Source organism: Rhodococcus sp. OK302 (genome assembly GCF_002245895.1).
Classification (GTDB): Bacteria; Actinomycetota; Actinomycetes; order Mycobacteriales; family Mycobacteriaceae; genus Rhodococcus_F.
Genome location: NZ_NPJZ01000001.1, coordinates 3,075,869 through 3,133,539, shown reverse-complemented (window position 1 = coordinate 3,133,539; position 57,671 = coordinate 3,075,869). Strand labels below are relative to the sequence as shown.

Annotated in this window: 50 protein-coding genes and 4 pseudogenes (1 of these 54 cut by a window edge); 19 read left to right on the top strand and 35 right to left on the bottom strand. The window is 62.5% G+C overall.

The window, feature by feature from the left end:
* A protein-coding gene (locus BDB13_RS14395) for a PQQ-dependent sugar dehydrogenase (protein WP_094272233.1) crosses the window boundary here: on the top strand, nt 1–355 show its final stretch. It extends 779 nt beyond the left edge of the window; the window shows 355 of its 1,134 coding nt (coding positions 780–1,134); its start codon lies beyond the left edge, outside the window; its stop codon occupies nt 353–355.
* Between the two features lie 58 nt (nt 356–413).
* On the opposite strand, the gene gatB is transcribed toward BDB13_RS14395, so the two are convergent.
* The 4 genes from gatB to BDB13_RS14375 form a co-directional block, all read right to left on the bottom strand.
* Nucleotides 414–1,925 carry an Asp-tRNA(Asn)/Glu-tRNA(Gln) amidotransferase subunit GatB gene (gene gatB, locus BDB13_RS14390; protein ID WP_094272232.1) on the bottom strand — a complete coding sequence of 504 codons (1,512 nt, stop codon included), beginning with the start codon at nt 1,923–1,925 and terminating at the stop codon, nt 414–416.
* Between the two features lie 25 nt (nt 1,926–1,950).
* Entirely contained in the window at nt 1,951–2,982 is a 1,032-nt protein-coding gene (locus tag BDB13_RS14385) for an ATP-dependent 6-phosphofructokinase (RefSeq protein WP_094272231.1), read from the bottom strand.
* Between the two features lie 78 nt (nt 2,983–3,060).
* Nucleotides 3,061–3,723 carry a response regulator gene (locus BDB13_RS14380; protein WP_094272230.1) on the bottom strand — a complete coding sequence of 221 codons (663 nt, stop codon included), beginning with the start codon at nt 3,721–3,723 and terminating at the stop codon, nt 3,061–3,063.
* A gap of 9 nt (nt 3,724–3,732) precedes the next feature.
* A complete protein-coding gene (locus BDB13_RS14375; protein WP_094274920.1) occupies nt 3,733–4,866 on the bottom strand; it encodes a sensor histidine kinase in 1,134 nt (377 codons plus the stop codon).
* A gap of 231 nt (nt 4,867–5,097) precedes the next feature.
* Here BDB13_RS14375 and BDB13_RS14370 point away from each other — a divergent pair, with 231 nt between their 5' ends.
* Nucleotides 5,098–5,727, top strand: a complete 630-nt coding sequence (locus tag BDB13_RS14370) for a hypothetical protein (RefSeq protein ID WP_094272229.1) — start codon at nt 5,098–5,100, stop codon at nt 5,725–5,727.
* On the top strand, nt 5,724–7,031 hold the full coding sequence (locus BDB13_RS14365) for an alpha/beta-hydrolase family protein (protein WP_094272228.1): 1,308 nt from the start codon (nt 5,724–5,726) through the stop codon (nt 7,029–7,031). Before BDB13_RS14370 ends, BDB13_RS14365 begins: the two co-directional genes overlap by 4 nt.
* Nucleotides 7,032–7,086: 55 nt before the next feature.
* Here BDB13_RS14365 and gatA read toward each other — a convergent pair whose 3' ends face one another.
* Both gatA and gatC read right to left on the bottom strand, forming a co-directional pair.
* Complete coding sequence (gene gatA, locus BDB13_RS14360; RefSeq protein WP_094272227.1) at nt 7,087–8,565, bottom strand: Asp-tRNA(Asn)/Glu-tRNA(Gln) amidotransferase subunit GatA; 1,479 nt, start codon at nt 8,563–8,565, stop codon at nt 7,087–7,089.
* Complete coding sequence (gene gatC / locus BDB13_RS14355; RefSeq protein ID WP_003944747.1) at nt 8,562–8,861, bottom strand: Asp-tRNA(Asn)/Glu-tRNA(Gln) amidotransferase subunit GatC; 300 nt, start codon at nt 8,859–8,861, stop codon at nt 8,562–8,564. Before gatC ends, gatA begins: the two co-directional genes overlap by 4 nt.
* Before the next feature lie 255 nt (nt 8,862–9,116).
* Between gatC and BDB13_RS14350 the strand changes: the two genes are divergently transcribed.
* Nucleotides 9,117–9,767 (top strand): ACT domain-containing protein, encoded by a 651-nt coding sequence (locus BDB13_RS14350; protein ID WP_094272226.1) that lies wholly within the window; start codon nt 9,117–9,119, stop codon nt 9,765–9,767.
* Between the two features lie 15 nt (nt 9,768–9,782).
* On the opposite strand, the gene BDB13_RS14345 is transcribed toward BDB13_RS14350, so the two are convergent.
* The 9 genes from BDB13_RS14345 to BDB13_RS14305 form a co-directional block, all read right to left on the bottom strand.
* Nucleotides 9,783–10,271: a GNAT family N-acetyltransferase gene (locus BDB13_RS14345; RefSeq protein WP_094272225.1), complete on the bottom strand. Its 489-nt coding sequence runs from the start codon at nt 10,269–10,271 to the stop codon at nt 9,783–9,785.
* Between the two features lie 53 nt (nt 10,272–10,324).
* A complete protein-coding gene (ligA, locus tag BDB13_RS14340; protein ID WP_094272224.1) occupies nt 10,325–12,424 on the bottom strand; it encodes an NAD-dependent DNA ligase LigA in 2,100 nt (699 codons plus the stop codon).
* Between the two features lie 46 nt (nt 12,425–12,470).
* Entirely contained in the window at nt 12,471–13,493 is a 1,023-nt protein-coding gene (locus BDB13_RS14335) for a methionine synthase (protein WP_094272223.1), read from the bottom strand.
* Entirely contained in the window at nt 13,490–14,587 is a 1,098-nt protein-coding gene (mnmA, locus tag BDB13_RS14330) for a tRNA 2-thiouridine(34) synthase MnmA (RefSeq protein ID WP_094272222.1), read from the bottom strand. Before mnmA ends, BDB13_RS14335 begins: the two co-directional genes overlap by 4 nt.
* On the bottom strand, nt 14,587–15,816 hold the full coding sequence (locus tag BDB13_RS14325) for a cysteine desulfurase family protein (RefSeq protein WP_094274919.1): 1,230 nt from the start codon (nt 15,814–15,816) through the stop codon (nt 14,587–14,589). Before BDB13_RS14325 ends, mnmA begins: the two co-directional genes overlap by 1 nt.
* Nucleotides 15,817–15,868: 52 nt before the next feature.
* Entirely contained in the window at nt 15,869–16,642 is a 774-nt protein-coding gene (locus tag BDB13_RS14320) for a lysophospholipid acyltransferase family protein (RefSeq protein WP_254922821.1), read from the bottom strand.
* Between the two features lie 92 nt (nt 16,643–16,734).
* On the bottom strand, nt 16,735–17,565 hold the full coding sequence (locus tag BDB13_RS14315; RefSeq protein WP_094272220.1) for a GNAT family N-acetyltransferase: 831 nt from the start codon (nt 17,563–17,565) through the stop codon (nt 16,735–16,737).
* 136 nt (nt 17,566–17,701) lie between these two features.
* The gene (locus BDB13_RS14310) at nt 17,702–18,658 is read right to left on the bottom strand and encodes an electron transfer flavoprotein subunit alpha/FixB family protein (RefSeq protein ID WP_094272219.1); all 957 of its coding nucleotides are present in this window, start codon (nt 18,656–18,658) and stop codon (nt 17,702–17,704) included.
* A 48-nt stretch (nt 18,659–18,706) separates the two neighbouring features.
* Nucleotides 18,707–19,507: an electron transfer flavoprotein subunit beta/FixA family protein gene (locus tag BDB13_RS14305; RefSeq protein WP_094272218.1), complete on the bottom strand. Its 801-nt coding sequence runs from the start codon at nt 19,505–19,507 to the stop codon at nt 18,707–18,709.
* A gap of 250 nt (nt 19,508–19,757) precedes the next feature.
* Between BDB13_RS14305 and BDB13_RS14300 the strand changes: the two genes are divergently transcribed.
* The 3 genes from BDB13_RS14300 to BDB13_RS14290 are packed head-to-tail and all read left to right on the top strand — an operon-like array spanning nt 19,758 to nt 23,358.
* Nucleotides 19,758–20,552, top strand: coding sequence for a class I SAM-dependent methyltransferase (locus BDB13_RS14300; protein ID WP_254922820.1), 795 nt, complete (start codon nt 19,758–19,760; stop codon nt 20,550–20,552).
* A gap of 29 nt (nt 20,553–20,581) precedes the next feature.
* Complete coding sequence (locus BDB13_RS14295) at nt 20,582–22,117, top strand: 1,4-alpha-glucan branching protein domain-containing protein (RefSeq protein WP_094274918.1); 1,536 nt, start codon at nt 20,582–20,584, stop codon at nt 22,115–22,117.
* Nucleotides 22,114–23,358: a glycosyltransferase family 4 protein gene (locus BDB13_RS14290; protein ID WP_094272216.1), complete on the top strand. Its 1,245-nt coding sequence runs from the start codon at nt 22,114–22,116 to the stop codon at nt 23,356–23,358. The genes BDB13_RS14295 and BDB13_RS14290 overlap by 4 nt, the downstream gene beginning before the upstream one ends.
* A gap of 106 nt (nt 23,359–23,464) precedes the next feature.
* Here BDB13_RS14290 and BDB13_RS14285 read toward each other — a convergent pair whose 3' ends face one another.
* Nucleotides 23,465–24,100 (bottom strand): maleylpyruvate isomerase family mycothiol-dependent enzyme, encoded by a 636-nt coding sequence (locus tag BDB13_RS14285; protein WP_094272215.1) that lies wholly within the window; start codon nt 24,098–24,100, stop codon nt 23,465–23,467.
* Between the two features lie 9 nt (nt 24,101–24,109).
* Complete coding sequence (locus tag BDB13_RS14280) at nt 24,110–24,859, bottom strand: acyltransferase (protein ID WP_094272214.1); 750 nt, start codon at nt 24,857–24,859, stop codon at nt 24,110–24,112.
* 116 nt (nt 24,860–24,975) lie between these two features.
* On the opposite strand from BDB13_RS14280, the gene BDB13_RS14275 reads away from it, so the two are divergent.
* The gene (locus BDB13_RS14275) at nt 24,976–26,280 is read left to right on the top strand and encodes an outer membrane protein assembly factor BamB family protein (RefSeq protein ID WP_094272213.1); all 1,305 of its coding nucleotides are present in this window, start codon (nt 24,976–24,978) and stop codon (nt 26,278–26,280) included.
* 1 nt (nt 26,281) lies between these two features.
* Here BDB13_RS14275 and BDB13_RS14270 read toward each other — a convergent pair whose 3' ends face one another.
* From BDB13_RS14270 to BDB13_RS14250, 5 genes are read right to left on the bottom strand one after another with little or no spacing between them, the layout of a single operon-like run.
* On the bottom strand, nt 26,282–27,439 hold the full coding sequence (locus BDB13_RS14270; RefSeq protein WP_094272212.1) for a THUMP-like domain-containing protein: 1,158 nt from the start codon (nt 27,437–27,439) through the stop codon (nt 26,282–26,284).
* A 1-nt stretch (nt 27,440) separates the two neighbouring features.
* Nucleotides 27,441–28,457: a class I SAM-dependent methyltransferase gene (locus tag BDB13_RS14265; protein ID WP_094272211.1), complete on the bottom strand. Its 1,017-nt coding sequence runs from the start codon at nt 28,455–28,457 to the stop codon at nt 27,441–27,443.
* Between the two features lie 52 nt (nt 28,458–28,509).
* Nucleotides 28,510–29,289 carry an enoyl-CoA hydratase/isomerase family protein gene (locus BDB13_RS14260; RefSeq protein ID WP_094272210.1) on the bottom strand — a complete coding sequence of 260 codons (780 nt, stop codon included), beginning with the start codon at nt 29,287–29,289 and terminating at the stop codon, nt 28,510–28,512.
* 22 nt (nt 29,290–29,311) lie between these two features.
* Entirely contained in the window at nt 29,312–30,130 is an 819-nt protein-coding gene (locus BDB13_RS14255) for an NUDIX hydrolase (RefSeq protein ID WP_094272209.1), read from the bottom strand.
* A gap of 54 nt (nt 30,131–30,184) precedes the next feature.
* Nucleotides 30,185–31,006 (bottom strand): ABC transporter ATP-binding protein, encoded by an 822-nt coding sequence (locus tag BDB13_RS14250; protein ID WP_094272208.1) that lies wholly within the window; start codon nt 31,004–31,006, stop codon nt 30,185–30,187.
* Nucleotides 31,007–31,057: 51 nt separating this feature from the next.
* Between BDB13_RS14250 and glgX the strand changes: the two are divergent.
* Nucleotides 31,058–33,177 (top strand): annotated as a pseudogene (glgX, locus tag BDB13_RS14245) (glycogen debranching protein GlgX).
* Nucleotides 33,178–33,308: 131 nt separating this feature from the next.
* Nucleotides 33,309–34,706, top strand: coding sequence for an FAD-dependent oxidoreductase (locus BDB13_RS14240; protein ID WP_254922819.1), 1,398 nt, complete (start codon nt 33,309–33,311; stop codon nt 34,704–34,706).
* Here BDB13_RS14240 and BDB13_RS14235 read toward each other — a convergent pair.
* From BDB13_RS14235 to BDB13_RS14225, 3 genes are read right to left on the bottom strand one after another with little or no spacing between them, the layout of a single operon-like run.
* On the bottom strand, nt 34,673–37,327 hold the full coding sequence (locus tag BDB13_RS14235) for a LuxR C-terminal-related transcriptional regulator (RefSeq protein WP_094272207.1): 2,655 nt from the start codon (nt 37,325–37,327) through the stop codon (nt 34,673–34,675). The genes BDB13_RS14240 and BDB13_RS14235 overlap by 34 nt on opposite strands.
* A 43-nt stretch (nt 37,328–37,370) precedes the next feature.
* Complete coding sequence (locus BDB13_RS14230; RefSeq protein ID WP_094272206.1) at nt 37,371–39,224, bottom strand: AMP-dependent synthetase/ligase; 1,854 nt, start codon at nt 39,222–39,224, stop codon at nt 37,371–37,373.
* 17 nt (nt 39,225–39,241) lie between these two features.
* Nucleotides 39,242–40,651, bottom strand: a complete 1,410-nt coding sequence (locus BDB13_RS14225; protein ID WP_094272205.1) for an aldehyde dehydrogenase family protein — start codon at nt 40,649–40,651, stop codon at nt 39,242–39,244.
* Nucleotides 40,652–40,956: 305 nt separating this feature from the next.
* On the opposite strand from BDB13_RS14225, the gene BDB13_RS14220 reads away from it, so the two are divergent.
* Nucleotides 40,957–41,268, top strand: coding sequence for a DUF3303 domain-containing protein (locus tag BDB13_RS14220; protein ID WP_094272204.1), 312 nt, complete (start codon nt 40,957–40,959; stop codon nt 41,266–41,268).
* 1 nt (nt 41,269) lies between these two features.
* Here the strand turns inward: BDB13_RS14220 and yczE are convergent, their stop codons facing one another.
* The 4 genes from yczE to ctaD form a co-directional block, all read right to left on the bottom strand.
* A complete protein-coding gene (yczE, locus tag BDB13_RS14215) occupies nt 41,270–41,914 on the bottom strand; it encodes a membrane protein YczE (protein WP_254922818.1) in 645 nt (214 codons plus the stop codon).
* An 85-nt stretch (nt 41,915–41,999) separates the two neighbouring features.
* The gene (locus tag BDB13_RS14210) at nt 42,000–42,749 is read right to left on the bottom strand and encodes an aminoacyl-tRNA hydrolase (protein ID WP_094274917.1); all 750 of its coding nucleotides are present in this window, start codon (nt 42,747–42,749) and stop codon (nt 42,000–42,002) included.
* Nucleotides 42,750–42,784: 35 nt separating this feature from the next.
* Nucleotides 42,785–44,005 (bottom strand): phosphoserine phosphatase SerB, encoded by a 1,221-nt coding sequence (gene serB, locus BDB13_RS14205; RefSeq protein WP_094272203.1) that lies wholly within the window; start codon nt 44,003–44,005, stop codon nt 42,785–42,787.
* Nucleotides 44,006–44,131: 126 nt separating this feature from the next.
* Nucleotides 44,132–45,865, bottom strand: coding sequence for an aa3-type cytochrome oxidase subunit I (gene ctaD, locus BDB13_RS14200; RefSeq protein WP_094272202.1), 1,734 nt, complete (start codon nt 45,863–45,865; stop codon nt 44,132–44,134).
* 350 nt (nt 45,866–46,215) lie between these two features.
* Here ctaD and BDB13_RS14190 point away from each other — a divergent pair, with 350 nt between their 5' ends.
* From BDB13_RS14190 to BDB13_RS14180, 3 genes are read left to right on the top strand one after another with little or no spacing between them, the layout of a single operon-like run.
* A complete protein-coding gene (locus BDB13_RS14190; RefSeq protein ID WP_094272200.1) occupies nt 46,216–47,211 on the top strand; it encodes an ABC transporter substrate-binding protein in 996 nt (331 codons plus the stop codon).
* Between the two features lie 37 nt (nt 47,212–47,248).
* Nucleotides 47,249–48,352 (top strand): ABC transporter substrate-binding protein, encoded by a 1,104-nt coding sequence (locus BDB13_RS14185; RefSeq protein ID WP_094272199.1) that lies wholly within the window; start codon nt 47,249–47,251, stop codon nt 48,350–48,352.
* Nucleotides 48,353–48,356: 4 nt separating this feature from the next.
* On the top strand, nt 48,357–48,830 hold the full coding sequence (locus BDB13_RS14180) for an NUDIX hydrolase (RefSeq protein ID WP_094272198.1): 474 nt from the start codon (nt 48,357–48,359) through the stop codon (nt 48,828–48,830).
* A 115-nt stretch (nt 48,831–48,945) separates the two neighbouring features.
* On the opposite strand, the pseudogene nrdF reads toward BDB13_RS14180, so the two are convergent.
* The 4 genes and pseudogenes from nrdF to BDB13_RS14160 all read right to left on the bottom strand — a co-directional run bounded on the left by nrdF (nt 48,946) and on the right by BDB13_RS14160 (nt 52,892).
* Nucleotides 48,946–49,910 (bottom strand): annotated as a pseudogene (gene nrdF / locus BDB13_RS14175) (class 1b ribonucleoside-diphosphate reductase subunit beta).
* Between the two features lie 36 nt (nt 49,911–49,946).
* Entirely contained in the window at nt 49,947–52,130 is a 2,184-nt protein-coding gene (gene nrdE, locus BDB13_RS14170; protein ID WP_441347193.1) for a class 1b ribonucleotide-diphosphate reductase subunit alpha, read from the bottom strand.
* Nucleotides 52,088–52,566, bottom strand: a pseudogene (nrdI, locus tag BDB13_RS14165) (class Ib ribonucleoside-diphosphate reductase assembly flavoprotein NrdI). Before nrdI ends, nrdE begins: the two are co-directional and overlap by 43 nt.
* Before the next feature lie 95 nt (nt 52,567–52,661).
* Entirely contained in the window at nt 52,662–52,892 is a 231-nt protein-coding gene (locus BDB13_RS14160; protein WP_094274915.1) for a redoxin NrdH, read from the bottom strand.
* 303 nt (nt 52,893–53,195) lie between these two features.
* Between BDB13_RS14160 and BDB13_RS32945 the strand changes: the two are divergent.
* Both BDB13_RS32945 and BDB13_RS14155 read left to right on the top strand, forming a co-directional pair.
* Nucleotides 53,196–53,452 (top strand): annotated as a pseudogene (locus tag BDB13_RS32945) (siderophore-interacting protein); the annotation flags it as partial.
* Complete coding sequence (locus tag BDB13_RS14155) at nt 53,432–54,034, top strand: siderophore-interacting protein (RefSeq protein WP_254923024.1); 603 nt, start codon at nt 53,432–53,434, stop codon at nt 54,032–54,034. The pseudogene BDB13_RS32945 and the gene BDB13_RS14155, both read left to right, overlap by 21 nt.
* 61 nt (nt 54,035–54,095) lie before the next feature.
* Here BDB13_RS14155 and BDB13_RS14150 read toward each other — a convergent pair whose 3' ends face one another.
* On the bottom strand, nt 54,096–54,662 hold the full coding sequence (locus BDB13_RS14150) for an NAD(P)H-dependent oxidoreductase (protein ID WP_094272197.1): 567 nt from the start codon (nt 54,660–54,662) through the stop codon (nt 54,096–54,098).
* A gap of 108 nt (nt 54,663–54,770) precedes the next feature.
* On the opposite strand from BDB13_RS14150, the gene BDB13_RS14145 reads away from it, so the two are divergent.
* Both BDB13_RS14145 and BDB13_RS14140 read left to right on the top strand, forming a co-directional pair.
* Nucleotides 54,771–55,370 carry a TetR/AcrR family transcriptional regulator gene (locus tag BDB13_RS14145; protein ID WP_094272196.1) on the top strand — a complete coding sequence of 200 codons (600 nt, stop codon included), beginning with the start codon at nt 54,771–54,773 and terminating at the stop codon, nt 55,368–55,370.
* A gap of 35 nt (nt 55,371–55,405) precedes the next feature.
* On the top strand, nt 55,406–56,227 hold the full coding sequence (locus BDB13_RS14140) for an META domain-containing protein (protein WP_094272195.1): 822 nt from the start codon (nt 55,406–55,408) through the stop codon (nt 56,225–56,227).
* Between the two features lies 1 nt (nt 56,228).
* Here BDB13_RS14140 and BDB13_RS14135 read toward each other — a convergent pair whose 3' ends face one another.
* Nucleotides 56,229–56,783 (bottom strand): nucleosidase, encoded by a 555-nt coding sequence (locus BDB13_RS14135; RefSeq protein WP_094274914.1) that lies wholly within the window; start codon nt 56,781–56,783, stop codon nt 56,229–56,231.
* Between the two features lie 34 nt (nt 56,784–56,817).
* Between BDB13_RS14135 and nadE the strand changes: the two genes are divergently transcribed.
* Nucleotides 56,818–57,642 (top strand): ammonia-dependent NAD(+) synthetase, encoded by an 825-nt coding sequence (gene nadE, locus BDB13_RS14130; RefSeq protein ID WP_094272194.1) that lies wholly within the window; start codon nt 56,818–56,820, stop codon nt 57,640–57,642.
* Nucleotides 57,643–57,671 lie beyond the last annotated feature (29 nt).

Genomic DNA, 57,671 nt, shown 5'->3' with positions numbered 1-57,671 from the left:
ACTCGAAGACCGTCTCCAACGTGTGGGCGCCGACGGAATCGTTACGACGCCGGCTTGGACGTGGCCGGATCGCCCCGGAGTGGGCGGCTGTGTTGCTTCTCGAGGCGTGGTGGCGGTGGCATTGGGCGCCGGCAAAGCTGTCTCGTCTCTCGCCTCCGATCCCGGCACGGGAGCAATCACCGCTGCCCCGGGGACGGTCGCGAAGGATACGTACGGTCAACTCGGCGGCCTGGCCGTCGGATCAGACGGGTTGCTGTGGGTGAGCACCATCAACAAGACCGCGGGCGAACCTGGCCCCAATGACGACAGGGTAGTGAAGATTCCCATGCCGAGCGGAGGCGGCGGGATCGACTGAAAAGCACTGATGCCCGGCCGAATTGAATCGGCCGGGCATCAGCACTACGTATGCGGGACTAGCTGCAAGCCTCGATGACAAGTTCCTTGACGCGCGCTGCGTCGGCCTGTCCGCGGGTGGCCTTCATGACGTCGCCGACGATCTTTCCGGCAGCCTGAACCTTCCCGCTACGGATCTTGTCCGCGATATCGGGGTTGGCGGCCAGGGCCTCGTCGACGGCAGCCTTGAGCTTGGTTTCGTCGCGCTCGACAACCAGTTCCGGATGCGCGGCAACAACCTGCTCCGGATCGCCCTCTCCGTCGAGGACGTGATCGACAACCTGGCGGGCAACCTTGTTGTTGAGCTTGCCACTGTCGATCAGTGCCACGACCTGAGCGACCTGCGTCGGCGTGATCGGCAGTGCGCCGAGTTCGACGCCGCGGGCGTTGGCCTGCTGGGACAGGTACGACAGCCACCAGGAGCGCGCAGCTTCAGGCGACGCGCCGGCTTCGGTGGTGGCAATCACCAGATCGATTGCACCGGCGTTGACGAGGTCACGCATGACCTCGTCGGAGATTCCCCAGTCCTTCTGGATACGCGCACGGCGGATCCACGGAAGCTCGGGCAGGGTTCCGCGCAGTTCTTCGACCCACTCTGCGCTGGGCGCAACAGGCTCGAGGTCCGGCTCGGGGAAGTAGCGGTAGTCCTCAGCGGTCTCCTTGCGGCGGCCGGCCGAGGTGGTTCCGTCAGCTTCCTGGAAGTGGCGGGTTTCCTGAATGATCTCGCCGCCGGCGTCGAGTACCGCCGCCTGACGACGCATCTCGTAGCGAACCGCGACCTCGACGCTCTTGAGCGAGTTGACGTTCTTGGTCTCGGTGCGAGTTCCCAATTCGGTGGCGCCGATCGGCATCAGCGAAATGTTGGCGTCGCAACGCATCGAACCCTGGTCCATGCGAACGTCGGAGACGTCGAGGGACTTCAGCAGATCGCGCAGCGCGGTGACGTAGGCGCGGGCAACTTCGGGAGCGCGCTCTCCGGCGCCGTGGATGGTCTTGGTGACGATTTCCACCAACGGAACACCGGCACGGTTGTAGTCGAGCAGCGAATGGCTGGCACCGTGGATGCGGCCGGTCGCGCCACCCACGTGGAGGGACTTACCGGTGTCCTCTTCCATGTGGGCGCGCTCGATGTCGACGCGCCACGTGGTGCCGTCGTCGAGCAGAACGTCGAGGTAGCCCTCGGTGGCGATCGGCTCGTCGTACTGCGAGATCTGGTAGTTCTTGGGCTGATCCGGGTAGAAGTAGTTCTTGCGCGCGAATCGACCCCACGGGGTGATCGAGCAGTTGAGCGCAAGGCCGATCCGGATGGCGGACTCCACGGCGGCGGCGTTGACCACCGGCATGGATCCGGGCAGGCCCAGGCAGACGGGGCAAACCTGGGTGTTGGGTTCGGCACCGAACTCGGTGGGGCACGGGCAGAACATCTTGGTAGCGGTGCCGAGTTCTACGTGCACCTCCATACCCATCACAGGCTCGTACTTGGTCAGCACTTCGTCGTAATCGAGGATGTCGGGCGCATCGACAGCAGTCATGGCTACTAGTTTATGCGCCGGACGCTCAGCCGAAGAATGCGGCTGCCTCCTCGTATCGCTCCTTGGGCACGGTCTTGAGTCGGCGGGTCGCCTCCTCGAGCGGAACCAGGTCGATCGACGTGCCGTGCAGGGCCACCATATTCCCGAAATCACCACGATGAGCGGCGTCGGTGGCATGGACTCCGAAGCGTGTCGCGAGGATGCGATCGTGCGGTGTCGGGGTGCCGCCGCGCTGAATATGGCCGAGAACCGTCGTCCGAACTTCCTTACCGATCCGACGCTCGATCTCGTTGCCCAACTGCTGAGCGACGCCGGTGAAAATCTTGTGCCCGAACTCGTCGATGCCACCTTCACGCAGAGTCATCGATGCCGGATCGGGCATCGCACCCTCCGCTACGACGCAGATGAAGTGCGAATCGCCGCGTTGGAAACGCTTCTTGACCATCGCGCACACTTCGTCGACGTCGAACGGCTGCTCGGGAACCAATGTCAGGTGTGCACCGGAAGCCAAGCCGGCCTGCAGAGCGATCCAACCGGCGTGGCGGCCCATGACCTCGACGAGCATGACGCGCTGATGCGACTCCGCCGTGGTGTGAAGTCGGTCGATGGCGTCGGTAGCCACAGCCAGCGCGGTGTCGAAGCCGAAAGTGACGTCGGTGCAGTCGATGTCGTTGTCGATTGTCTTGGGAACACCGATGACTGGCACTCCGCTGTCCGACAGCCAACTTGCCGCCGTCAGGGTTCCCTCGCCGCCGATGGGGATCAGGACATCGATCCCGTTGTCGTCGAGGGTCTGCTTGATCTGATCGAGCCCGGCACGCAATTTATCGGGATTGACGCGTGCGGTGCCGAGAATGGTTCCGCCGCGCGTCAGGATCCGGTCGATGCGATCGTCCGCGGCCAGTGGAACCTTGCGATCTTCGAGAAGTCCCCGCCAACCGTCACGGAATCCGACAACCGAACTCCCGTACCGACCCGCTGACGTCCGCACGACAGCCCGGATCACTGCGTTCAGGCCCGGGCAGTCACCGCCACCTGTGAGTACTCCGATTCGCATTGTGACTGCACCTCTCGCATTGACTGATTGTGAAACCCGTGCGGTTCCATCTTCCCCCAGCGGCCACGTCGCTGCAGGCTATCGCGGCGTAACGAGGCCACTTTCGTAGGCCAGCACGACAGCCTGGGCGCGATCTCTCAGATCGAGTTTCGAAAGGACCTTGCCGACATGCGTTTTGACCGTCTGTTCCGCAACGAACAACTTTTCCGCGATCTCCGTGTTGGACAATCCGCGAGCGATCAATTCGAGCACTTCGCGTTCGCGTGGAGTCAAGGCATCCAGTGCCGCTGGACGCGTTCGAGGCGTCGCACGACGGCTTGTCACGTCGGCGATGAGCCTGCGGGTGACCGTCGGCGCCAACAGGGCCTGGCCGTCGGCGACCACCCGGACCGCCCGGATGAGTTCCTCCGCCGGTGCGTCCTTGAGCATAAAACCGCTTGCACCGAGGCTGAGGGCTTCGTAGACGTAATCGTCGATGTCGAACGTGGTGAGCATGAGAACTCGAACCGGCGGTTCCCCACCGGCGGCAAGGATGAGACGCGCGGCCTCGAGTCCGTTCATCTCCGGCATGCGAACGTCCATCAGCACCACATCCGGGCGCAACCTCGCGACCTCGGCTACGGCTACCTTGCCGTTCGGTGCGTCACCGATCACGCTGATATCCGGTTGTGCGGAGAGGAGGGCTCCGAACCCTTGTCGAACCATCGCTTGGTCGTCGGCAATGAACACTGTGATGGGCACTCCGACAGCCTAGGCCGGGGTGACCGGCAACTCGGCTCGGACCTCGAACCCTCCGTCGTCTCGCTCGTGTGTCAAGAGCGTGCCGCCGACGGCCGCGGCGCGCTCGCGCATTCCCCGGATTCCGTTGCCGCCGCTGGTTTCCTGCACTACCGGAGCCTTCTCGGCCGTATTTTCGTTGTCCACCCGAATACTCACCGAGGTAGGACCGAAGGACACCGCCACGTCGATTTGCGCACCTGGTGCGTGCCGCGCGGCATTGGTGATCGACTCCTGAAGAATTCGGTACACCACCAGCCCCGTCGACTCCGACACTCTCGAGCGGTCCCCGTTGATGTTCCACGACAACGGAATACCGGCACGGGAGCTTCCCGCCACAAGCTCGTCGAGCTGATCGACACCTGGTTGCGGCGCCGTCTGCGCGGTTTCACCGTCACTACGGAGGACGCCCAACAATCCGCGGATCTCGTTGAGTGCAGCTCGCCCGGTCTCACCGATCGAATCGAACTCTGCCCGAATCTCCGGAGTCACGTCGGCAAGACGGTAAGGCGCACTTTGCGCTTGCACCACCACCATCGACATGTGGTGGGCGACGATGTCGTGCAGGTCCCGAGCGATGCGAGCCTTTTCCTCCAACACCGTTCGGCGTGTGCGTTCGAGTTCACTGACCTCTTCCTGCTCGGCCAACTGTCGACGCGATGCAACGAGTCGGCGAATCAGCAGGCAGAAGACAACGAGCGCGGTCAGACCGACCGCCCAACCGGCACCGTCACTTCCGGGTGTCTCCGCGAAGAACAGGAGGGCAGTCGATATGGCGGCCACCGCGACAACCTGCAACGGCGCGGTCAGGCTCACCGCCGTGAGCAGCGCCAGAATGACGAGGATGTGCACAACCTGCCAGGGATACTCGTAGCCGACCTGCAGGTCGAACACGTGCGGAATGACCAACGCAGATACTGCTGAGATTGCCCACCCCAGAGCAGGATTCAAACGGATCAACACAAACGGAAACGCGGCCAATGCAGCAATGAACGGCTGAATCGGCGGCGCAACCACATGCGTGAGGTGCAGGGTTGGCCACGCGATGGTAAAAAGAATGAGCGTCACCACGATGATTCCCACATTCCAGAACTGATCGCGCGTCATCTTTCTGGTTGCCGCCGCGACGCGCTTGGAGGTCTGGCTCGCTCTGTTCCTTCTGACCGTGATCACCCGTCAAGCCTAGGAAGTGTCGCGCCGAAAGTCGTCATACCTCAGAGTGAGATACCACTACCTCCGAAGTATCAGAGTGCACGGGTTTCTCACTCCGATGTCTTCGGATAAACCACACTGCGGAGCGATGTCGGCGCGGACTGCCCGCTCATAGCGTCAGTCAGCATGCGGATCACACGAGCAGCACTGGCGCTGGCAGCAGCTGCAACCATGACGTTGACGGCGGGATCGACTATCGCGCGGGCTACCCATCAAGAGAACCACGCTGCGGCGCAAGCTGTTGCGGCCGTGACAACGGACGGTGTGGCCACCGTGCCGTCGGACTTTGCCGAGTTCTCCGGCTACTCCCCCGTCGTCGTCGACGGGTACCTCGCCAATCCGAACGGCGATTGCTCGTCACCGATCCCGCTACCCGACGAGTTCGATTCGGCCTGCAAAGCACACGATCTCGGCTACGACCTCTTGCGCTACGCACATTCTCGCGGCGCCGAACTGGGCCCGTGGGCGCGTCAGGCCCTCGACGGCCAACTCGATCGCCGGATGCACGACGCCTGCGACGGTCGGGTTTCTCCCGCCTCCCGGTCCTATTGCTTCTCGATGGCCGATATTGCAGCTACTGCGGTCAACGGGAACTCGTGGCGTCAGAACTATCTGACACCGGTGACGGAATCCGGGTTCGAATACGGCACTGCTGGCGTTCTGGGCGCATCAGTATTCGCTTTCAGTGTCCTGCGTTCACGGCGGGTGGATCCGTCCGACAGCTTCTTCCTGCCGACGAAAGCGGTTGCAGCATGAGCGTTCTGAATGCATCACAGTCTTCTGCCCTCACCCGAATCTCCTCGCTGGCAGTACCCCGCGTCTCGACTTCGCTAGCGGTGGCTTCGATGTCCGTCGTGTCACTTGCCCCCGGACTACTCCCGAGATCGGCACTACTTCAAGGGGTGTTCAGCGGACTGCTCGTCGCAGTGGGACTCCTTGTGATGTGGGCATTTTCGGCCATCTCACGCAAGGTGACGCCAGAACGAGTCCAGGCCCGATTCGACGAACGATCCTGGCGCCTAGGTGCATTCGGTGTGGGAGCAGCCGCAACCGCCGTCGCGACCCTTGCCGCTGCCGGTTGGCAGAACTCACTTCGGGCAGCGATGAGCGTCCCGCCGATCGGAATCCTGTACTGGGCCGAAGCCGGATGTGTTGCTGCACTCACCGTATTGATTCTCGGCCTGGCGGTATCGGTAGTGCGAAAAGTACTGCACCGTCTGGGTTTTGCCCGAGCCGTCACGACTGCGGCACTGTTCGTCTTCGGACTCCATCTTGCCGTCGGGAGCATCAGTCCTGCAGGAGCTGTCCACACCGCAGCATCTCAGTCGCCGATGTCCGAAGGGCAAAAGTTTCTTGCGTCCGGAACTGACTCGGTACGTGTGTATGCCGACTTGGATTCTGCACCGGACGCCTCGTCACGTGCGACTCTCGCAGTCGACGAACTCGATCGGGTCGGCGGATTCCATCGCGAGGCAGTAGTGGTGGCCATTCCCACCGGCTCCGGGTGGATCGACACCCACGCTGTCGACGGCATCGAGCAGCGGTTCGGGGGCAACGTCGCGATAGTCGGCCAGCAGTACTCCGCCGCACCCAGTTGGGCAGCATTTCTGTTCCAGCGCAGCGACGCCGAGGAATCTGCTCGGGCGCTGTTCACTGCCGTCGGCACACACATTGCCGCGATGCCGGTCACCGAGCGACCAGATCTTTTTCTCTACGGACAGAGCCTCGGCGCAGTGGGCGGCAGTGCCGCTCTCGCGGCCGCGAATCCAACTAAACCCTGCGATGTTCTCTGGGCCGGACCACCGGCCGGCGCAACGGCATTGGACGGTGTGACCGTTCTCGCAAATACTTCCGACCCGGTGGTGTGGTGGTCACCTGACCTTGTCACGCAGCGCCCCGACCTCAGTCGAGCGGCTGCGGACGCTCCAACCCCGCCATGGATTCCGGTGGTCAGCTTCCTGCAAACAAGCATCGACATGCTCGTCTCGCTCGATGTCCCGGCCGGACACGGCCACCGCTACGGAACACAGCAAGGTACCGAATTGGCATCCTGCTCCTGAAACTGCTGTGCGCCTTTATTAACCGCGGGGGGTTAATAAAGGCGCACAACAAAAATCAGACTGCGGTACCGATCAGGCCGCGAGCTGCTTCGTACGCCGCACCGACGCGGTACAGACGCTCGTCAGCCATGGCCGGAGCCATGATCTGCAAGCCCACCGGCAGGTTGTCGTCAGCCGAGAGTCCCGAAGGAACCGACATCGCGCAATGCCCGGCCAGGTTGGTCGGCAGGGTGCAGAGGTCGGAAAGGTACATCGCCAACGGATCGTTGACCTTCTCCCCCAGCTTCCACGGGGTGAACGGGCTGGTCGGCGAGACCAGAACGTCGACCTGCTCGTAAGCCTTGTCGAAATCGCGGGCAATCAACGTACGAACCTTCAGAGCCGAGCCATAGTAGGCGTCGTAGTAGCCCGAAGACAGTGCGTAGGTGCCGATCATGATGCGACGCTTGACCTCTGGACCGAAGCCGGCCGCACGGGTGGCTGCCATGACCTGGTCGGCGCTCATGTTGCCGTCGTCGACGCGCATGCCGTAACGCATGGCATCGAAGCGAGCGAGGTTGGAAGAAACCTCACTGGGCAGCACCAGGTAGTACGACGCGAGCGCGTACTCGAAGCTGGGGCACGAGACCTCGACAACCTCGGCGCCGAGAGCCTTGAGCTGCTCGACTGCGGCATCGAAGGATGCGATGACGCCGGGCTGGTAGCTGTCGGAGTGCAGTTCCTTGACGACGCCGACCTTCACGCCGCGCAGGTCGCCGTGAGCGCCTTCACGGGCTGCAGCGACAACCGGGCGCACGGGTGCATCGATGGACGTGGAGTCACGGGGATCGTGTCCGGCGATGACCTCGTGCAGCAGCGCGGTATCGAGAACCGTACGGCCACAGGGGCCGCCCTGATCCAGCGACGAAGCGCAGGCGATGAGGCCGAACCGTGAAACGGTTCCGTACGTCGGCTTGGTACCCACGGTTGCGGTGACAGCTGCCGGCTGACGGATGGATCCGCCGGTATCGGTGCCGATGGCCAGCGGAGCCTGACGCGATGCGAGTGCTGCAGCGCTGCCGCCGCCCGAGCCGCCAGGGATACGCGTGACGTCCCACGGGTTACGCGTCGGACCGTACGCGGAGTTCTCGGTGGACGAACCCATCGCGAACTCGTCGAGGTTGGTCTTGCCGAGGATCGGAATTCCCGCGGCGCGAAGCTTGGTCGTCAGGGTCGCGTCGTACGGCGCTACCCAGCCTTCGAGGATCTTGGACGCACAGGTCGTCGGCATATCCGTCGTGGTGAAGATGTCCTTGAGAGCGATCGGGACACCGGCGAGCGCCGACGCGGGTGCGTTTCCGGCGGCCAACGAGGTGTCGACAGCTGCAGCAGCTTCGAGTGCCTGCTCGCCCGCAACGTGCAGGAAGGCGTGGTACTCGGAGTCGACGGCACTGATGCGATCGAGGTGCGCCTGAGTGACCTCTACCGAGGACACCTCACGCGAATGGATCTTCTCGGCCAGAACTGAGGCGTCCAGCGTGGTCAGGTCGGTCATTCGCCTTCTCCAAGGATCTGCGGAACCGCGAAGCGATCCTGTTCGACTGCGGGTGCACCCGACAACGCCTGCTCGGGGGTCAAGCCCGGCACGATGACGTCCGGACGGGTGACGTTGGTGACGGCGTTGGGGTTCGCCATGGGCGGAACATCGTCGGCGGCAACCTCGGTGACCACCTTGACGTGGTTGAGAATCGAATCCAACTGGCCGGCGAACTCATCGAGTTCGGCGTCGGACAGGGCGAGTCTGGACAGCCGCGCGAGGTGCGCGACCTCGTCACGGGAGATGGCAGGCACCGCGGGGCCCCTTTCGGAAGAGGACGTAAACATTGCCGGTCCAGCCTAGTTCCTCGGCCCCGCAGACCTGTAGTCGCGCCCAGGGTGTCCCCCGCCACGCAAGGAATCAGGCGAATTGTTTCGGGCGTGTCACAACCGTGTACTGCTGGTGTGACAGGGCCACGGCGCTCACCACAGTGCGTGTGACAAGTGCAAAGATGACTATTGCGCGGGCCGTCACGGCTCGGGCGTGAACCGAAAGCGAAAGGGACGAACGTGTCGTACCTGCTCCGCGTCAGTCTGCCCGACCGTCCCGGTAGCCTCGGCGCACTCGCCGTCGCGCTGGGTTCCGTCGGAGCCGACATCCTCTCCCTCGATGTCGTGGAGCGAGGCGACGGTTTCGCGATCGACGACCTTGTTGTCGACGTCGAACCAGGGGCACTCCCCGACACTCTGATCACTGCGGCCGAGCACCTGCCGAATGTGACGGTCGATTCGATTCGTCCGTATGCCGGAATTCTCGACACACACCGCGAACTCGAACTGATCGACTCCGTGGCCACCGCCAAGGACGACCGACTCCAAGTTCTGGTCGACGGCGCCCCGCGCGTACTTCGGGTGGGCTGGTGCGTCGTTGCTGACCTCGGTCCGCAAGGTGCTTATCGTGTGGTCGGAAGCTCGGGTGCACCGGAAACTCATGCCACCGACATCCCGTGGATGCCCTTGGAGAAGCCCACCGCACTCGACGGCCAAGCCGACTGGGTACCCGAGGTCTGGCGCACCATGGACACCACTCTCGCCGCTGCACCTTTAGGCAGCGGCGGACGAGTTCTGATGCTCGGACGCCCGGGCGGGCCGGAATTCCGGCCGTCGGAAATTGCGCGACTGGGCTATCTCGCCGGGATCATCGCAACCGTCCTGGGCTGAACCGTTCCAGCCCGTTCAGACCAGTTCGCGTACCAGCACAGTCAGTTCCATGCCCTTGACCGGTTCCCAGTCCCGCTCCGGGTCGTGGACAAAGCCGTTGCGGTCGTAGATACGACGCGCATCGACCATCTCGGGTTGGGTCGACATGACTACCGATTGATCTCCGCGGTCGTAGGCCTCGGCGATCACGGCACGCACCAACGCTGTTCCGGCGCCCGTGCCGCGGGCGTCCGGTGAGACTGCCAGCATGCGGAATTCGAGTTCGCCGGATTGCGCGACGTCCGCAAACGGCGTTCCGGGTTCGGCCAGTGTGAGCGATCCGACAACACGATCTCCGAGAAGCGCAACCAAGACCCGGCCTTGCTCGGCCCGAGTTGCCGTGTCGCGCAGACTCTCTACGTACGGTGATCCGTCGTCGACAAATCCGCCACCGACGTACGCCTGCACAGTCAGTTCCCCGACGGTCTCGAACTCATTGGGGAGAACTTCACGAATCTCGATCATGGCGTCACTATCGCACCCATCGTGCCGAACTCGGAAATCGCAGGACGCCTGTCCTACCCATCCAATTCGGTAGGTGCGACGGCGTCGGGACCGCCCTCGAGCAACCGCCGGAAACCGTCCTCGTCGAGTACCGGCACACCCAATTCAACAGCTTTGTCATGTTTGGAACCGGGTGCTTCGCCGACAACGACAAACGCAGTTTTCTTCGATACCGACCCGGCCGCTTTACCGCCCCGCACGAGGATCGCTTCCTTCGCCTGATCGCGCGAGAACGTCTCGAGAGAACCGGTGACAACGATCGAGAGGCCTTCGAGGTTGCGCGGAATGGAGTCGTCGCGCTCGTCTTCCATACGCACTCCGGCGGCCGCCCACTTGTCGACGATCTGCTGATGCCAATCCACGGTGAACCACTCGACAACTGCGGCGGCGATCGTGGAACCGACCCCGTCGACAGCTGCAAGCTGATCCATCGATGCTTCCCGAATGCGTTGCAGCGAACCGAATTCCCCCGCCAGCGCTCGCGCAGCGGTAGGACCGACGTGCCGAATCGACAGTGCCACAAGCACTCTCCACAATGGCTTGTCTTTTGCCGAGTCCAGGTTGGCCAGCAAGCGTTTTCCATTGGCGGACAATGATCCGGCATTCGTCCGGAAGATCGGAACCTCGATCAGTGTGTCTGCGTCGAGCGAGAAGAGATCGCCTTCGTCTTCGATCGCCTTCGCTTCGAGGAGCCCCGCTGCGGCCTCGTATCCGAGCACCTCGATGTCGAAGGCGCCGCGGCCGGCAACGTGAAAAACACGCTCGCGTAGCTGCGCGGGGCAATACCGCTGATTGGGGCAACGCACGTCGACGTCGCCTTCCTTGGCGGGTGCCAACTCCGTGCCACACTCGGGACACTGTGTCGGCATGACGAACTCACGCTCGGTCCCGTCCCGAACATCGACGACCGGACCCAGCACCTCGGGAATGACGTCGCCGGCCTTACGCAACACCACGGTGTCACCGATCAGCACACCTTTGCGCTTGACCTCGGAACCGTTGTGCAGCGTGGCCAACGACACAGTGGAACCGGCAACCGTGACCGGTTCCATGTACGCGAAGGGCGTCACACGGCCGGTGCGGCCGACGCTGACGCGAATATCGAGGAGCTTGGTCGTGACCTCTTCGGGCGGATACTTGAACGCGATTGCCCATCGCGGCGCACGAGAGGTGGTGCCGAGCCTGCGATGCAGTGACATCTCGTCGACCTTGACCACCAGGCCGTCGATTTCGTGCTCGACGTCGTGGCGATGCTCACCCCAGTACTTCATCTTCTCGACCACGGCGTCCGCACCGACCACACGCGACGTGTGCGTGGACACCGGCAGACCCCACGCGGCGAGCGCAACATAGGCGTCGTACTGCGAAGCCGGTTCGAAGCCCTCCATGCGACCGAAACCGTGGCAGATCATGCCGAGGCGTCGACGCGCGGTGACCGCCGGGTTCTTCTGCCGTAGCGAACCGGCTGCGGAGTTGCGGGGGTTCGCGAAGGGCGGCTTACCTTCCGCGACCAGCGACGCATTGAGTGCCGCGAAGTCTTCGAGGCGGAAGAACACCTCGCCGCGCACTTCGAGGAGGCTGGGAATCGGGTACTCGTCGGAGGCGGTGAGGTACTCCGGGATGTCGTTGATCGTGAGTGCATTGAGCGTGACCAGTTCGCCGGTACGTCCGTCGCCGCGAGTAGCAGCACGTACGAGCTTGCCGTTCTCGTAGACGAGGTTGAGTGCCACACCGTCGATCTTGACCTCACAGAGGTAATGCAGATCCGGTCCGGTTTCCTGCTCGATCTTGGCGACCCAGCCGCGCAATTCGGACTCGTCGAAGACGTTGTCGAGACTGAGCATCCGCTCGAGGTGATCGACGGACGTGAAATCCGTGGTGAACCCGCCGCCCACCAACTGCGTCGGCGAATCAGGGGTACGCAGGTCCGGATACTGCTCTTCGAGAGCGTTGAGCTCACCGAGCAATGCATCGAACTCGCCGTCCGAAATGACCGGCGCATCACGAACGTAGTAGCGGAACTGGTTCTGACGGACTTCATCAGCCAGTAGCGCCCACTTCTCGCGCGCCTCGTTGGGCGCAGGCTGCACGGTTCCTTCTGCGGTTTCACTCACGGAAGAAGAATATCGGTTAGGGCCGACAGACAAGCAATGCCAGGCGTCAGAACGCCGACGGATCATCCACCATCGCCGCGCCGGCATCGGTGCACAGACGCAGCGCGGAACGGGACCACTCGAGGCCCGCCCCCGCCAGCCCACAGCGCGGCGTCACAGCCACTTGGGTCTGGAGAAGTTCCCGCGAAAATCCGAGGCGATCGATCAGCGTCACCGCCGGCATTGCGCATTCTTTCCACGTAACCGGCTTCTCGGGCTCCGCAGTGGGGACCAGTCCGAGCGCCAGTTGCTTTCCGGCGTCGAACAATTGACCGATGCCGTCCAGATCCTTCGACGAAATCAGGGACAGGTCGAAACTGACGGCAAAAGCCTTGCTACGTCGCAGAAGGTCCCACGGAAGATCGGTGCTACAACTGTGCACCATGGTCGGCAGTCCACAGCCTTCGATTGCCGAGTCCAGAATCGCCAATGCCTCCGGCTCCGGAAGTGCCGGAACGCTTTCCATCTTCGTACGTCCCGGCAGTGATCCGGCCAGAACGGCAGTCATCTGTGGTTCGTCGAGTTGAATGATCACGCGGGCACCGGTCCGCCGAGTCACTTCGGCAGCGTGACGGGCCAGGCCCTCACCGAGAGATTCGGCGATGTCGCGTAGCGCGCCGCGGTCAACCAGTACGCGTGAGCCGTTCGCGACTTCGATCTCGGCGCCGAGCGTTAACGGCCCGGCAGCCTGCAGCTTGATCACGTGGTCAGCGCCGACCAGCCTGGCGTTTTCCCAGGCTTCCTCGAGGGCATCCAGATCCTGGTTCAGAAAGTCTTCGGAACGCTTTGCGATGTTTCCACGACGAGGCACGACGCGATAGGACCGCGTCGACGCGTCGAGGTTGATGTCGACGAGGATCCCGCCGGTCCGGCCGACCATGTCGGCACCGAGTCCGCGAGCCGGTAATTCCACCAGGTGTGGAAAGTCGCCCAGTTCACCGAGAATGGTGGCGGCGCTTTCGCGGGCATCCGTGCCCGGCCAGGATCCGATTCCGGTGACGAGGCCCCCGATGGAAACCGGCTGTGTCACAGTGTGTTCGGTTCCGATTCGGTTCCGGCGATGGTGCCGCTGCCGAGAACCTCATCGCCCAGTTCACTGTCGGGGCGGTAGAGAACCACGGCCTGACCCTTGGCAACTCCGGTCAACGGCTCACGCAGGGAGATAGTGATGCCACCGTCGACGGCCTCGGCAACAGCCTTCGCCAATCCGCCGTGCGCACGAACCTGCACCGTGCACTCGATCGGCCCGACGGGCGTCTGACCCGACGTCCAGATCGCACGCTGGGCGGTAATTCCCCACACGTCCAGGTTCTTGGCCGAACCGACTCGGACAGTTCCGGTTTCGGGTTCGATCGACGTCACGTACCGAGGACGTCCGTCCACTGCCGGACCTTCGACGCCCAACCCCTTGCGCTGACCGATGGTGAATCCGTGCACGCCGTCATGCGCGGCGAGAACCTCGCCGGAGTCTGCGTCGACAACGCTTCCCGGACGAACACCGATCCGGGCACCGAGGAATGCTCGTGTGTCACCGGTCGGGATGAAGCAGATGTCGTGGCTGTCCGGCTTGTTCGCAACGGCGAGTCCGCGCTCGGCAGCCTCTTCGCGGATCTGCTCCTTCGGTGTGTCACCGATGGGGAACATCGCGCGTGAAAGCTGCTCGGCCGTCAGTACTCCCAGAACGTACGACTGATCCTTGTCGGGATCGACCGCGCGGCGCAGGACGCCGTCTTCGAGACGGGCGTAGTGGCCGGTGGCAACGGCGTCGAATCCGAGTGCGATCGCACGATCCGCGAGAGCGGTGAACTTGATCTTCTCGTTGCATCGCAGGCACGGGTTGGGTGTCTCACCGGCAGCGTACGACGCCACAAAATCGTCGATCACGTCTTCTTTGAAGCGATCTGCGAAATCCCAGACGTAGAACGGTATTCCGAGGACGTCGGCAGAGCGTCGTGCGTCTCCGGCGTCTTCCTTGGAACAGCATCCGCGCGAACCCGTACGCAATGCTCCGGGCGCAGTGGACAATGCCAAATGCACTCCCACGACGTCATGGCCTGCGGCAACTGCGCGGGCGGCGGCAACTGCGGAGTCGACGCCTCCGCTCATGGCTGCGAGTACTCGCATCAGCGATCCCCTCCACGCGACACGGCGCCGGCAAGACCGGCGGCACGGGCGCGCTCTACTACTTGTGGCAGCGCTGCGAGGAGCGCATCCACATCGGTGACACTCGACGTATGTCCGAGTGAAAATCTCAGTGAGCCTCGCGCGGTCGCGGACTCGACGCCCATGGCGATCAGGACGTGGCTGGCTCGGGCTACACCTGCGGTGCAGGCCGAACCGGTGGAACATTCAATACCCGCGGCGTCGAGGAGCATCAGGAGCGAGTCTCCTTCACAGCCGGGGAAAGTGAAGTGTGCGTTGCCGGGCAGGCGATCCTCACCGCTCGGGCCGTTCAGTATCGAACCGGGCAGAATTCTGAAAACGCCGTCGATCAAGCGATCACGCAGTTCAGTCAGTTCCCTTGCACTGGAATCGAAGTGCGCAGTGTTCTCGCGGAGCGCCGCCGCCATACCGACGACGCCGGCAGTATCGGGGGTTCCCGAACGGATATCGCGTTCATGCCCACCGCCGTGCAAGAGCGGCACGCACGGAACCTGACGCCCCAGCAAGAGTGCACCCACACCGTGCGGGCCACCGAACTTGTGCGCGGCAATGCTCAGCGCCGCGAGCTTGCTCGCCGCAAAATCTACCGGCAGCTGCGCAACGGCCTGAACCGCGTCACTGTGCATCGGGATCTCGAATTCTGCTGACACCTCGGCCAATTCGAGGATCGGCATGATGGAACCGACCTCGTTGTTGGCCCACATGATTGTCACCAGCGCAACCTCGTCGGCGTGCACCGACAGCTCGTCACGCAAAGTTTGCGGGTCTACAACACCGTTCGCGTCGACAGGCAGCCACGTGACACGGGCGCCCTCGTGCTGCTCGAGCCATTCAACAGCGTCGAGAACCGCATGATGTTCCACCGAGCTTGCGAGGATTCGATTTCGCTTGGGATCTGCGTCGCGTCGGGCCCAGAAGATGCCCTTGACTGCGAGGTTGTCACTCTCGGTACCACCGGAGGTGAAAATGACCTCCGACGGACGAGCGCCCAGGCAGGCCGCGATGGACTCGCGTGATTCCTCGACGCGTCGCCGGGCTGCGCGGCCCGAGCCGTGCAGCGAGGACGCATTGCCTACGGTTTTGAAGGTATCGGTCATCGCCTCGATAGCAGCTGCCGTCATCGGTGTGGTGGCGGCATGATCGAGGTACACCGGGAATCCGGTGTGGGCACTGTGAGGCGGCAGAGTCATGGCCTGACCAGGATAGCCCAGCACCGCGCCTCACCCAGCCTCGCTTACCTCACTAAGCCGTCATCGCCGATGCCGGCGTGATCTGCGTCTCTGCCGGATCAAAAATGTCATGAGCGGCCAGGTCGATGACCTGATTGCCGCGTACCGCCCGCTCACACCGCTGCGCGAGGTCCCGTCGGCACTCGCCGGCCTCTTCCAGCGGCGCCAATCGGACCGTCACCTCGACGCCCTTCTGTCGCAGAATTCGACCGATGGACTGACCGATCGTCTCCTCTCCGACAAACGACGGTCCGGTACACAGCGTGCCGTCGGCGTTCGCGTAACGGATCGCCATGGGCTGCACCGGACACTGCGAGTCGACGGCCGCCTGGAACATCGCCGGACGAAAGCCCCCGTATGCAAGCCCGCACCACGTGGTTCCTTCCGGAAACACCATGACACGCACGCCACGGTCCAAACGCTCACGGACGGTGTTCACCACCGTGGGCAGCTCACGCAGGCGAGCGCGATCGATCGGTACGACGCGCATCCGCCTCGCCAACGATCCCAGGACCGCCCAATCCAGCAGATCCGCCCGGGCCACAAAATTCGCGGGTGCCACGGCGCTCGCCACCAGAACATCCGTCCAGGACACGTGGCCGGCAACAACCATCACCCCCGCCGGCTCGGGCCGGCCCAATCGCTGGTCGTCGACGCTCAGTTTCATTCCGAGGCACCGAAGCAGCATTCGCGAGTACGCGCGCTGCATCCGAGTTCGCCAGTGTCTGGGTAGCAACCAGCCTGCCGAGAGCACCGGCGCCGTGAACAATGCGGCAGCGACCAACATCGCACGACCTATCACCGTGATACTCGACACATGGTCAGGATTTGCCGGTAAACACCCGTCGCCGCACGGGCTCGACGGAACCCAGTGCGGGCTCACCGCGCTCGCCCTTCCTGCACTACGGCGGCGGATCGAAGACGTTCGAGGTACCGCGTGTTCGCTGATTTCAATCCCTGCAGGGCAACAAAATCCGCTACCCCGAATGCGGGATCGTAGGCCGGTTCACCGCAGATCACGGCGCCCATCCGTAGGTATCCGCGAAGCAGAGGCGGCATGGTCAGGCGCTCCGGTGCGGCAATCTCGTCGAGAGTACGTCCACCGAGCACCACGGGATTGCGAGGAACTGCCCGCTGATCCAGCGGGCCGGGGTGCTTGCTCATCACGAAGTCGCGGACAGCCCGAACGTCGGCACCCGGCACGGCACCGGGATGCGGCGTGATCGGGACGGAGACGCATCCCATCACCCAGTCGTGGCCGGTCAGTTCGAGGTACTGCAAGATTCCGGACCACATGATCCCGAGAACCGATCCGTTGCGATGCGCCGGATCAACACACGCGCGGCCCATCTCGACTACTCGATTGCCCACCGGATCCAGAGCTGAAATGTCGAATTCCGTTGCGGTGTAATACCCACCCGCTTTGATTGCGGCGTCGGGCGTGAGCATCCGGTAGCAACCGACGTAGGCACCGGTGATGTTGTCTCGGACCAGAAGGTGATCACAGAACTCGTCGAACTCATCGACGTCCAGTTCGAAAGGTGACACGGGAATCGAGAATCCGGGCTCGGCGGCAAACACTCGGTACCGAAGGCGCTGCGCGGCCACTCGATGCTCGCGGTCGGAGGAGACGATCAGGGAATATCTCGGCGCGGCGACCTCACGGCCGAGATTGTCACTCGCGGGGCGAAGGACTGACGTAATTGTCATGCGCCAGGTATATCGAGCGCGAAAGTCCGTGCGGTAGCGGCGAAGTGACGTAGCGATGCAGGTCGGGTAAATAAAGCACTGTGCGCCCTTATTAACCGCGGGGGGGCTAATAAAGGCGCACAGCAGGTTGTGCTTTTTAGCCCTTGTGGACCTTCACAGCTTCGGTGAGCTGCGGTGCGACGTTGAACAGGTCGCCCACGATGCCGTAATCGGCGATCTCGAAGATGGGTGCCTCTTCGTCCTTGTTGACCGCGACGATGGTCTTAGACGTCTGCATGCCGGCACGGTGCTGGATAGCACCGGAAATGCCGAGCGCGATGTACAGCTGCGGGGAGACCGTCTTACCGGTCTGACCGACCTGGAACTGTCCGGGGTAGTAACCCGAGTCCACAGCAGCGCGCGAAGCACCGACTGCAGCACCGAGGGAATCGGCCAGCTCTTCGACGACGGAGAACTTGTCGGCACTGCCGACGCCGCGTCCACCGGAAACCACGACGGTGGCTTCGGTGAGCTCGGGGCGGTCGCCACCGACGATGGGATCACGCGAGGTGATCTTGACGGCGCTCTCGTCCTGAGCCGGAACCTCGACGACGATCTGCTCGCCGGCTGCGGCCTGCGGAGCTGCCTCGACTGCACCCGGGCGAACCGAGTAGACGGGGACCTCGCCGTTGGCCTTGGCCTCGACGGTGAACGCGCCACCGAAGATGGAGTGGACGCCGGTGCCGTCAGCCTTGATCTCGATGACGTCGGTCAGCAGTCCGGAGCCCAGACGTGCGGCCAGACGACCGGCAACCTCTTTGCCCTCGGTGCCGGCAGCGGTGATGACTGCTGCGGGGCTGGTGGACTCGACGAGTGCGGCGAGAACGTCAACCTTGGGGGTGACGAGGTAGCCGTCGATGTCGCCGGACTCGGCGACGTAGATCTTTGCCGCGCCGGCTGCTGCCAGTGCGTCGGCCAGCTTGGCCGTGGTGCCCGCGGGACCGGCGACAACTGCCGACGGCTCACCCAATGCGCGTGCAGCGGTGATGAGTTCGAGGCTGACCTTCTTGAGCGCACCCTCTGCGTGCTCTACGAGCACAAGTACTTCTGCCATGACTTAACTCTCCCTGAGTTTTTCTGCTGGTTGTCTAGAAGGGCGCGATCAGATGATCTTGTTGCTGACGAGGTAAGCGGCGATCTTGGTGCCACCGTCTCCCTCGTCGGCGATGCGCTCACCAGCGGTACGGGGGGGCTTCGGGGTGGAGGCCGTCACGGTGGTGCCGGCGTTGGCAACACCCACGGTCTCCGGGTCGACGCCGAGGTCGGCCAGCGTGTAGACGAGAACCTGCTTCTTCTTCGCGGCCATGATGCCCTTGAAGGAGGGGAAGCGCGGCTCGTTGATCTTCTCGGTGACCGAGACGATTGCGGGCAGCGAAGCCTCGAGGCCGAAAACGCCCTCGTCGGTCTCGCGCTCGCCGGTGACCTTGCCGTCTGCGACGACGAGCTTGCGCAGCTGCGTGAGCTGCGGGATGCCCAGGTACTCGGCGATGATGGCCGGAACAGCACCGACGCGGCCGTCAGTGGCCTCGTTTCCGGCGATGATCAGGTCTGCAGGCTCTTCGTTATCGAACGTGATCTGTCCGAGTGCAGCAGCGAGGGTCCACGCGGTCTGGATGGCGTCGGAGCCGTGCAGTGCGGGGTCGTTGATGTGGACAGCCTTGTCGGCGCCCATCGACAGTGCCTTGCGGATAGCGTCGGTGGCGCGGTCGGGGCCTGCGGACAGCACCGTCACCTCACCGCCCTGAGCTTCCTTGATGAGGAGGGCTTCTTCGACGGAGCGCTCGTTGATCTCGTCGAGCACTGCGTCTGCGGCTTCACGGTCAAGGGTGTAGTCGCCGTCGGTCAGCTTGCGCTCGGACCATGTGTCGGGGACCTGCTTGATCAAAACAACGATATTCGTCATGGGTCTTTTCTCGACCTCCTGTGTGTACTTCACCTGATAAATCGTCTGAGCTGCTGCACGCAGATACGAGTGGCATCCCTTACGGATTTCTCGCCTCACGTCGGCTGTGCGTTAGATTACCTCACGCTAAGTTACCCGCCGGTAACTTAGCGTGGAACCACGTCCACCATAACCTCACGAACAGTGATTCATTGCTGTGATCTGGACCACGGTGAACACGTTCTACCCCGATGGCACTAATCTCGCACGGGTGAGTGAAACAAGTGTCAGCAACCACGAGGACGCACCCCTGCCCTTGACGGGCGAACGGACAGTGCCCGGAATCCCCGAGGAGAACTACTGGTTCCGACGCCACGAAGTGGTCTACCGCGCGCTACTCGAGCGTTGCACCGACCGTCGCGTACTCGAAGCCGGCTCCGGAGAAGGCTACGGCGCCAACATGATTGCCGACGTCGCGACATCCGTGACGGGACTCGACTACGACGTCTCGGCCGTCGAACACGTCCGTGCCCGCTACCCCCGCGTCGAGATGATTCACGGCAACCTCGCCGCGTTGCCCCTCGAAGACAACTCCGTCGACGTCGTCGTCAATTTCCAGGTTATCGAGCACCTGTGGGACCAGGGACAGTTCCTGCGCGAGTGCTTCCGTGTTCTCACTCCGGGCGGTGAACTTCTGATCAGCACCCCCAACCGGATTACTTTCTCCCCCGGCCGCGACACGCCGCTCAACCCGTTCCACACCCGTGAACTCAATGCCGACGAGATGACCGAACTTCTCGAGGGCGCCGGATTCCGCGTCGAGCTCATGACCGGTGTCCACCACGGACCGCAGCTCAAAGACCTCGACGCCAAGCACGGCGGCTCGTTCATCAACGCACAAATCGACCGTGCGCTCGCCGGCGAGCCGTGGCCCGAGGATCTGACCCGCGACGTCGAAGGCATCACCGTCGACGACTTCAGCATCAGCGAACCCGATATCGACGCGAGCCTCGACCTCGTCGCTATCGCGGTGAAGGACGCTGCTTCCCAGGACTCCGACGAGTGAGTACTGCAACACCCGTTACCGAACCCGGGATGTTCGCCCTGGTTCTGCACTCCCACCTCCCGTGGCTCGCCAACCACGGGCGCTGGCCGGTCGGCGAAGAATGGCTGTACCAGTCGTGGGCCGGGTCGTATCTGCCCCTCACCGCGGCGCTCCGACGCCTCGCCGACGAGGGTCGTTCACACCTCCTGACGCTCGGGATCACGCCGGTTCTCGCGGCGCAGCTCGACGATCCGCACTGCCTTGCCGGGATGCACCATTGGCTCGGCAACTGGCAGATCCGGGCTCACGAAGCCGCCGGCATGCCCGACGCAGCTCACCGCGAACTCGGGGCACGCGAACACCGTGCCTCGGCAGCGGCTTTGGAGGACTTCGAAACCCGTTGGCAGCATGGAGCTTCGCCGGTTTTCCGGGATCTCATCGATCGCGAAGCCTTCGAACTGCTCGGTGGTCCGCTCGCGCATCCGTTCCAGCCGCTGCTCGACCCACGCCTGCGCGCCTTCTCGCTCCGCGAGGGTCTCGCCGACGCGCACTCCCGCTGGAACCACACCCCGACCGGCATCTGGGGACCCGAGTGCGGGTACACCCCCGGCATGGAGCGCGGATACGCCGAAGCCGGCGTCACCCACTTCATGGTCGACGGACCGGCACTGCGCGGGGACACCACACTCGGCCGTCCCGTCCGCGATTCCGACGTCGTCGCCTTCGGCCGTGACCTGCAGGTCAGCTACCGCGTCTGGTCCCCCAAATCCGGCTATCCCGGCCACGCCGCCTACCGCGATTTCCACACCTACGACCACGAGACCGGCCTCAAGTCGTCTCGGGTCACGGGCCGTACCGTCGACTCCGCGGACAAGGCTCCCTACGATCCCGAACTTGCCGCGGCCGCCGTCGACAAGCATGTCGAGGACTTCGTCGAAGCAGTCCGGGACCGCCTGCGATCAGAATCGGCACGAATCGGGCGCGATGCGCTGGTAGTTGCGGCATTCGACACCGAGCTGTTCGGGCACTGGTGGTACGAGGGTCCGCAGTGGCTCGAGAAGGTCCTGCGAGCACTCCCCGAAGCGGGCATCCGCGTCGGAACCTTGAACGACGCCCAAGCCGCCGGATACGTGGGCGAGCCTGTGCAACTGGAAGATTCGTCGTGGGGCTCCGGTAAGGACTGGCGCGTCTGGGCCGGAGATCAAGTCTCCGATCTGGTACAACTCAACGCCGAAGTTGTCGACACGGCAATCAACGCTGTCGACAAATCCCGCGGCCACGACAACGCTCCTGGACGCCCGGAACTGCGAAACCGCGTCAATGATCAGGTACTTCGCGAGACACTGATGACGGTGTCAAGCGATTGGGCGTTCATGGTGAGCAAGGATTCAGCAGCGGGATACGCCCGCGAACGCGCCCACAAGCATGCCCACGCGACCCGGGAAATCTCCCAGGCCGTCGTCTCGGGCAAGGACGCGGTAGCCGAGCGCCTTGCCGACGGCTGGAACCGCGCCGACGGACTGTTCCCCGGTCTCGATGCGCGCCGCCTGCCCGATACCGAACTGTCGGCCGGGAGTGCGTCGTGAAAATTCTCATCGTCTCGTGGGAGTACCCGCCCGTCGTAGTCGGCGGACTCGGTAGGCACGTCCACCATCTCGCCACCGCCCTGGCTGCGGCCGGGCACGAGGTCGTGGTCCTCTCGCGTCGACCGTCCGGAACCGACGCGTCGACGCACCCCACCATCACGCACATCTCCGAAGGCGTACTCGTCGTCGCCGTCGCCGAAGACCCCGCGCACTTCGTATTCGGCGAGGACATGCTTGCCTGGACCCTCGCCATGGGTCACGCGATGGTCCGCGCCGGAATGGCACTGCACAAGCCTGGCGTCGGCGCCGGCTGGGTTCCCGACGTCGTCCATGCCCACGACTGGCTGGTCGCACATCCCGCGATCGCTTTGGCCGAATACTACGACGTACCACTGGTTTCCACGCTGCACGCCACTGAAGCCGGGCGACACAGCGGCTGGATCTCCGGACGCATCAACCGCCAGGTCCACTCCGTCGAATGGTGGCTGGCCAACGAATCCGACGCTCTCATAACGTGTTCGGCATCCATGGCCGAAGAAGTGACCGAACTCTACGGCCCGACGCTGCCACCGCTCAACGTCATCCGCAACGGAATCGACTTGACCACGTGGAACTTTCGCGAACGTGCACCCCGGTCCGGACCGCCGAAACTCCTGTTCGTCGGACGCCTCGAATACGAGAAGGGCGTGCAGGACGCCATCGCGGCGCTCCCACGGATCCGTCGTAGCCACCCCGGCACAACACTCTCCATCGCCGGCGAGGGCACACAATTCGACTGGCTCTCCGAACAGGCTCGCACCCATCGCGTCGTACGGGCCGTCAATTTCCTCGGCAATCTCGACCACGTCGAACTGCTGAGCTGGCTCCACGGCGCCGACGCCATAGTCCTGCCGTCGCGGTACGAACCCTTCGGCATCATCGCACTCGAAGCAGCTGCTGCCGGCACTCCGCTCATTACCTCCACTGCCGGCGGTCTGGGCGAAGCCGTCGTCGACGGGGTGACGGGAATGTCCTTCCAGCCGGGTGACGTCGCCGGGTTGACCTCAGCAGTGCGTGAGGTGCTCGACGATCCCGCCGCAACCCAGCAGCGGGCCGTCGCAGCGCGTGATCGCTTGACCTCCGACTTCGACTGGCATCAGGTCGCGGACGAAACCGCGCACGTCTATGCGGGCGCAAAGCGTCGGGTGCGCCATCCGCTGGCCCGCCCGGAAATTCCGGAGCGCCCGCTTCCCGGACGCTGAACGGGGCAATTCCCCCACCCCTATTTGAGCGAACGTACCTTTCGGCGCCTTAGATCGACCGAAAGGTACGTTCGCTCATTTCGTGGGGATGAAGATGAAACTGCACTCAGTCGGAGTGAGCCTGCGCCGTAAACCGCATCCTCGCATCGCCGAACAAATGGCCCGGCGGCAGAATCCGGCCGCACAACACCATCAGCAAGTCCTGCGCGGCGCCGTGCACTTCAGCGCCCGCGCCGAATTCCCAGTCCCGATCGTCGGCGCGCAGACGCACCCCTTCGAGATCGGCGCCGAAGTACTTCGCGTTCTCGGGCGACAACCCGTCGAGGACGCGACTGAGGCGGTCTTCCGGCACCACGTAGTTGTCGCCGAGTGCGACGCGAATGTCCTGGCCGTGGATGACGTCGTGGGACAGCGCACCGTCGAACCCGCCGCCCGGCGGTTTCCAGGGGTACGCAACATTCTCGCGCAATGAATCGAGCAACTGCGTCTCGGTCAGCTCTCGGGCATCGACCAAAGCTCGACGGTTGGACATGCGGTTGAAGTTGCCGCGCGCTTTCACCATCTCGAGAACAAATCGGGATGCCGGGTATCGGTACGGCATGGTGATGTGAGCGACAACTTCACGCACTCGCCACCCCTCGCACAGGGATGGGGTGTTCCACTGCTCGGCGCTCAGTCCGTCGAGGAAGGTCACCAGTTCGCTTCGCTGCGCCACCACCACGTCAGGTGTTTTTTCACTCATGCCGCACTCCTACTTCGCTGCTTCGGCTGCTGCCTTCTTGCGTGCGATGTCTTCGAGGGCTGCAATGTATTCGGCGCGCGCTTCAGCTCCGGATTCCCACTCGGCCTTGCGGTTCTTGACTGCCTTGGCCGGTGAACCGACGGCGATGCTGAAGTCCGGGATATCGCCCTTGACTACGGCGTGAGCGCCGAGGACGCAACCGCGGCCGACGCGGGTGTTGCGCAGGACGGTGACCTTGGCGGCCACCCAGGTGTCGGGGCCGATGCGGACCGGGCCCTTCACGATTCCCTGGTCCTTGATCGGGGTGTTGACGTCGTCCATGCGGTGGTCGAAGTCGCAGATGTAGCACCAGTCGGCTACCAGCGTCGAGGCACCGATTTCGATGTCGAGGTAGGTGTTGACGACGTTGTCCTTGCCGAAGACGACCTTGTCGCCGATGCGTAGGGAACCTTCGTGGCAGCGGATGGCGTTGCCGTCGCCGATGTGGACCCAGCGCCCGATTTCGAGGCGGGAAAGATCCGGGGTCGAATGAATTTCGACGTTCTTACCCAGGAACACCATGCCGCGCAGAATCACGTGTGGATTGGCCATCTTGAACTTGGCGAGACGGTAGTACCGCACCAGATACCAGGGTGTGTAGGCCTTGTTCGCCATTACCCATTTCAGGGAATCGACGGTCAGGAACTTGGCCTGATCGCTGTCGTTGCGGCGTGATCCCCGCCACCGAGTGCGCAACGGTGCGCCCCACATGCTCGTCATGAGTAATCAGACTACGGGCAGCCGACTCACCGACCCGAGGGTGTGCCCCGTCACGTACCCTCCGGCGGGATAGTCTCTGCTCCGAACTACTTTCGGTAATGGCAGGGAGATGTGTAATGCGGCGGGTCCTACGGTCGTCCGTGATGGTGATGACGGCGGTCGCAGCGGTGTTGGTTGCCGGCTGCGGGAGCGAGAGCTCCATTGTCGACCGCTACTCGTCGTCGGGTTGGCCGGCGATGCACGCCGACGCCCGTAACAGCGACACCAGTGCGGTCACGGGGTCTCGCGATCTCGACTTCGCGTGGTCACGTCCGCTCGGCGGGCCGGTTGCCGCCTATGCGTCGGTGGCGGCCAACGGTCAGAGTTTTGTGACGGCCCGGACAGAGAACGGCTGCAATCTCTTTTCGTTCCAGATGGATTCGGGTCGCAAGAAGTGGTGCGCCCGGATGAACGACGGCGCCGTCGCGTCCACACCCATCGTGGACACCGCTACCAATGTCTATGTCGGCGAGAGCGGCGCAATGATGTCGTTCACCGAGAACGGCCAATTGCGTTGGCGAACACTTGTTGTCGGCACTCCCCTCTCGGCTCAGTTCACCGGCGACGGAAATCTGCTGTTCATCACGCAGCTCGGGCAGATCAATGTGCTCAATCCGCAGACCGGCGCCAAGGTGGTCTCGTCATTCGACCTGATTCCGCCGCCCTCCATCGAGGCGCCCAATTCCCCGCTGATTCCCGATGACCGCGGACTGCGCGAGTGCTTCCTCGGAACGGCAGGGTGCCCGGTAGCCAATACTCCCGCAATCGATCTGGCGACCGGCAAGTTCTTCTTCACGTTCTTCCGTCCGGGTGCACAGGCCGCCGAACTGGTGGCAATGAAGTACACGGGCGGCGAGCACCCGTCCATCACGCCCGAGTGGTCCACGGACGCACTGCCCGGCGGAACGGCCTCGAGTCCGGACCTGTCCAAGGACACCAAGAAGGTGTACGTCACCGACAACAACGGGAAGCTGTGGGCGATCGACGCCGAAACCGGCGACTCGCTCTGGAGTTACGACATCGGCTTCAACTCCGCAGGCAGCGCATCCACCTCCGACGACGGTCTGATCATTCCGTCGGGCGGCGGCAACGGTCATCTTCTGGCCGTTCAGGACAAGGGAGATCACGCCGAGCTGGCGTGGGAGCGCAAAGACCTGCTCCAGCTGGGGGTTCCAGCTCAGAGCAACGGCGACACCGGATATGCCGTTGTTCGTGAGGGCGCGAACGGGCTGAGCCTGATCACCTTCGACACGACGTCCGGCGAAACCCTGGATCAGGACACGCTGCCCGGCGCTGTGGGCTTCACCGTCGGAACCTCCATCGGCCCCGACGGTGAAGTGTTGACACCCAGCGCAATCGGCGAGTTGTTCGTCTTCAAGTGAGCTAGCGCGACGCCTCACAGATAAACGCCGACGCCGAACGCCCGATCCGCACGATCACCACGCTCAGTGACACCGAGCCTTTCAGTTTGAGCCGTGGACGCAGTATCGCGGGATCGACGTCGACGCCACGAACCAGAATCTCGGCGACGCCGCAATCACGCTTCGAGAGAGTCTGTTTCAGCAGCTTCTCCGAGTATTTGATCTGTTCGAGGATCCGGAATCCGCGAACCCCCTCCGGGACGCTGTCCCCGGTGAGATAGGCAATGCGTGGATCCAACTGCCACAGGCCGTGTCTGGCGGCGTAGTGGCGCACCAGGCCTGCGCGAACTACCGCGCCGTCCGGGTCGATGATCCACTCCCCCGGTTCTTGTTCCGGGATCGTGTCGTCCTCGGCGTCGGTCACAGACCAACCACTTCCGTCGGACCGGAGCACCGACGCTCGACGAGACACTCCCGTCTGCGCCAAACCGGCCGACCACAGACAAGCTTCCTTCACGCCACCGTCGAGTGACACGATCTCCACTTCGCCGTCCCAGCCGAGGGAGTCGAAATCGAGTCCAGGGGCGCACTTCACGGCAATATCGCGGCCCTGATAAGCGTCGAGCAGATCCGGGAGGGGCGGCATCAGCGCCGCAGGATCGTGGGTTCGACGTCCGCCTGATCGACGTGCCGGGTCGGCGAGGACAACTGTGCCCCGCGTGGTCGGACGCAATGCATCAGCGCGCAGCAGAGTCGCCGTGGACACGTTGCGGCGAGCCATCGCCAAGCGAACGGCATCGATGTCGCTGCCGATCACCTGTGAGGCAACCCCGGTGAGCGCGTGCAGTTCGGCTCCGATGGAACAGGTCACGTCATGGACGTCGCGGCCGATCAATCGCTGCGCCCGGTGAACTGCAACCGCCGCCGGAGTGGCTTGCTGCATAGCGTCGTCGGTGAACAACCAACCGTCACTGGCGGGAAGTTTCTGGGCAGCTTTACGACGCAGAAGTACCGTGTCGACGAGCGCGGGCATGCGGTCGCCGAAACGCGTACGCGCCCGGCCGATGTCGGCCAGACGCGTACGTGTGGACAGTTCGAGCTGATCCACCTCAGCCAATGCCGCTACGCCGGAATCACTTCCGAGATAGTCGACATCAGAGAGGGTGAAGTCGTAGCCCAATTCAGTTGCCGGGCTTTACGCCGGTGATCATCACGTTGTAGAAGAATCCGCGCGGAACGACGTGACGCAGAACCTTCTCGTCGACCCAGCTGAGGGTCTTGAAACCACCGAATGCAAACTTCGCCCAACCCCAGCCGAGCTTCTCCGGCGGAACTGCTGCCTCGAAAGTACGTACCGGCCAGCCGAGCAGTGCCGCGGCGAATTCCTCGGTGACAGCACGCACTTCGGCGCCGCCGGCGGACTTCGCCATGTTCTCGAGGTCCGTGGGATCGAACGTGTGCAGGTCGACGATGGCTTCGAGTGCTGCTGCGCGGGAAGATTCGTCGAGTTCTTCCTGCGGACGGCGCCAGTCCGCGAGGAACGGCAGCTTGGTGATCGTGGTGGTTACTTCCCACGTCGCGCGGCCGAGCCAGCGAGCGTAGAGGTTGCCGACCGTGGACGGCTCACCGGCGAAGACGAAGCGTCCACCGGGCTTGAGGACACGAAGGACCTCACGTAGCGACTGCTCGACATCAGGGATGTGATGCAGCACCGCATGGCCGACTACGAGGTCGAAGGTGTTGTCCTCGTAGGGAATTGTCTCGGCGTCGGCGACACGGCCGTCAACCGGCAGACCCAGGTGCTCGGCATTGCGCATCGCAACCTTGACCATGCCCGGGGACAGGTCGGTGACCGAGCCCGTCTTGGCAACTCCACCCTGCATCAGGTTGAGGAGGAAAAAGCCTGTGCCGCAGCCCAGTTCGAGCGCCCGCTCGTACGGCAGGGGCAGATCGCCGGCAACGGCGTCGAAACGACCCCGGGCGTAGTCGATGCAGCGCTCGTCGTACGAGATGGACCACTTGTCGTCGTAGGTTTCGGCTTCCCAGTCGTGGTAAAGCACCTGCGCGAGCTTGGTGTCCTTACGAGCGGCCTCGACCTCTTCGGCCGTGGCGTGCGGACGCGGCGCGGGGTCCACTACCGAGGTGTCGGCAGGGGCGGGCGGCGTGACGGTTGCGTCGTCAGTTGGGCTGGCAGTCATGCGGCTATCCTACTCGCTGGTAAGAGATGAACAAGTTCTAGTTTAGGGGAGCCTACTCCCCCGTGAACGCGGCCTTACCGGGACCGTTCGCGATGAACGACGCCATACCGATCGTCTGATCCTCGGTGGCAAATAGTCCGGTGAACAGATGCTGCTCGATCTTGAGGCCCGATTCCAGATCCGTGTTCAGGCCCTCGTCGATTGCGGCCTTCGCTGCAGCCAGGGCCCGCGAAGCCGCTCCGACAAACTGCGACGCCCACGTACGCGCCGCGGTGTACACGTCGTCGGGCGCTACTACCTCGTCGATCAGACCCATCGCGAAGGCTTCGTCAGCGCCGACAAAACGGCCGCTGAACACCAGATCCTTGGCCTTGGCCGGTCCGATGAGACGAGCGAGACGCTGAGTTCCGCCGCCGCCGGGGATGATTCCCAGCAAGATTTCCGGGACACCGACCTTGACGTTGTCGCCGGCGATACGACGGTCCGCGGCAAGTGCCACTTCGAGACCGCCGCCCAGCGCGTAGCCGGTGATGGCAGCGACGGTCGGCTTCGGGATTGCCGCGACGGCGCCGATTCCGGCCTGGATTCCGGCAATGGCATCGCTCATCTGACCGAAACTCATCTCGGCCATTTCCTTGACGTCCGCACCGGCGGCAAATACCTTTTCGCCGCCGTAGACGATGACAGCCTTGACAGCTTTGTCGACCGTTGCAGCATGAGCAGCAGCAACCAGTTCGTCCTGAACCTGACGGTTCAATGCGTTCATCGGGGGCCGTGCGAGACGGATCGTGCCAATACCTTCGGAAACCTCGAGAGTTACAAATTCAGCCATGATCGAGAGGCTACTTGGGTGGCTATTCGGCGGGCTTGGGTGCCCACGGGTGCGGTCCGTCGGCGTAGTAGCCATCCATATTGGGGAAATCGATCCGGAACGTAGTCTCGTCCCGAATCAGCGTCGGCAAGATGATCGGAATCTCGGGTTCAGCTGCCAAAATTTCGGCGACCGACCCGTATTTCGACAGCTCCGTCAGCTGAGTCCAGGTGGGCGGCAACAAGATGCTGCCACCGGCGCGCCAGTGTTCCAGCGCGTCCTGCGGACTCTGCCAACGCACTGCGGCCGCCTCGGAGGTGACACCGTCAGCCACCTGACCTTCCGGCGCAGCAGCCACGAAGAAGCGGGTGTCGTAGCGACGCGTCTCGGCGATCGGAGTAATCCAGTTCGCCCAAGGCCGGAGCAGGTCGGTGCGCAGAACCAGATTTTCTTTCTTCAAGAAATCACTGAACGAGAGTTCGTGGTTTTCCAGCGCAACCCGTGCGGCCGCATAACCGGACGTATCAGCAACGACGCTGTCGGCGCTGGGTCCGGCCAGCAGGACACCGCATTCTTCGAACGTCTCACGCACGGCGGCGCAGACAAGCGCCTTGGCGCGGGCGACGTCCGTGCTGAATCGCTCAGCCCACCACTCCACCGACGGGCCGGCCCACTGAACGTCAGCCGTAGCGTCGGACTTGTCGACACCGCCGCCGGGGAACACGGTCATTCCACCGGCAAACGCCATCCCTTGCACCCGCTGAAGCAGGAAGATTTCGATCCCTGATGCGGCATCGCGCACCAAAATCACGGTCGATGCATCTTTGGGTGTAGGGACTGCGTCCTCAAACTCGTTAGCCATGTTTCCGGAACTTACGCGATGTGTGATCTACGCCGCATCTCAGGTACCACTCACTCAGGCGCGGTGTGCACCCGACGGTCGCGCACGACGAGCGAAGTACCGGCCGTCCACCGAATCCAGACTGATCAACTGACTGAACGCGTTACTGAGGTTCTCAGCCGTGATGACGTCCTCGATCAGTCCTTGCGCGACGACGCCACCTTCCTTGAGCAGGAGGGCGTGGGTGAATCCCGGCGGAATCTCTTCGACGTGGTGGGTAATCAGGACGATGGCGGGCGCGTCGGGATCGGCAGCGAGTTCGGTGAGGCGTGCCACCAGTTCCTCGCGTCCGCCCAGGTCGAGTCCGGCAGCCGGCTCGTCGAGCAGCAGCAGTTCGGGGTCGGTCATCAGTGCACGAGCGATGAGCACTCGCTTGCGCTCACCCTCGGACAGCGTTCCGTAGGTGCGGTCCGCGAGGTGTTCGGCACCAAGGCTTTCGAGCATCTCGACGGCGCGCGTGGTGTCCAGGGCCTCGTACTCTTCACGCCACCGACCCAGCACTGCGTAACCGGCGGAGACCACAAGATCGCTGACCTTTTCGTCGGCGGGTACGCGACTTGCCAGAGCGGACGACGACAATCCGATGCGCGGCTTGAGCTCGTTGATATCGACTCGCCCGAGCACCTCCCCCAGCAGATGCGCGGTGCCGCTGGTGGGAAACACCTCGCCGGCGGCGATACGGAGCAGCGACGTCTTGCCCGCACCGTTGGGGCCGAGCACCACCCATCGCTCGTCGAGCTCCACCTTCCAGGTCACCGGACCCACAAGAGTGGACCCGCCGCGGCGGATGAGGACGTCGTCGAAATCAATGAGCAGATCAGGATCAGGTAGTGGCACCCGAACATCTTCCCGCACATTCTCCAGCCATCCACGGCAGGATCTACTCGCGTGTCGCCTCTCGATGAATCTCACACCCCGCTCCCCGGCTCGCCCTACCCGCTGGGAGCCACAGTCGGCGGTGGTGGAACCCAGTTTTCCGTGCATTCTCCGGATGCCACCGCGGTGCAAATCTGCCTGATCGACGACGGCGGAAACGAGAAGCGCGTCGACCTCCGACAGCAGACGTACGGAATCTGGCACGGTGTGATCGGCGGAGTCGGAGCCGGGCAGCGTTACGGGATCCGTGCCGACGGGCCGTGGAACCCCCGCGCGGGCTTGCGGTTCAATCCGAACAAGCTCCTGATCGATCCCTGGGCGCGGCGCATCGAGGGTGAACTCGGCGACTTCAACGCACTGCGGGCCTACGAAAGTGATCCGTTCGGCGAACCGTCCGCATCTGATTCCCTCGGCCACGTACCGCTCTCCGTAGTAACCGCCGGCCTGGTCGCGTCGACAGATCGACGTGAAACACCGTGGGAGGAGACGGTGATCTACGAACTTCACGTCGGCGCCTTCACCGCAACTCATCCCGACGTCCCGCCTGCGCATCGGGGTACTTATCTCGGACTCGCCGCCCCGGCTGTTATCGAGCGCCTTCTTCTCCTTGGCGTCACAGCCGTGGAACTGCTTCCCGTGCAAGCATTTCTGACCGAGCAGAGCGTGCGTGATCGTGGAATGCGCAACCACTGGGGCTATTCGACGGCGTCGTACTTTGCGCCCCATCCGGGTTACGCAGCCACTCCGGGCAATGAGGTTCCCGAGTTTCGCATCATGGTCGACGCTCTGCACCGGGCCGGCATCGAAGTCATTCTCGACGTCGTCTACAACCACACCTGCGAGCAGGGTGTCGGCGGAATCAGTGTCAGCTGGCGAGGATTGGACGCACCCGGCTACTACTTGCTCAGCGACGAAGGCCACGATATCGACCTCACCGGATGCGGCAATACTGTCGACGCCTCCTCCGCCATCTCGGTTCGGATGATCACCGACAGCCTGCGCTACTGGGCAGGCGAGATGGGCGTCGACGGTTTCCGATTCGACCTTGCAAGCGCGCTGGGACGGCCTCGCGGCGGCGCCTTCGATCCTCGCGCCTCAGTACTGTCCGCGATCTCGTCCGACCCGATCCTGACGCGGTGCAAACTGATCGCCGAACCGTGGGACGCGACAGCCGACGGCTACCAGGTGGGCAATTTCGGCTTGCAATGGTCCGAGTGGAATGACAAGTACCGCAGCAATATTCGAACATTTTGGAATGGTGGTTCCAGTGTTCGAGAAGTCGCGTCACGGCTGGCCGGCTCGGAGGACATATTTGCCGGCAACGGGCGACGGCCGTGGGCGTCGATCAACTTCATCACCGCCCACGACGGCTTCACCGCAGCCGATCTGGTGTCTTACAACAACAAGCACAACGACGCCAACGGTGAGGACAACCGGGACGGTGCCAACCACAACGATTCGTACAACCACGGAACCGAAGGCGACAGTGACGATCCCGCGATCATCGAGGCCCGCCGTCGACATGTCCGCGCACTTCTGGCGACATTGATTCTCTCCACCGGAACCCCAATGCTCACAGCCGGCGACGAGTTCGGGCACAGCCTCGGCGGCAACAACAATGCGTATTGTGTTCCCGCCCTTGCTACCTCGGCACAGTCCTGGCCACTGAACTGGGCCGGCGCCGATCCGACATTGATCGCGTTTGTCGCCCGCGCCCTGGCTCTGCGCCGATCTGCCCCAGCCCTGCGGCAACCCGAATTCTTCGAAGGCCGGCGTCGAACCGACCATCCCGACCTGGTGTGGTTCGACGCTTCCGGCACCGAATTCGACGATGCCGCTTGGTACGACGAGCGCAACCGCACAGTGCAGGCCTGGATAGACGGAGCCGATGTCCGCTCCCACACGGCGGCAGGACGACCACTGGGCGATAGTAGTTGGCTACTGATCCTGCATTCCGGCGGGCCGATTCAGATCACCGTCGGTACCCCGGAATCGTTCGACGGTTCGCTATCTCCCGTCTTCGATTCATCCAGTGCCACGGGGAACCGGAATCGACAAATCCACTCCCTGCCGGTGCCACGCTGTCACTCACCGGCCCGACAGTGTTGGCATTGCGCGCGGAGCACGGCTAGCACGAGGCTAGTCACTGAAGTCTGCGAAAATGAGGTAGTCGACTACTCGCATCCACCCGATGTATCGGTTGGACGATGAGATCTGGGACCTATCCCCTGATATGAACACAGATCGAAAGCAGATGGTTGACATGACAACAACCTCATATGCAGTCGTGATCGGGGCAGGAATGGGCGGACTCTTGGCCGCCCGGGTGCTGAGCGAGTTCTTCGACGACGTGACCGTCGTTGAACGAGACGCACTACCGGACACCCCCGTGGCACGCCGTTGCGTGCCGCAAGCGCGTCACGTGCACGTCTTGACCACGCGGGGCAGGAATGCAATGGAGGAACTGTTCCCCGGCCTCACCGAGGATCTTCTCGGCTGCGGTGCCCCCAACGGAGACATACAGGCTGACTTCCGCTGGGTCGCCGATGGCCATCGGTTGGCCAAAGGTGTATCTGGAATCCCGGTGCTCATGGTGAGCCGGCCACTCGTCGAGTGGTACCTGCGCAACCTGGTGCAAGCGCTCCCCAATGTGGAGATCATCGACCGGTGTACCGCCCGCCGGATCACGACCGACCCGCAACACCGCCGGGTTACCGGACTCGCTGTAAGCGTCCCGTCGAAGAACATCGCAGATACCGTCATCGCTTGCGACCTGGTCATCGATGCCTCCGGGCGCAGCTCCGAGAGCCAAGGATGGCTCGAATCGCTCGGCTTCAACCGGCCGCGAGAGGAGAAACTTCCGATCCACCTCGCCTACGGCACGCGACGCTATCGGCGTGAAGCATCCCATCTGGACGGCGACCTGGGGGTAGGGGTGATGGGCACCCCGGAGCTTCCCCGTGGCGGATTGGTGGTGGCCCAGGAAAATGACGACTGGGTAGTCACTCTCGCCGGATATGCCGACGACGAACCGCCATTGGACGCCGAAGGTTTCGTCGACTACGCCAGATCACTTCCGGCACCCGAGTTCGGGGAGTTGCTTTCTCACGCGCATCCGCTCGACGAGGGCGTTCGATACCGGGTTCCCAGTACCGTGCGTCGCCATTTCGAAAGCGCTCCACTGCCCGACGGCTACATTCCGTTCGGCGACACTATGTGCTGCTTCAACCCCGTCTACGGGCAGGGTATGACCGTCGCAGCACTCGAGGCGCTCATCTTGCGTAGGTGCCTCCAGCGAGAGAGCCACCACGTCAGAGACAACCACCGTGTCACCGCCAGGTTCTTGCGGAATTCCAGACCGCTTCTCGACGAAGCCTGGGAGATGGCCTGCAACACGGACCTGCGTATGCCGTTCATCGAAGGCAAGCGAACAGCCAAAATTCGGATGACGAATGCCTATGTCGCCCGCGTACACCGCGCTGCCGCAACAGATCCCCGGGTCGGAACCGCGTTCTGGCGCGTCACCAATCTCCTCGCCCACCCGAATTCTCTCATGAGCCCGCCGACCCTGGCACGAGTGCTGTGGGCCAACCGGCATCGGGGAAACCTGCACGCTCCGGAAACGGATTATTCCAAATCGACGGTACGTCCGCCGCGCTGATCTGCCTTCCCAGAGAGCTTGGCCCCCAGGTCATCTCGGCCGGTGGTGCCGGTCTTGAGGGAGGCACGATAGAGGTGACCTTCAACCGTTCGAACGGAAACGGTCAGCCGATCGGCGATGCCCTTGTTCGACATCCCCTGCGCAGCAAGGGTAACGATCTCACGTTGCCGAGGAGTGAGCGGTGACGGTTGAAGCGCCTCACGCAACGCCGGGGTCGAGGCACCACAGGCATCTGCAAGGCACTGCGCACGAGCAGCCGCCGTGAGAGCAGACCCATTTCGGCCTCGATGTCGGTAAGCGGTGGCAGCATGAGCCGTAGCGTCGACGACGGCCAGCAGATCACCCATTTCCTCGAACTGAGAGGCCGCGTCTTGAAGTCCCTCCGGGTCATCGGCATCCAACGCGGCGGCATGCCGTGCAGCCGCGCACGCACGCGGCCCGTCAACTTGCTCCGCCAGCGCCTGCAAACGGCCCGCAGTGGTCCAGTCCCCGAATCGCGTTGCGGTGTCAAGGCACACCACCTCACGTTGCAACTGCCCGTGCTGCGCCGCGAACTCCCCCGCCGCTCGCGCCAGCTTGATCGCCGTCGATACTTCCCCGCCTGCCGCCGCCACCCAGGCTGCAGCGAGTTGGTGTTCGGATCGTAGATATTCGAATGACGGATGGCGACGTGCATTCGCGGCATCGAGCAGTTGTGCTGCGGCTGGGCCGTCACCACTCATGGCGAAGGCCTGAATCAGGCTGAGAGAGTACCGGTACCAATAGCCGGTTGAATCTGCTTCCTCGTATCCGTCGGTACCTTCGAGTAGACGCTCACATGCTCGCTCTGCGTGCCCCATCCCCAGCGTTGCCAACCCCCTGATAGCAACGCTCATCGAGTGCATCCGACCTGGCATGTCATTACACTCCCGATAGGTGCGATCAGCCACACCCATCGCCTCCGTCACGTTCCCGGCCAAGAGGAGCGCCACAACGTGAAATTCTGCGAGAGCGATTGTCTGGTAAGTAATTTCGGGAGCATTTGCGGCAAGCCGATAGCCGTCTTCAGCGATTCGTCGCGCTTCCGACATCCCACCGCAGTCACCGAATGCGATGACCAAACCCCACGCGGCCATCATCGAGGGAAAAGCCGGAAGGCTGGAGTTGTCGACAGATTCCATCACGACAATCGCCTCATCCGGCTTGGCCGCCATGGCTAGTTGAAGGCACTGGATCGGAAGAAGATGTTGCGCTGCAGCCGGTTCGAGTTCACGCAGCGCCGCCGCGAGAACCTCAGCAGATCCTTGGGGCCTTGCCAGTGGATAGAGCAGAACTATCGCACGAAGTGTCACCAACTGGACACGATCCGAGTTCGGCAACGCAGAGTCGGACGGTACGTAGGAGAGAACCACTTCGGCTTCGTCGGCTCGATTGAGTACAGCCAATGCGTGGGCTCGGATCATTCTCAGCTCGATACCTGCACCGGCACAGATACTTTCGTGGGCAAACCTCTCGGCAAGAGGAAAATCCGTCAGCGACATCGCGGCGAACGCCGCACGGCTGAACAAGTCGGAATTCGCGGGTAAATCGGAATTCAACCACAAGACTGCACGCTGAACGGTATCCCGTGAATCGACTTCGGGTGTCTCACTCAAGGCGGTCGCGATCTTCCCACTCAGTCGCCGCAGTCTCAACGGTCGACATTGGGCATGACGCACCTCACCGTACAAGGGATGGGCCAGTCGAGCACTGAGCCCGACTTCGCTCTCACGAACGGCAATGAGCCCACGATTCTCCGCTTCCTCCGCAGCCCCTCTTTCCGAGATCCGCGCGAGCGTCGACGCCGAAATGGGTTCGGAGAGCGACACTATGTCCACGACCTCACCAACCGGCGTGGGCAGTCTGCCGATCTGCTGTTCGATCAATTCTGCAAGGCTGTCCGATATCACCGGGTGACCGACCCACCTCCACGCCCCGGAGTGTTGGAGAATCCGACCGTCCGCCAGTTCCCTGTCGAGCAGATGACGTAGGTACAGGACATTTCCGCGGGTCAGCGTCCACATGCGGTCGCTCAGGTCACGCTCGACGCGTCCGCCGAGCACCACTTGAAGCAGCTTTTCTGATTGGATCCGCGACAGCGGCGCCAACTCCACGCGTTGCAAGTGCGACTCTTTCCACAGGGCTGTGATCGCGTCCGGGGCGGGCTCGCCGGTACGAATCGTCACCACCACCTGTGCAAGTCGTCGTTGGACCAACTGGAGCACCACAAAAGCTGACAGATCATCGAGGAGGTGCGCGTCGTCGATACCGATCACAACCTGCACTCCGGGCGCGGCGGCGGTGAGTCGACTGATGACGCTACGGACAATGAACATTGAATCTTCGGAGATGTCCCCAGCCCATTCTGCGAACGCTCCGAGAGGCAATGTTCGCGCCGATTCGGTTGCCCCGGCCCATCGTGACACGCATCCATCCGAGTGAATGCCAGCGATGGCTTCTTTGGCGAGCCTGCTCTTTCCGACACCGGCAGGGCCGGCGATCACGACTCCACCGCAATCGTCGAGGCTCGTCAGTGACGCGCCGATCATGCGCAATTCTTCGTCACGCCCGACTAGTGGCCAGTCACCTGCCATGAATTTCATTGTTGCCCCTGCCGGTGTCAATGCGATCACACAGCTCGATTGGTCAACCCACCTCGATCACACCCGCAACTGCTTGGTCTGCGTACAGATCGACGATGGTGTCCGCGTACTTGCTCGCGATCGGCTTGCGTCGCAGCTTCAAGGTCGGCGTCAGTTCGTCTCCACCTGGCTCCCACGCGGACGATACGATGGCGAACCGCTTGACCTGCTCGACGCGGGACAGTTTCGCGTTGCCGGCCTTGACTGCCAGTCTCACCTCTTCGACGATCTCAGGGTTGGCTGCCAAGTCCGCAAGCTGCGCCCCCGGCACGCCTAAAGATGTAGCCCGCAGTGCCGCGACATCGGGGTCCAGCGCCGCGAGCGCGGTGACGTACGGCTTGTTGTCGCCAATGGCAACTGCCTGACCGATCAACGACGAGGACACCGTCATCGCGTTCTCGATGTTGGTCGGTGACATGTTCTTGCCGGACTCGTTGATGATGAGTTCTTTCTTGCGGTCGACGATGGACAGGTTGCCGTCGCCGTCGAACGTCCCAATATCGCCGGTCGCCAGCCAGCCCTGCGGATCTATTGTCTCGGCGGTCTTTTCATGTTGATTGCGGTACCCGCGCATGACAACAGGTCCCCGAACCAGCACCTCACCGTCATCAGCGAGTGCGACCTCCACACCGGCAATGGGTTTGCCGACCGTCCCGAACTTCGGATTGTCGGCCGTTGTCGTCGTGGCCATGCCGGTGGTTTCCGACTGTCCCCAGGCCTGGATCAACGGGATCCCCAGGCCCACAAAGTATTCGATGACGTCGATCGAAATGGATGCCGCACCCGAGATCGCCAGCCTGATCTGATCGAGCCCTAACGCCGCGCGCACCTTCGAGAGCACCAAGGCGTCGGCAATCCGGTATTGCACTTGCAACACTCTCCCCCGCGGTAGTCCGACGAGATCCGCTTTCGCCGCTCGTGCAGCCACAGCGAAGGACCACGCCCCCAGTTTCGACTTGACCGGATTGGTTTCCGCCGCCAGTTTCGCCTCGATTCCGGCCTTGATCTTCATCCAGACCCTCGGCACACCGACGAACACGGTGGGCCGCGCATCGCAAAGCGCCGAGACGAGTTCTCGCGGGTCTGCCACCGTAGTGACCTGTAGGCCGCCAAGCTGGTTGACTCCGTGCGCCGATACGCGGTCGCCGATGTGCGCGGCCGGTAGATACGAGACGACACGGTCGTCGAATCCGAACGAGAACTCACCCAAGGAATCGAAAGCCTCGGACACTGACACAGCGGCCGCAATAATGTTGCGGTGCATGATCTCCACGCCTTTGGGCGGGCCAGTGGTGCCTGAGGTGTAGATGATAGTGGCCAAATCATCGGGTTCGACTGCGCGCCACGACGCCTCGAAATCGAAGTCTTCGGCCGGGTTCGCCTCGACCTCGTCCAACTCCACAGCTCCCGGCGCCGGGCCGTCCACGGTGATGACATGTTCGAGCGGCACGCGCGACGCTTTGATCAGCGGTACGAACACCTGCTCGGTCACAACCACTTTGGTTCCGGAACTGGTGAACAGATACTCGATTTGATGTGGCGCACTGGTGTTGTACACCGAGAACGGAACCGCACCCAGGTGGACTATCGCGGTGTCGACAAGATGAAACTCCGGGCGGTTGGTCAGCATGAGGCCGACGGTATCGCCGCGCCGAACACCCAGCGCGGCAAGCCCACTGGCAATCGACTCAACCCGTCGCGCGTACTCACCCCAGGTAACCTCGTGAATGCCCCCCACAGTCCGCAATGCGACTCTGTCCGGATGCAGACGCGCAGTGCGCTGGAATCCCTCGGCCGTAGTACGTACTTCGGCACCGAACTCGTGCTTGAAAGCGATGTCCATGATGTTGTCGCTCATCTCTTTCGGTTACCTCGTCAGAAGAGCCTGCGCATTAATTTCACTGCGCGTTCGGTGTAAGGCGGGTAGATCAACGTCGGGTCAGGTTTGAATGGCTTGACCACTACCGACTTACGGTGACTGAATGCTTCGAAGCCCCACTTGCCGTGGTATGCGCCCATGCCACTGGCACCGACGCCACCGAACGGCAACTGCGGCGCCATCACCTGAATCGCAACGTGATTGACGACTGCACCGCCGGAACTGACCGCGTCCACAAGCTTCTTGGCTACAGTTCTCGACTTCGTGAAGTAGTACGCTGCGAGCGGCTTAGGCCGCGCATTGACAAAAGCTATTGCCTCATCCATCGAATCCACGGCAAGCACCGGAAGAATCGGACCGAATATCTCCTGCCGCATCACAGTATCGTCCGGGTCCGGATCGACAATCACCGTCGGTTCGATCGTGAGGGAATCCCGATCCGATCCACCCCCGGACACGATTCGGCCCGAGGTTTCAGCGAGGCAGCCGACAAGCCTGTCGAACTGCCGCTCGTTGACGATCCGCAATCCCGCGTCGACTTGATCGGCGCGGAACTGCGTGACGGTATCGGTGATGCGACGCACCAGTTCATCTCGGATCGATCGTTCTGCAAGCACATAGTCCGGTGCGAGGCACATCTGCCCGGAATTGAGTAGCTTCGTCCACACAACACGTCTCGCCACTACCTCGAGGTCTGCGTCGGAGGCAACCACAACGGGACTCTTACCGCCAAGCTCCAGCAACACCGGCGTCAGATGTGGCGCCGCGCCGGCCATGATCTTTCGTCCGATCTCGGTCCCACCCGTGAACAGCACTTGATCAAGACCCTGGGCGAGCAGTTCCTGCGTCACCCCAGCGTCGCCTTCAACGACCACGACAGCCTCGGGATCGACGTACAGCGGTAGCAACCGGGCAAGCATCGCCGAGGTTGCGGGCGCCACCTCGGACGGTTTGACGATAGCCACATTGCCGGCAGCGAGTGCTGACACAAGCGGCGGCAAACTCAGAAAGACCGGATAGTTCCAGGCGCCGATCACCAGCACGACACCTAGCGGCTCGTACTGCACCCAACCGATTGCGGGCAACTGGTTGAGCGGCAGCGGCTGCGGTCGCCTCCGCATCCACCGCCGCACCCGTTTGCGTGCGTAGGCCGCCTCGGCCTTGACTGGTGCGATGTCGCCGAACCAGGCCTCCACTGCGCCTCGCCCGAGATCCTCGGCAAGTGCCGCCACGATCTCGGGTTCACGTTCCGCGAGGAACCGTTCGATTCCTTCGATCTGGTGGATGCGCCACTCGGCATTGCGGGTTCGTCCCCCGGCAAACACCTCCCGAAGTCGCGTCACCATCGTAGTGACATCTGCTTCGCCCGAAAGGCCTTGGGTATGAAGGTGATTGTTGATAGTCATTGCGGCTCCGTCAGATTCGGAGCCGTCAGGTTCACAGCTCCGGAGGAGTAGACACGGAGGACGCTGCACTGAGTGCGAGCACACCCCGAACCAGTACACGAATAAGCGTATCGGGTTCAGCGACGAGGCGCGAGAGCGTCGTACGACAATCTTGCGAGCCACACCGAACATGAAGTAGCGCAAGCCACTTCGCGAATTCGAATTATTCTGCTACACAGCATTTCTCACCAGCTCTTCACAAGCGGTCGACTGCGGGTGAAGACTGGAGACCGTACGAATTCCGGACACAACTACAGGAGGACGACATGAAGTATCTCATTTCGTGGACCTATCGCGCCGGCGGTTCCGCAGCCGAACTCGAGGAAAGTACACGACGCGGCTTGGCCGTATTCTCCAAATGGACTCCGACGGAAACGTCGACCTTTCACCAGTTTCTCGGGAGGCTCGATGGTGAGGGAGGTTTCGCTGTCATCGAGACCGACAACCCGATGGACCTGAACGACGCCCCATCCATGTTCGGCCCTTACGTGAAATACGAAATCTACCCAGTCGCCGAAATCGCCGAAACCATGCAGTCCATGCAGCGGGGAGTGGAGTTCAGGGATTCGATCGGCTGAATTATCCAGTCGCTCCAAGCATTTGCGCTTCGCGCGACTCTCGCTCCCCCGTGACTGCAGCGGTCATCGAGTGAGGAAGTACCTTGATCAATAGCTGAATAGTGGGCCCGATCCCCAAGGCATACAACACGGTTCCCACTCCGACGGTGCCACCGAGGAGCCAACCGGTTGCCAGAACGACGATTTCTATGGTGGTTCGCACGAGCCTCACGGACAGGCCGGTGCTCGCAACAAATCCGGTCATCAACCCGTCACGTGGACCGGGCCCCATCCCGGCACCGATATACAGAACACTGGCCAGTCCGTTGAGAAGGATGCCGGCCACCAGCATGAAGATGCGAACTGGCATGGAATCGAAGTCCGGCAAGAAGGCCAGTGAAGTATCCACTGCGATGGCAATGACAACCACGTTGGCGATAGTTCCGAATCCCGGCCGTTGACGCAGCGGGATCCACAGCAGAAGCACAACAACACCCGTAATTGCCGTGATCACACCGAAACTCATCGATACGCGTTCAGCCACACCCTGATGGAACACATCCCACGGATCCAGCCCCAGCCCAGCGGAAATCATCATGGCCATCGAAAAGCCGTACAGCCACAGGCCGAAGAAGAGCGAAATGAGTCTCCGAGTCAAGGCTGGCATGAGCACTGGTTTCAACACTCGATCAGCTTGACGGCCACTGGACGCTTCATCCATAGCCAAGATGCCGATACTGGACTGGTCAGGCCTAGCTGGGAACCGCGATCACTGTCATCGAACCTGGCGCCACTTCGGTATAGCCCGCGTCACGAACCGCAATTGCCTGCGACTTCTCCAGACGCGCAACTGCCTGCGCCCATTGTGTCGCGTCTGCATCACGCACCGAGCATCGGAAACCGGTTTGAGACCATCGCCAGGCGTCTTCGTCAGTCATGGCCGCTGCCAACAACATTGACGCGTGACCGACCTGAGCAGCAGCCTTGCCGACGGTCATCTCCAGTGCGGAAGCGATCCACAACACCGGCAACCCCGACTCCGGAGCACCGGGCTTGTCGTGGTCTAGATCCGTCCCACCGATCTGCATCTTCTTGATCCGCGGATCAAGATCACCGACCGGCCCGGGTACCAATGCCCGCGCCTGCGCACCGTTTACATCTACCGTGATTCCGGCCACTTCCTGAGCCGCGAGCCACTGCGCTCCCCGCGCCCGTCGCGATACTTTCCGGATCCGTCCGCTCACCCACGCCGTGAAATCTTCCTGCCACGGCCCCGGCTCGCCGTCCTCAGAAATCCCCACACGGTCGTCGAAGCACAGTGCCACTGCCGCCGACGCTGCCGCTTCCAGAAGCGAACTGCGCGGCGGCGGATCAGCTTTCGGGATGTGGAGAACGATCGGCATGGCCAACACCCGTGCCGGATCAGTCGGATCAGGGCGACCTCCGTACCCCGCAGCCAACACGGCGTGCCGGGCGCGCCAGAGCGCGTCCGGTCCCGACATCACCGTGTTGTCTACATCGAGCGGGTCGATCAGGCTCATGGGAGTGGTACGCGCCGAACTCCGCCGTCCTCAGCGTCGGCAGCTTCGACCTCGTCGCGAGTCACTCCGAGGATGAAGAGCACCGCGTCAAGGAACGGATGTGAGAGCGCCGCATCGGCAACCTCACGCAGCGCGGGCTTGGCGTTGAATGCCACACCCAGGCCGGCAGCGTTGAGCATGTCGATGTCATTGGCACCGTCACCGACAGCAACCGTCTGTTCCATGGGAACACCGACCTGGTCGGCGAACTTGCGCAGAGCAACAGCCTTGGCAGCGCGGTCGACGATCTCGCCGATTACGCGACCCGTCAACTTGCCGTCGACGATCTCGAGGGTGTTCGCGTGCACGAAATCCAATTCGAGTTCGTGTGCAAGGCCTTCGATGACCTGACGGAATCCGCCGGACACGACACCGCAATGGAAGCCGAGACGACGCAGGGTGCGGATCGTGGTGCGCGCGCCCGGTGTCAGTTCGATGCTCGCGGCTACCTCGTCGATAACCGAAGCGTCCAACCCGGCAAGTGTCGCCACACGCTGATGCAGTGATTCGGTGAAGTCGATTTCGCCGCGCATCGCAGCTTCCGTGACTGCCCGAACCTCTTCCTCGACGCCGGCCTTGGCGGCAAGCATCTCGATGACCTCACCCTGAACGAGCGTCGAGTCGACGTCGAACACGATGAGCCGCTTGGCGCGCCGCGCGAGGCCGGCACGCTCAACAGCGATGTCTACGTTTTCGAGGGCCGCAACTTCCGCGAGACCGGTACGCAACCGAGCATCCGAATCGGCGTCGCCGGCTGAGGTGACACTCAATTCCAAGCCTGTCACCGGGTAGTCCGCGACACCTCGAATGGAGTCGATGTTGGCGCCCTGCTTGGCCAACTCACGAGAAACGCCGCGCATGGCGCGGGCATTGACCGGGCTGCCCAGAACTACAACGGCGTGTGTGGAAACTGCAGGCCGTCCGGGCTCGACACCGATTTCGACGTCGATGTTCATACCGACCGTCGCCATGGCTTGGTCGAGTTCTTCTTGCAGCGCTTCCGGATCATTCGGGCACACGACGAGAACGCCGAGCGTCAGCCTGCCTCGGATCACCACCTGCTCGACATCGAGCAGGTTCACATCGTGCCGCGACAGTGCGGCGAACAGTACCGAGGTGACGCCGGGCCGGTCAGGCCCGGTCACAGTCACCAGAACAGTGGTGTCAGAGGCACCCACCGAGAACTCCGATCGTTTCTTTTAACTCGCGTCGTGATCGACACCTATTGTGCCAAGGCCGTACCGGACAAGCGAAAAGGCCCCGCCCGTTGTTCGGGCGGGGCCTTTTCGTTGACCTATGTAAATCTAGTGAGAACTGCCTTCGAGGGCGTCGTTCTTACTGTTATGGCCGACGCCGACGTGCGCTTCTGCGCGCATCCGCTCAACCATGTGCGGGTAGTGCAGTTCGAATGCCGGACGCTCGCTGCGGATGCGCGGCAACTCGGTGAAGTTGTGGCGCGGCGGCGGGCAACTGGTTGCCCATTCGAGCGAGTTTCCGTAGCCCCACGGATCGTCGACCGTGACAACTTCGCCGTATCGGTAGCTCTTGAAGACGTTCCAGATGAACGGCAACGTGGAGGCGCCGAGAACGAAGGCGAAGATTGTCGATACCGAGTTCAGCACGGTGAAACCGTCGCTGGGCAGGTAGTCGGCGTAACGACGCGGCATACCTTCGGCACCCAACCAGTGCTGCACGAGGAACGTGCCGTGGAAGCCGACGAACGTGGTCCAGAAGTGCCACTTGCCGAGGCGCTCGTCCATCATGCGGCCGGTCATCTTCGGGAACCAGAAGTAGATACCGGCGTAGGTGGCGAACACGACGGTGCCGAAGACCACGTAGTGGAAGTGGGCGACAACGAAGTAGCTGTCCGTGACGTGGAAGTCGAGCGGCGGGCTTGCAAGGATGACGCCCGACAGTCCACCGAAGAGGAAGGTGACCAGGAAGCCGATCGAGAAGAGCATCGGCGACTCGAAGGTCAACTGCCCCTTCCACATAGTTCCGATCCAGTTGAATATCTTCACGCCTGTCGGCACTGCGATCAAGAACGTCATGAACGAGAAGTACGGCAGCAGAACAGCACCGGTTGCGTACATGTGGTGTGCCCACACTGCGATCGACAGGGCTGCGATGGCCAGCGTTGCGTACACCAGGCCGCTGTAGCCGAAGATCGGCTTACGGCTGAAGACCGGGAAGATCTCCGAGACGATGCCGAAGAACGGCAGCGCGATGATGTACACCTCGGGGTGACCGAAGAACCAGAACAGGTGCTGCCACAGCAACACACCGCCCGTTGCCGGGTCGAAGATGTGACCACCCAGATGTCGGTCGACGAACAGGCCGAGCAGTGCAGCGGTCAGCAGCGGGAACGCCAGCAGAATCAGGATGCTGGTGATGAAGATGTTCCAGGTGAAGATCGGCATGCGGAACATGGTCATACCGGGTGCACGCAGGCAGATCACCGTGGTGATCATGTTGACGCCACCGAGGATGGTTCCGAGGCCACCGACAGCGAGACCCATGATCCACAGGTCAGCGCCGACGCCCGGCGAATGCAGTGCATTCGTGAGCGGGGTGTAGGCGGTCCAACCGAAGTCGGCTGCACCACCGGGGGTTACGAATCCGGCTGTCGCGATGATCGCGCCGAACAGGTACAGCCAGTAACTGAACGCGTTCAGACGCGGGAACGCCACGTCGGGCGCGCCGATCTGCAGCGGAAGAATGTAGTTGGCGAAGCCGAAGACGATCGGCGTCGCGTACAGCAGCAGCATGATGGTGCCGTGCATGGTGAACAGCTGGTTGAACTGTTCATTGGAAAGGAACTGCATGCCGGGCACAGCAAGCTCGGCACGCATCATCAGGGCCATCAGGCCACCGATGAGGAAGAAGGCGATGGAAGTCGCCAAGTACATGATTCCGAGCACCTTGGGGTCGGTGGTCGTAATCATCTTGAAAATGAATGAGCCCTTGGGTCCCTGCCGCGGCGGGTAAGGCCTAGCTGCAGCTATCGCGGGGACTGGCTGGGGCGCTACGGCAGTCACTGATCCTCCTGAATGTGCCTTTGGTCGCTCCTCAGGCTCCGTTACAAAGCCTTCGGCCGCGCCGCAGGGTCCGTCACCCGGGCTGCGGGAAACGGCTTCTGGCTTGCGCTCATCGAATCGTAGACCGTGACTCGGACGCCTCGCGACCCGGTCCTACTCAGCGTCGTACTCGAGGGACCGTTTTCCCGCCCGCAGAACGATCGACCTGCGGTTTATGTTCCCGAGGCGATATATGTGATCTCGAGTTTCGGCGTGTCGCGCCGAACTCGTGCGACCACCGGGGTTGCAGTTTCATCGAATCCACTTGATAAGGTCATGCTTACCTAAGTAAATGTCAGGAGTGGAATTTAGTGAAGTTTCTCCCCCGCCGCGCCGCGCTCGCAGCGATCGCGGCCACCGTCGCCGTACTTGTTCCCGCATGCTCGAGCAACGAACCCACGTCGAGCGCGAGTCCGTCCTCCGAATCCGGCGCGTTCCCCCGCACCGTCGAACACTTCCGCGGGAGCACAGAAATCCCGTCGGCCCCCCAGCGCATCGTCACGCTCGACAACAGCTTCACCGACGCTGTACTCCTTCTCGAGTCTCCGTTGGTGGGCTACACCGACTACCGCGAGCCAGGGCTCCCCGACTACCTGGGAACAACTCGTGACGAGTTCGCACCCGACGCGGTATCAGTCGGCACGGTCGGCAACGTCAGTCTCGAACAGGTCGCCGCCCTACAACCGGACCTGATCATCTCGGCGGAGGTTCGCGACGGAAAGAACTACGACAAGCTCTCCGCAATCGCGCCGACCGTCTTCACGCAGACGACGGGGCCGACATGGAAGGAGAACATCCGACTGGTCGGCGAGGCACTCGGTAAGGAGTCACTTGCCGAAGAGAAAATCACCGAATACGAAACCCGAGCGGCTTCCGTCGGCGAGAGCATCAACGAGAAGGCGAACAACCCCGTCATCTCCGTCGTCCGCTTCGCCGGCGAACCGACAGCACGCCTGTACCGCACCACGTCGTTCAGTGGCATCGTCCTCGAAGACGCCGGCCTCGCACGCCCCGCCAATCAGGGCGCCGACCCCGCTGATCCCGGAAACATCATGATGAAGATCAGCCCCGAACTGATCAACGAGGCCGATGCCGACATCATCTTCGTCAGCACTTGGCAGGATCCGGACGGCAAGAGCGCCGAAGCCGCGAAGCCGTTCCTCACCAGCCCGCTGTGGCAGACACTGCGCGGCCGCACTATCGACGTCGACGATTCTCGCTGGATGTCACCGGTCAGCATTCAGGGCGCACACCTCATCCTCGACGACCTCTCGGACACGTTCGAGCTGAACAAGTCGAACAGCTAACCTAAAGCGGCGCCCGCCCACACAGGAAGCCGTCGACTTGTCTGTTCTCTCCCGCACGCCCCTCTCCCGCACGACCCTCCCCCACACTGCTGTCCGCACCGCCGTCCGCCGTACATCGGTTCTCGGTATTGCAGCCGCACTGCTCGTTCTCACCGGTTGTTCATCGGATGCCACCGACGACGCTGCCAGCACCATCGTCCGCACGACGACGTCTATCGCCGGCGCAGCGGTCCTGGGAATCGAGCGCGATACCGCGACTGCCTGCCCCGCAGCGACAGCGCCCGACGCCGGCGCCGGTCCGGCCGTGAAACGCCACGTCGTTCATACGGCCGGTGTGGCCGAAGTTCCTTCGGATCCGCAGCGGATCGTGGTGCTCGACAGCGCCTCGATGGACGCAGTGTGCGCATTGGGATTGTGGGAACGTGTGGTGGGCGCCGCTACCGGCGTTGATTCTCCGCAGCCGTCGTACCTCGGTTTCGGTATCTCCGAGATTCCGAGCGTCGGCCCTGTCAGTGCTCCCGACGTCACTGCGATCAAGGCAGCCGCCCCGGACGTGATCCTCGGATCGTCGCCTGCGTCCGCCGATGTGTATTCACAGCTCAACGCGATTGCGCCGACGGTTTTTGCCGGGTCCGATCCGGTGTATTGGAAAGCACAATTTGCTGTGTCCGGCCAAGCCCTCGGTCGCTCCGCCGCCGCGACGGCGCAGTTGGATCGGTATCAACAGGACGCCCGGCAACTGGGTGAGGCGCTCAATGCGGCGCAAACCCAGGCATCGGTAGTCCGTTTCGGTGCTCGAGATCTCGAGATCGAAGGACCGGCGACGTTTGCCGGCCAGGTTCTCAGCGACATCGGCGCCCAGCGCCCGCCGGTCCAACGGCTCACGGACACAACAACTGCCGTAGTTCCGGCCGATGATCTGAGTTCCGCCGACGGTGACCTGATCTACGTATTGTTCAACGGTCCCAGCGGACTCGAGCACGGCACCGAGGTCATGAAGAGCGATCAATGGCACGAACTGGGCGCTGCCGCCGGACGTACGTTTGTCGCCGAGGACAAAATTTGGAACGGCAACGGAATCACTGCCGCGTACGCGATGCTCGCGGATCTACAACGCACCCTCAACGGATACGCGAGCTGATTTCATGCCGGTTCCGGAGTTCATAGTCACCTTGCGCGAGAAGGTCGGTCACGCGCCACTCTGGCTGTCCGGAGTGAGCGTCGTGATTCGCGACGACGCCGGACGGGTCCTGCTTACCCGTCGGGCCGACAACGGTCAGTGGGCCGTCGTCTCGGGTGTCCTGGAGCCTGGCGAGGAGCCGGCGTCGGCCGCTGTGCGCGAAGCGAAGGAAGAAACGGGTGTCGACGCGGAGTTGATCCGCATCACGAGTGTTGATGTCACAGAACCTATTACGTATCCGAACGGTGACGTTACGCAGTACCTGGACGTCTGTTTCCTCGCCCGATGGACGGGCGGCGACGCCCATGTCGCGGACGACGAGAACCTCGAAGTCGCCTGGTTTGCCGCCGACGATCTTCCGTCGGACCTGACCGATACCTCACGCCTGCGTCTCGAAAAAGCGTTGCAGGACAAGGCGGAAGCCTGGTTCGCGCGCTAGCCCCGCTCCCCCTACTACGAGCGAAGCCCGATTCCCGCGTGTGCAGGAATCGGGCTTTGTCGTTGAGGACTAGAAGTCCCGAGCGGGTCGCTCTAGAAGTCCCGAGCGGGTCGCTCTAGAAGTCCCAGTCGTCGTCTTCGGTGTTGATTGCCTTGCCGATGACATAGGAGCTTCCCGAGCCGGAGAAGAAGTCGTGATTCTCGTCGGCGTTGGGTGAAAGTGCCGAGAGGATAGCCGGATTGACGTCCGTCTCGTCCTTCGGGAAGAGGCCTTCGTAACCGAGGTTGTTGAGGGCCTTGTTGGCGTTGTAACGCAGGAACTTCTTGACGTCTTCGGTCAGACCGACCTCGTCGTAAAGGTCCTGGGTGTACTCGACCTCGTTCTCGTACAGCTCGAAAAGCAGCTCGAACGTGTAGTTCTTGAGCTCTTCGCGCTCGGCCTCGGACAGCTGCTCGAGACCCTTCTGATACTTGTAGCCGATGTAGTAGCCGTGCACGGCCTCGTCGCGGATGATGAGGCGAATGAGGTCAGCCGTGTTGGTGAGCTTGGCCCGTGAGGACCAGTACATCGGCAGGTAGAAACCGGAGTAGAAGAGGAAGCTCTCGAGCAGGGTCGACGCGACCTTGCGCTTGAGCGGCGACTCACCGTTGTAGTAGTCGAGAACGATCTGCGCCTTGCGCTGCAGATTGGGGTTCTCTTCCGACCAGCGGAAGGCGTCATCGATGTCCGGGGTGGAGCACAGCGTCGAGAAGATCGAGCTGTAGCTCTTGGCGTGCACCGATTCCATGAAGGCAATGTTGGTGTACACCGCTTCTTCGTGGGGGTGATGGCGTCCGGGATGAGGCTGACGGCGCCGACGGTTCCCTGGATGGTGTCGAGCAGTGTCAGACCCGTGAAAACACGCATCGTGAGCTGCTTCTCGGGAGCGGTCAGAGTTCCCCAGGACGGGATGTCGTTGGAGACCGGCACCTTTTCGGGCAGCCAGAAGTTGCTGACGAGGCGATCCCACACCTCGGCATCCTTCTCGTCCTGGACGCGATTCCAGTTGATCGCGGAAACGCGACTGACCAGCTTGACCATTAGTTCCTCACTTCGTTCGGTTGGGGGCGGAGCGACCTACAGCATGCAGGAAACGCAGCCCTCGACCTCGGTGCCTTCGAGTGCCATCTGACGCAGGCGGATGTAGTAGAGCGTCTTGATGCCCTTACGCCAGGCGTAGATCTGCGCCTTGTTGATGTCGCGGGTGGTGGCGGTGTCCTTGAAGAACAGGGTCAGGGACAGGCCCTGGTCGACGTGCTGCGTTGCGGCAGCGTAGGTGTCGATGATCTTCTCGTACCCGATTTCGTAGGCATCCTGGTAGTACTCCAGGTTGTCGTTGGTCAGGTAGGGCGCCGGGTAGTAGACGCGGCCGATCTTGCCTTCCTTGCGGATCTCGATCTTCGACGCCACCGGGTGAATGGAGCTGGTGGAGTAGTTGATGTACGAGATCGAGCCGGTGGGCGGTACGGCCTGCAGGTTCTGGTTGTAGATGCCGTGCTTCTGCACCGACGCCTTCAGCTCGCGCCAGTCATCCTGGGTGGGGATGTGAAGTTCGGCGTCGGCGAAGAGTCCGCGGACCTTGTCGGTGGCCGGCTCCCACACCTGGTCGGTGTACTTGTCGAAGAATTCGCCCGACGCGTACTGCGATTCGGGGAAGCCCTTGAAGTAGGAGCCGCGCTCGATGGCAATCCGGTTGGATGCCTGCAGGGCGTGGAACAGCACCGTGTAGAAGTAGATGTTCGTGAAGTCGATGCCTTCTTCGCTGCCGTAGAAGATTCGCTCACGTGCGAGGTACCCGTGCAGGTTCATCTGGCCGAGGCCGATGGCATGGGAATCGTTGTTGCCCTGCTCGATCGACGGCACGGAGTAGATGTGCGTCTGATCCGATACGGCGGTCAAACCGCGGATCGCGACCTCGATGGTCTTGGCGAAGTCCGGTGAGTCCATGGTCTTCGCGATATTCAGCGAGCCCAGGTTGCAGGAGATGTCCTTGCCGACGTGGCTGTAGGTCAGGTCCTCGTTGAACTCGGACGGGGTGGAGACCTGCAGGATCTCGGAGCACAGGTTGGAGTGCGTGATCTTGCCGGCGATGGGGTTGGCCTTGTTCACCGTGTCCTCGAACATGATGTACGGGTAGCCGGATTCGAACTGCAGCTCGGCGACGGTCTGGAAGAATTCGCGAGCCTTGATCTTGGACTTGCGAATTCGCTTGTCGTCGACCATCTCGTAGTACTTCTCGGAGACGTTGATGTCGGAGAACGGGACACCGTAGATGCGCTCGACGTCGTACGGCGAGAACAGGTACATGTCTTCGTTCTTCTTCGCCAGCTCGAACGTGATGTCCGGGATGACGACGCCGAGGGAGAGCGTCTTGATGCGGATCTTCTCGTCGGCGTTTTCACGCTTGGTGTCGAGGAAACGGTAGATGTCGGGGTGGTGCGCGTGCAGGTACACGGCACCGGCACCCTGACGGGCTCCGAGCTGGTTGGCGTAGGAGAAGGAGTCTTCGAGGAGCTTCATGATCGGGATGACACCCGAGCTCTGGTTCTCGATCTTCTTGATGGGGGCGCCGTGCTCACGAATGTTGGTGAGCAGCAAGGCAACTCCGCCGCCGCGCTTGGACAGCTGCAGGGCCGAGTTGATGGAACGTCCGATGGACTCCATGTTGTCTTCGATGCGCAGCAGGAAGCAGGACACGGGCTCGCCGCGCTGCTTCTTGCCGGAGTTGAGGAACGTGGGGGTGGCGGGCTGGAAGCGTCCGGCGATGATCTCGTTGACGAGCTCGACGGCCAGATCTTCGTTACCGGCAGCCAACGTCAGCGCCACCATGCACACACGATCTTCGAAACGCTCGAGGTAACGCTTACCGTCAAATGTCTTGAGCGTGTAGGACGTGTAGTACTTGAACGCGCCCAGGAACGTCGGGAAGCGGAACTTCTTGGAGTACGCGTGGTCGATCAGGAACTTCACGAACGTACGTGAGTACTGGTCGAGAACCTCGGCGTCGTAGTAGTTCTCCTCGACGAGGTAATCGAGCTTCTCGTCGAGATTGTGGAAGAACACGGTGTTCTGGTTGACGTGCTGCAGGAAGTACTGACGAGCTGCCGCGACATCCATCTCGAACTGGATCTCGCCGTTCGTGCCGTACAGGTTGAGCATGGCATTGAGTGCGTGGTAGTCGAGACCGTTGGTGGAATCACCGCCGCGTACATCACGCTCTACGCTTCCAGCCGCGATCGTGTCAGTGATGGTTGGCGCCACTGCCCGTTCTCCTTCTCTGCTTCGAGATGATTCCAGAACTCCCCCAATCCTTCTCGTACCCGTTCGACGTCCTCGGCAGTGCCCATGAGTTCGAACCGGTACAGAAAAGGAACGTGGCATTTCTGGGAAATGATGTTTCCTGCATAGCAAAAGGATTCACCGAAATTGGTGTTTCCCGCCGCGATCACCGCTCTGATCAACGACCTGTTGTGTGGATTGTTCAAAAACGAATGACCGGCTTGGGCACATAACTGGTGTCGCGGCCTGTCACTGTAACCCCGCCACCGTAGGTGGGCAGGATCAGTACATAGGGCTCGTCAACACGAAATGAGCCGTCACGGTCATGGATAGGTATACGTGTCGCAGGCAGTCCGAGACGTTGAACGAATCGGTGGGTGTTCTCCGACACGCTGGAAAAGTAGACCAGCGAAGTCATCGGTTGTCACCATTTCCCATTACGGTGCCTGGAAGGACTTACTCGGACGCACCGGCAGTCTCGACTGTCTCGTCGACGGCTGGCGCGGATGCACTTCAAGCAGCGACGGCCAGGGTCTTGATGCGATCAGGGCGGAACCCCGACCAGTGATCTTCACCGGCAACCACGACGGGCGCCTGGAGGTATCCGAGCGCCATGACGTAGTCACGGGCTTCGGCATCCTCGGTGATGTCGATGATGTCGTATTCGATACCGGCCTTGTCGAGCGCACGGTAGGTGGCATTGCACTGAACGCAAGCGGGCTTGGTGTAGACGGTGATGCTCATTGAGAGTCCCTCTTTCGCGTAGCCAACAAAGGCCGATGTAGTGATGTTCAGCACCGATTAGACCGATTGCCGGAGTCTCGCTTCAAGCGTTCCGCGTTGTGGTCTCTCAGTGCTCAAGACACTACACCTAGTGGCCGACAGAAACACATAACGCGACATGTTGTGAGTCACAAAGGTGGAATTCCCAGGTCGACCCAGATCAGAGCCGATATTTCCAAGCACTTTTCCCGCGCGTCGGCGTGTCGCCCGTCACATTCCTACTCGGGGTCCGACCACGCCTCACAACGCCGTCTCACCCCTACCATGAGAGGGGTGGAATCACTCCCGATCGACGAATCTCAGCACCACCAGGCGACCGTCCTACGAACGCTGCAGGTAACCCCACTGATGCGCCGAATAACCTTCGGCGGATCAGGCTTGAAGACCTTCGAATCGAGCGGTTTGCCCGACGAACGAGTCCTCGTCAGATTCCCCTCGATCCACCACATGCCCGCAGTTACACAGTGCGTCGATGGACACCCTCGTCGGGCGAAGTCGATATCGACTTCGTTCTCCACGGCCACGGCGGGGCGGCACACTGGGCCGAGTCGGCCGCTCCCGGCGATACCGTCGAACTCGGACCGGCCAGTGGATGGTTCCGGCCGCCCGAGAACGCAGAGCGACTCGTACTCGTCGCCGACCACGCCGCACTACCCGCGCTCGGCCGAATTCTCGAGACAGCGCCCGCCGGACTCTCCGTCCACGTCATCGCGCAGATTCCGGATGCGCGCGAACAGCAGACCATCACAACAGACGCCGTCGTCGACTACCGATGGATCAGAGACACAGACTCAACCCTCGAGGCGCTGGCCGCCGCCCTGACCGAAAATCCCCGACCGGACGGCACCGGCTACATCTGGTGCGCCGTCGAGGCAGCTGACGCGCGCCGCCTACGCAACTACCTTCGGCACACTCTGAAAATCCCGGCCACCGACATGCACGTCATGGGTTACTGGCGCCGCGACAAAGAGAATTGGGAACGCCTGTACGCGGCCGTGTCGGATCGCATCGATGAGGCAATGGGCGAAGCGATGTTGGCAGGCAAGGACTTCGAGGCCGTAAGAGATGCCGTCGACGCAGCCATGGAACGCGAGGGTTTGTGATCCAGAACAGCACTCGGGGGCCGCACCTTCCGGCACGGCCCCCGAGTGGAGAACGAAAAAATCAGGCGTCGACGAGCGTCTTGGTTGCGCCGACCAGATCTGCAACAACCTTGGAGACCTGAGCAACAACCTCAGCGTTTTCACGCGGGTGCGCGGTGCCGAACTTGTCGAAGGTGCTGGCGACGACCAGAGCCGAATCCGCGAGCACATTGCCACCGGCAATGCCGACAGCCTTGGTGGAGTCTTCGAGAGCCCACTTCGCGCCGTTGCCACTCGGGGATGCGCTGATGATTGCAACAGGCTTGCCCGAAACAGCACCGACGCCGTAGGGACGCGAGATCCAGTCGATGGCATTCTTGAGGACGGCGGGGATGGTGCCGTTGTACTCGGGGGTGACGAGGAGGAAGCCGTCAGCGTCGCCCGCAGCGTTACGCAGAGCGTCGACGGCCGGGATGGATGCACCCTCGACGTCGAGGTCTTCGTTGTAGAACGGCACGTCCGCGAGGCCTTCGAAGATCGTCAGCGCAGCATCCTCAGGCGCAGCGGAGACTGCAGTTTCGGCGAGCTGGCGGTTGACGGATCCGGCGCGCAGGCTGCCGACGAGAACGAGAACATTGCTCTGAGACATGAGGTGCTTCCTTCGAGATTGGTGCGGTGGGTGGATCTGATTGAAAGTTATATCAGCCTAAACGGACCACGGTCCACTTGTATTCCTGCGCCCTGTAACCTTCGTCGAGTGACCCCAACCCCTCTCCCCCGGATCGGCGTGCAACCGGTCGAGCGCGGCGACGCTGCACGTAACCGGGCACTTCTGCTCGATGCCGCAGCCGCGCTTGTTGCCGAACGAGGTGTCGACGCACTCACCATGGACGCCGTCGCCTGCCGTGCGGGTGTGGGCAAGGGCACAGTATTTCGACGCTTCGGCAGTCGGTCCGGACTGATGCAGGCCCTCCTCGACCATACGGAACGAGAACTCCAGCAGCAGTTCATGTTCGGACCGCCGCCACTAGGCCCCGGAGCGCCGCCGATAGACCGACTGGTCGCCTTCGGGCGCGCTCGGATCGAAATGATGGAAGTGCAAGGCGACGTGCTTCGAGCCGCTGAGAATGCACCGGAGTTCCGCTTCGGCGGACCGGCCCGCAGCCTCGGCATCATGCATGTGATCAGCCTGCTTCGAGGAGCTGGTGTCGACGGCGATCTGGAACTACTTGCCTCCGCGCTCCTCGCACCACTCGAAGCGTCACTCGTCTTGCACCAAGTTCGGGACCTCGGAATGACACCGGCACGCCTTACCGAAGGCTGGGAACATCTTGTCCGGCGCGTTACTCGATGTTGATGCCATCGAGCCCAATTCACCCCTAGTCTGAGCAAATGCGCATCGCAGCCGCCGTCATCGGCCTCCTCGCCATCGCAGCCGTGAGCGGCTGTTCCAGCAATTCCGACTCGCCGGGTGGTTCCGAGACCACTTCTACCGCCACTTCCAGTGCGGCAGTTGCAGGCTCCGACCCAACCGGTCGGGTATTCATTTCCACCGCGGTCGACGGAACCCCCATTCCCGGCGGCGGACCCCTCACCCTCGACTTCACCGCTCCCGGCCGGATTCTCGCGACTGCCGGATGCAACAACGCCACGGGCACAGTGACATTCACCGGCGGCAAGATCACGGCCGACGCCTTGGCCTCGACCATGATGGCGTGCGAACCCGGAGTCATGGAATCCGACGCCTGGGTTGCCACACTCATCGGCGCAACGCCGGCGTGGGCGCTTTCCGGTGACACATTGACCCTCACGACGGCCGACGCCACAGTCACACTGGCCGACAAGAAGGTTGTCGATCCGGACCGTCCCGTCCAGGGCACCACGTGGACGGTGACGTCGCTGATCACTCCCAACGCCATCAGCACCAGCACCGCGCTCGAAGCCTCAGCGCCGAACTTCACGATTGCAGCCGACGGCACGGTCAGTGGCAGTTCCGGATGCAACCGTATGACGGGATCGGCAACGGTAACCGACACCACCATCACCTTCACCCCGATGGGCGCCACGATGATGGCGTGCACGGAGGACGTGGCCGTCATCGAACGCCAGGTTCTGACTGTGCTCGACGGCGAGGTTGCCTACACACTCGACGCCGACACCCTGACGCTCCGCAAGCCGGACGGCAACGGATTGATCCTCACCGCACAGGGCTAGCTCACACGTTGTCGATCAGCCAGCGCCCCAATTCGCGGGCGCTGGCATCGATTTGGGCCGGCCAGTCCATTGCGGAATCGTCAGCCTGGTCACTCACATGCTTCACCAATCGGCAACGCGCCCCGGCGGCAGTGGCCGCGTAGGCAACGGCAAAACCTTCCATGTCCACGAGGTCGGCACGCTCGGCGAGCGCATCACGGACCGCGGCATCGGAGATGAACGCGTCGCCGGTCGCGAGCACTGAATCGTCGCCGCCGAGCAGTTCCAGCCGATCAGCAACCTCATGACCGAAGGATCGAATTGCCGCGCTGCTGATGTCGTGATTGATGACAACACCCGGCACGAACAGTCCACCGTGATGAGTATGTAGCGCGCCGGCGGTACCGATATTGACCACCAGCGGCAACGCGTCCGAACTGAACCTGGCCAGCGCCGACGCGACAGCCGTTGCCGCACTGACCTTTCCAATGCCGGTAATCACCAACTCGAATTCCTGCGGAACATAGGCCGCTTCTGCCACTGTCGCACTGACCACCAGAACCTGCTGAGCACTCATGCGCGAGACGATACCGCTCGCTAGAGTTCTACCCATGGCCACATTGCGCGAGAGCATCATCGAAGAACTGGGCGCCAAGCCGTCCGTCGACGCCGCCCCGGAAATCGCTGCGCGCGTCCAATTCCTCAAGGAGTACCTACTCTCCACTCCGGCACAGGGATTCGTCCTCGGAATCAGCGGTGGCCAGGACAGCACATTGGCGGGCGCACTCGCTCAGCGCGCGGTGACCGAACTGCGAGAAGAAGGCCACAACGCCGAGTTCGTGGCCGTCCGACTCCCCTACGGCGAGCAAGCCGACGAGTCCGACGCTCAGATCGCGCTCGGCTTCATCAAGCCCGACCGTTCCTTGACCGTCAACGTCAAGCCGGGTGCCGACGCCACCGCCCGCGAAGCATCCGAGGCACTGGGTAACGGCGAACTTCGCGACTTCGTGCGCGGCAACATCAAAGCCCGCGAGCGCATGATGATCCAGTACTCCATCGCCGGTCAGCTGGGGTACCTGGTGATCGGTACCGACCACGCCGCCGAGGCCATCACCGGCTTCTTCACCAAATTCGGTGACGGCGGAGTCGACATCACTCCACTGACGGGCCTGAGCAAGCGTCAGGGCGCCGCACTCTTGCAGGAATTGGGCGCACCGGAGAGCACGTGGCGCAAAGTACCCACCGCCGATCTCGAGGACGACCGCCCGGCCCTTCCCGACGAGGTGGCACTGGGGCTCACCTACACCCAGATAGACGACTACCTCGAAGGCAAGGATGTTGCCGACGAGGTAGCCGAAAAACTGGAGAAGATGTACACGAACACGCGTCACAAGCGGACTGTGCCTGTCACACCGCTAGACACCTGGTGGCGCTGACGCCAAGCTGCATTCAGATACCAAGCTGT

Bases quoted from the DNA above. Each gene is read 5' to 3' on its own strand.
- gatB (WP_094272232.1), bottom strand. From the start codon at position 1,925: ATGACTGCTGTCGATGCGCCCGACATCCTCGATTACGACGAAGTGCTG.
- BDB13_RS14385 (WP_094272231.1), bottom strand. From the start codon at position 2,982: ATGCGAATCGGAGTACTCACAGGTGGCGGTGACTGCCCGGGCCTGAAC.
- BDB13_RS14375 (WP_094274920.1), bottom strand. From the start codon at position 4,866: ATGACGCGCGATCAGTTCTGGAATGTGGGAATCATCGTGGTGACGCTC.
- BDB13_RS14370 (WP_094272229.1), top strand. From the start codon at position 5,098: ATGCGGATCACACGAGCAGCACTGGCGCTGGCAGCAGCTGCAACCATG.
- BDB13_RS14365 (WP_094272228.1), top strand. From the start codon at position 5,724: ATGAGCGTTCTGAATGCATCACAGTCTTCTGCCCTCACCCGAATCTCC.
- gatA (WP_094272227.1), bottom strand. From the start codon at position 8,565: ATGACCGACCTGACCACGCTGGACGCCTCAGTTCTGGCCGAGAAGATC.
- BDB13_RS14345 (WP_094272225.1), bottom strand. From the start codon at position 10,271: ATGATCGAGATTCGTGAAGTTCTCCCCAATGAGTTCGAGACCGTCGGG.
- mnmA (WP_094272222.1), bottom strand. From the start codon at position 14,587: ATGCGAGTACTCGCAGCCATGAGCGGAGGCGTCGACTCCGCAGTTGCC.
- BDB13_RS14325 (WP_094274919.1), bottom strand. From the start codon at position 15,816: ATGACTCTGCCGCCTCACAGTGCCCACACCGGATTCCCGGTGTACCTC.
- BDB13_RS14320 (WP_254922821.1), bottom strand. From the start codon at position 16,642: ATGTTGGTCGCTGCCGCATTGTTCACGGCGCCGGTGCTCTCGGCAGGC.
- BDB13_RS14315 (WP_094272220.1), bottom strand. From the start codon at position 17,565: ATGACAATTACGTCAGTCCTTCGCCCCGCGAGTGACAATCTCGGCCGT.
- BDB13_RS14310 (WP_094272219.1), bottom strand. From the start codon at position 18,658: ATGGCAGAAGTACTTGTGCTCGTAGAGCACGCAGAGGGTGCGCTCAAG.
- BDB13_RS14305 (WP_094272218.1), bottom strand. From the start codon at position 19,507: ATGACGAATATCGTTGTTTTGATCAAGCAGGTCCCCGACACATGGTCC.
- BDB13_RS14295 (WP_094274918.1), top strand. From the start codon at position 20,582: ATGTTCGCCCTGGTTCTGCACTCCCACCTCCCGTGGCTCGCCAACCAC.
- BDB13_RS14285 (WP_094272215.1), bottom strand. From the start codon at position 24,100: ATGAGTGAAAAAACACCTGACGTGGTGGTGGCGCAGCGAAGCGAACTG.
- BDB13_RS14280 (WP_094272214.1), bottom strand. From the start codon at position 24,859: ATGACGAGCATGTGGGGCGCACCGTTGCGCACTCGGTGGCGGGGATCA.
- BDB13_RS14275 (WP_094272213.1), top strand. From the start codon at position 24,976: ATGCGGCGGGTCCTACGGTCGTCCGTGATGGTGATGACGGCGGTCGCA.
- BDB13_RS14265 (WP_094272211.1), bottom strand. From the start codon at position 28,457: ATGACTGCCAGCCCAACTGACGACGCAACCGTCACGCCGCCCGCCCCT.
- BDB13_RS14260 (WP_094272210.1), bottom strand. From the start codon at position 29,289: ATGGCTGAATTTGTAACTCTCGAGGTTTCCGAAGGTATTGGCACGATC.
- BDB13_RS14255 (WP_094272209.1), bottom strand. From the start codon at position 30,130: ATGGCTAACGAGTTTGAGGACGCAGTCCCTACACCCAAAGATGCATCG.
- BDB13_RS14240 (WP_254922819.1), top strand. From the start codon at position 33,309: ATGACAACAACCTCATATGCAGTCGTGATCGGGGCAGGAATGGGCGGA.
- BDB13_RS14235 (WP_094272207.1), bottom strand. From the start codon at position 37,327: ATGAAATTCATGGCAGGTGACTGGCCACTAGTCGGGCGTGACGAAGAA.
- BDB13_RS14230 (WP_094272206.1), bottom strand. From the start codon at position 39,224: ATGAGCGACAACATCATGGACATCGCTTTCAAGCACGAGTTCGGTGCC.
- BDB13_RS14225 (WP_094272205.1), bottom strand. From the start codon at position 40,651: ATGACTATCAACAATCACCTTCATACCCAAGGCCTTTCGGGCGAAGCA.
- BDB13_RS14220 (WP_094272204.1), top strand. From the start codon at position 40,957: ATGAAGTATCTCATTTCGTGGACCTATCGCGCCGGCGGTTCCGCAGCC.
- yczE (WP_254922818.1), bottom strand. From the start codon at position 41,914: ATGCCAGCCTTGACTCGGAGACTCATTTCGCTCTTCTTCGGCCTGTGG.
- BDB13_RS14210 (WP_094274917.1), bottom strand. From the start codon at position 42,749: ATGTCGGGACCGGACGCGCTCTGGCGCGCCCGGCACGCCGTGTTGGCT.
- BDB13_RS14180 (WP_094272198.1), top strand. From the start codon at position 48,357: ATGCCGGTTCCGGAGTTCATAGTCACCTTGCGCGAGAAGGTCGGTCAC.
- BDB13_RS14160 (WP_094274915.1), bottom strand. From the start codon at position 52,892: ATGAGCATCACCGTCTACACCAAGCCCGCTTGCGTTCAGTGCAATGCC.
- BDB13_RS14150 (WP_094272197.1), bottom strand. From the start codon at position 54,662: ATGTCTCAGAGCAATGTTCTCGTTCTCGTCGGCAGCCTGCGCGCCGGA.
- BDB13_RS14140 (WP_094272195.1), top strand. From the start codon at position 55,406: ATGCGCATCGCAGCCGCCGTCATCGGCCTCCTCGCCATCGCAGCCGTG.
- BDB13_RS14135 (WP_094274914.1), bottom strand. From the start codon at position 56,783: ATGAGTGCTCAGCAGGTTCTGGTGGTCAGTGCGACAGTGGCAGAAGCG.
- nadE (WP_094272194.1), top strand. From the start codon at position 56,818: ATGGCCACATTGCGCGAGAGCATCATCGAAGAACTGGGCGCCAAGCCG.